49 protein-coding genes, 1 pseudogene and 1 riboswitch (1 of these 51 only partly in view) are annotated in these 57,399 nt (G+C 74.8%); of the genes and pseudogenes, 18 read left to right on the forward strand and 32 right to left on the reverse strand.

Features of this window, described 5'->3' with window-relative positions; all coding sequences use genetic code 11:
• Positions 1-128: 128 nt before the first annotated feature.
• The 11 genes and pseudogenes from ACGFI9_RS24775 to ACGFI9_RS24825 form a co-directional block, all read right to left on the reverse strand.
• Positions 129-800 carry a hypothetical protein gene (locus tag ACGFI9_RS24775; RefSeq protein ID WP_393181389.1) on the reverse strand — a complete coding sequence of 224 codons (672 nt, stop codon included), beginning with the start codon at positions 798-800 and terminating at the stop codon, positions 129-131.
• Positions 801-946: 146 nt separating this feature from the next.
• Positions 947-1,804: an alpha/beta fold hydrolase gene (locus ACGFI9_RS24780; RefSeq protein ID WP_393181391.1), complete on the reverse strand. Its 858-nt coding sequence runs from the start codon at positions 1,802-1,804 to the stop codon at positions 947-949.
• 48 nt (positions 1,805-1,852) lie between these two features.
• A complete protein-coding gene (locus tag ACGFI9_RS24785; RefSeq protein WP_393181393.1) occupies positions 1,853-2,830 on the reverse strand; it encodes a glycosyltransferase family 9 protein in 978 nt (325 codons plus the stop codon).
• A complete protein-coding gene (locus ACGFI9_RS24790) occupies positions 2,827-3,522 on the reverse strand; it encodes an SDR family oxidoreductase (RefSeq protein WP_393181394.1) in 696 nt (231 codons plus the stop codon). Before ACGFI9_RS24790 ends, ACGFI9_RS24785 begins: the two co-directional genes overlap by 4 nt.
• A 40-nt stretch (positions 3,523-3,562) precedes the next feature.
• Complete coding sequence (locus ACGFI9_RS24795) at positions 3,563-4,975, reverse strand: PfkB family carbohydrate kinase (protein ID WP_393181396.1); 1,413 nt, start codon at positions 4,973-4,975, stop codon at positions 3,563-3,565.
• Positions 4,976-5,366: 391 nt separating this feature from the next.
• A pseudogene (locus ACGFI9_RS24800) lies at positions 5,367-5,937 on the reverse strand (SIS domain-containing protein); the annotation flags it as partial.
• Positions 5,937-7,154, reverse strand: a complete 1,218-nt coding sequence (locus tag ACGFI9_RS24805; RefSeq protein ID WP_393181398.1) for a glycosyltransferase — start codon at positions 7,152-7,154, stop codon at positions 5,937-5,939. The pseudogene ACGFI9_RS24800 and the gene ACGFI9_RS24805, both read right to left, overlap by 1 nt.
• Positions 7,139-8,122 (reverse strand): glycosyltransferase, encoded by a 984-nt coding sequence (locus ACGFI9_RS24810; protein WP_393181399.1) that lies wholly within the window; start codon positions 8,120-8,122, stop codon positions 7,139-7,141. Before ACGFI9_RS24810 ends, ACGFI9_RS24805 begins: the two co-directional genes overlap by 16 nt.
• Positions 8,123-8,166: 44 nt before the next feature.
• Positions 8,167-9,783, reverse strand: a complete 1,617-nt coding sequence (locus tag ACGFI9_RS24815; protein ID WP_393181401.1) for an HAD-IIIA family hydrolase — start codon at positions 9,781-9,783, stop codon at positions 8,167-8,169.
• 35 nt (positions 9,784-9,818) lie between these two features.
• Positions 9,819-10,859 carry a glycosyltransferase family 2 protein gene (locus ACGFI9_RS24820; RefSeq protein ID WP_393181403.1) on the reverse strand — a complete coding sequence of 347 codons (1,041 nt, stop codon included), beginning with the start codon at positions 10,857-10,859 and terminating at the stop codon, positions 9,819-9,821.
• A complete protein-coding gene (locus ACGFI9_RS24825; protein WP_393181405.1) occupies positions 10,856-12,508 on the reverse strand; it encodes a carbamoyltransferase in 1,653 nt (550 codons plus the stop codon). Before ACGFI9_RS24825 ends, ACGFI9_RS24820 begins: the two co-directional genes overlap by 4 nt.
• Positions 12,509-12,701: 193 nt before the next feature.
• Between ACGFI9_RS24825 and ACGFI9_RS24830 the strand changes: the two genes are divergently transcribed.
• Positions 12,702-13,031, forward strand: a complete 330-nt coding sequence (locus tag ACGFI9_RS24830) for a cupin domain-containing protein (RefSeq protein ID WP_393181407.1) — start codon at positions 12,702-12,704, stop codon at positions 13,029-13,031.
• The gene (locus ACGFI9_RS24835) at positions 13,028-13,837 is read left to right on the forward strand and encodes a YwiC-like family protein (RefSeq protein WP_393181408.1); all 810 of its coding nucleotides are present in this window, start codon (positions 13,028-13,030) and stop codon (positions 13,835-13,837) included. The genes ACGFI9_RS24830 and ACGFI9_RS24835 overlap by 4 nt, the downstream gene beginning before the upstream one ends.
• A 540-nt stretch (positions 13,838-14,377) precedes the next feature.
• Here ACGFI9_RS24835 and ACGFI9_RS24840 read toward each other — a convergent pair.
• Positions 14,378-15,586, reverse strand: coding sequence for a globin domain-containing protein (locus ACGFI9_RS24840; RefSeq protein ID WP_393181410.1), 1,209 nt, complete (start codon positions 15,584-15,586; stop codon positions 14,378-14,380).
• Positions 15,587-15,747: 161 nt separating this feature from the next.
• On the opposite strand from ACGFI9_RS24840, the gene ACGFI9_RS24845 reads away from it, so the two are divergent.
• Positions 15,748-16,188, forward strand: a complete 441-nt coding sequence (locus ACGFI9_RS24845; protein WP_393181412.1) for an RrF2 family transcriptional regulator — start codon at positions 15,748-15,750, stop codon at positions 16,186-16,188.
• Between the two features lie 30 nt (positions 16,189-16,218).
• Here ACGFI9_RS24845 and ACGFI9_RS24850 read toward each other — a convergent pair whose 3' ends face one another.
• Positions 16,219-16,875: a class I SAM-dependent methyltransferase gene (locus ACGFI9_RS24850; protein ID WP_393181414.1), complete on the reverse strand. Its 657-nt coding sequence runs from the start codon at positions 16,873-16,875 to the stop codon at positions 16,219-16,221.
• Positions 16,876-17,016: 141 nt separating this feature from the next.
• On the opposite strand from ACGFI9_RS24850, the gene ACGFI9_RS24855 reads away from it, so the two are divergent.
• Together ACGFI9_RS24855 and ACGFI9_RS24860 are read left to right on the forward strand one after the other, a co-directional pair.
• Positions 17,017-19,137, forward strand: coding sequence for a type IIA DNA topoisomerase subunit B (locus tag ACGFI9_RS24855; protein ID WP_393181745.1), 2,121 nt, complete (start codon positions 17,017-17,019; stop codon positions 19,135-19,137).
• Positions 19,138-19,169: 32 nt separating this feature from the next.
• Positions 19,170-21,659, forward strand: a complete 2,490-nt coding sequence (locus tag ACGFI9_RS24860; protein ID WP_393181416.1) for a DNA topoisomerase (ATP-hydrolyzing) subunit A — start codon at positions 19,170-19,172, stop codon at positions 21,657-21,659.
• An 82-nt stretch (positions 21,660-21,741) separates the two neighbouring features.
• Here ACGFI9_RS24860 and ACGFI9_RS24865 read toward each other — a convergent pair whose 3' ends face one another.
• The 4 genes from ACGFI9_RS24865 to ACGFI9_RS24880 form a co-directional block, all read right to left on the reverse strand.
• On the reverse strand, positions 21,742-23,088 hold the full coding sequence (locus ACGFI9_RS24865) for a uracil-xanthine permease family protein (protein ID WP_393181418.1): 1,347 nt from the start codon (positions 23,086-23,088) through the stop codon (positions 21,742-21,744).
• A gap of 156 nt (positions 23,089-23,244) precedes the next feature.
• A complete protein-coding gene (locus tag ACGFI9_RS24870) occupies positions 23,245-24,480 on the reverse strand; it encodes a glycosyltransferase family 2 protein (RefSeq protein ID WP_393181420.1) in 1,236 nt (411 codons plus the stop codon).
• Positions 24,477-25,970 (reverse strand): hypothetical protein, encoded by a 1,494-nt coding sequence (locus ACGFI9_RS24875; protein WP_393181422.1) that lies wholly within the window; start codon positions 25,968-25,970, stop codon positions 24,477-24,479. Before ACGFI9_RS24875 ends, ACGFI9_RS24870 begins: the two co-directional genes overlap by 4 nt.
• Positions 25,971-26,118: 148 nt before the next feature.
• On the reverse strand, positions 26,119-26,751 hold the full coding sequence (locus tag ACGFI9_RS24880; RefSeq protein WP_393181424.1) for an alpha-ketoglutarate-dependent dioxygenase AlkB: 633 nt from the start codon (positions 26,749-26,751) through the stop codon (positions 26,119-26,121).
• A 170-nt stretch (positions 26,752-26,921) separates the two neighbouring features.
• Here ACGFI9_RS24880 and ACGFI9_RS24885 point away from each other — a divergent pair, with 170 nt between their 5' ends.
• Complete coding sequence (locus ACGFI9_RS24885) at positions 26,922-28,895, forward strand: hypothetical protein (RefSeq protein ID WP_393181426.1); 1,974 nt, start codon at positions 26,922-26,924, stop codon at positions 28,893-28,895.
• Positions 28,896-29,034: 139 nt separating this feature from the next.
• On the opposite strand, the gene ACGFI9_RS24890 is transcribed toward ACGFI9_RS24885, so the two are convergent.
• From ACGFI9_RS24890 to pseB, 6 genes are read right to left on the reverse strand one after another with little or no spacing between them, the layout of a single operon-like run.
• The gene (locus ACGFI9_RS24890; protein ID WP_393181428.1) at positions 29,035-30,084 is read right to left on the reverse strand and encodes a PseG/SpsG family protein; all 1,050 of its coding nucleotides are present in this window, start codon (positions 30,082-30,084) and stop codon (positions 29,035-29,037) included.
• Positions 30,081-30,812 carry a cytidylyltransferase domain-containing protein gene (locus ACGFI9_RS24895; protein WP_393181430.1) on the reverse strand — a complete coding sequence of 244 codons (732 nt, stop codon included), beginning with the start codon at positions 30,810-30,812 and terminating at the stop codon, positions 30,081-30,083. The genes ACGFI9_RS24890 and ACGFI9_RS24895 overlap by 4 nt, the downstream gene beginning before the upstream one ends.
• A complete protein-coding gene (locus tag ACGFI9_RS24900; RefSeq protein WP_393181432.1) occupies positions 30,809-32,635 on the reverse strand; it encodes a class I SAM-dependent methyltransferase in 1,827 nt (608 codons plus the stop codon). Before ACGFI9_RS24900 ends, ACGFI9_RS24895 begins: the two co-directional genes overlap by 4 nt.
• Positions 32,625-33,485 (reverse strand): hypothetical protein, encoded by an 861-nt coding sequence (locus tag ACGFI9_RS24905; protein WP_393181433.1) that lies wholly within the window; start codon positions 33,483-33,485, stop codon positions 32,625-32,627. The genes ACGFI9_RS24900 and ACGFI9_RS24905 overlap by 11 nt, the downstream gene beginning before the upstream one ends.
• An 11-nt stretch (positions 33,486-33,496) precedes the next feature.
• The gene (locus tag ACGFI9_RS24910; RefSeq protein ID WP_393181747.1) at positions 33,497-34,645 is read right to left on the reverse strand and encodes a DegT/DnrJ/EryC1/StrS family aminotransferase; all 1,149 of its coding nucleotides are present in this window, start codon (positions 34,643-34,645) and stop codon (positions 33,497-33,499) included.
• Positions 34,646-34,650: 5 nt separating this feature from the next.
• Positions 34,651-35,634, reverse strand: coding sequence for a UDP-N-acetylglucosamine 4,6-dehydratase (inverting) (pseB, locus tag ACGFI9_RS24915; protein ID WP_393181435.1), 984 nt, complete (start codon positions 35,632-35,634; stop codon positions 34,651-34,653).
• A gap of 247 nt (positions 35,635-35,881) precedes the next feature.
• Here pseB and ACGFI9_RS24920 point away from each other — a divergent pair, with 247 nt between their 5' ends.
• From ACGFI9_RS24920 to ACGFI9_RS24940, 5 genes are read left to right on the forward strand one after another with little or no spacing between them, the layout of a single operon-like run.
• Positions 35,882-36,124, forward strand: coding sequence for an acyl carrier protein (locus ACGFI9_RS24920; RefSeq protein WP_393181437.1), 243 nt, complete (start codon positions 35,882-35,884; stop codon positions 36,122-36,124).
• On the forward strand, positions 36,105-36,845 hold the full coding sequence (locus ACGFI9_RS24925) for an SDR family NAD(P)-dependent oxidoreductase (protein ID WP_393181438.1): 741 nt from the start codon (positions 36,105-36,107) through the stop codon (positions 36,843-36,845). The genes ACGFI9_RS24920 and ACGFI9_RS24925 overlap by 20 nt, the downstream gene beginning before the upstream one ends.
• Complete coding sequence (locus ACGFI9_RS24930; protein WP_393181440.1) at positions 36,842-38,239, forward strand: AMP-binding protein; 1,398 nt, start codon at positions 36,842-36,844, stop codon at positions 38,237-38,239. Before ACGFI9_RS24925 ends, ACGFI9_RS24930 begins: the two co-directional genes overlap by 4 nt.
• Complete coding sequence (locus tag ACGFI9_RS24935; protein ID WP_393181442.1) at positions 38,233-39,282, forward strand: acyl-protein synthetase; 1,050 nt, start codon at positions 38,233-38,235, stop codon at positions 39,280-39,282. Before ACGFI9_RS24930 ends, ACGFI9_RS24935 begins: the two co-directional genes overlap by 7 nt.
• Positions 39,279-40,502 carry an acyl-CoA reductase gene (locus tag ACGFI9_RS24940; RefSeq protein ID WP_393181444.1) on the forward strand — a complete coding sequence of 408 codons (1,224 nt, stop codon included), beginning with the start codon at positions 39,279-39,281 and terminating at the stop codon, positions 40,500-40,502. The genes ACGFI9_RS24935 and ACGFI9_RS24940 overlap by 4 nt, the downstream gene beginning before the upstream one ends.
• 111 nt (positions 40,503-40,613) lie before the next feature.
• On the opposite strand, the gene pseI is transcribed toward ACGFI9_RS24940, so the two are convergent.
• From pseI to ACGFI9_RS24960, 4 genes are all read right to left on the reverse strand, one after another.
• Positions 40,614-41,666, reverse strand: coding sequence for a pseudaminic acid synthase (pseI, locus tag ACGFI9_RS24945; protein ID WP_393181446.1), 1,053 nt, complete (start codon positions 41,664-41,666; stop codon positions 40,614-40,616).
• Positions 41,663-42,166, reverse strand: a complete 504-nt coding sequence (locus ACGFI9_RS24950) for a GNAT family N-acetyltransferase (protein WP_393181448.1) — start codon at positions 42,164-42,166, stop codon at positions 41,663-41,665. Before ACGFI9_RS24950 ends, pseI begins: the two co-directional genes overlap by 4 nt.
• A complete protein-coding gene (locus tag ACGFI9_RS24955) occupies positions 42,163-43,269 on the reverse strand; it encodes a glycosyltransferase family 2 protein (RefSeq protein ID WP_393181450.1) in 1,107 nt (368 codons plus the stop codon). Before ACGFI9_RS24955 ends, ACGFI9_RS24950 begins: the two co-directional genes overlap by 4 nt.
• A gap of 144 nt (positions 43,270-43,413) precedes the next feature.
• Positions 43,414-44,739 (reverse strand): polysaccharide pyruvyl transferase family protein, encoded by a 1,326-nt coding sequence (locus tag ACGFI9_RS24960; RefSeq protein WP_393181452.1) that lies wholly within the window; start codon positions 44,737-44,739, stop codon positions 43,414-43,416.
• A gap of 190 nt (positions 44,740-44,929) precedes the next feature.
• On the opposite strand from ACGFI9_RS24960, the gene ACGFI9_RS24965 reads away from it, so the two are divergent.
• From ACGFI9_RS24965 to ACGFI9_RS24985, 5 genes are all read left to right on the forward strand, one after another.
• Positions 44,930-46,111, forward strand: a complete 1,182-nt coding sequence (locus ACGFI9_RS24965; protein ID WP_393181454.1) for an acyltransferase family protein — start codon at positions 44,930-44,932, stop codon at positions 46,109-46,111.
• Between the two features lie 150 nt (positions 46,112-46,261).
• A complete protein-coding gene (locus ACGFI9_RS24970) occupies positions 46,262-46,774 on the forward strand; it encodes a hypothetical protein (protein ID WP_393181456.1) in 513 nt (170 codons plus the stop codon).
• Between the two features lie 149 nt (positions 46,775-46,923).
• Positions 46,924-47,706 carry a hypothetical protein gene (locus ACGFI9_RS24975; RefSeq protein ID WP_393181458.1) on the forward strand — a complete coding sequence of 261 codons (783 nt, stop codon included), beginning with the start codon at positions 46,924-46,926 and terminating at the stop codon, positions 47,704-47,706.
• 288 nt (positions 47,707-47,994) lie between these two features.
• Positions 47,995-48,136, forward strand: a riboswitch (cyclic di-AMP (ydaO/yuaA leader).
• 199 nt (positions 48,137-48,335) lie between these two features.
• Entirely contained in the window at positions 48,336-49,175 is an 840-nt protein-coding gene (locus ACGFI9_RS24980; protein WP_393181460.1) for a C39 family peptidase, read from the forward strand.
• A 114-nt stretch (positions 49,176-49,289) separates the two neighbouring features.
• A complete protein-coding gene (locus ACGFI9_RS24985; protein ID WP_393181462.1) occupies positions 49,290-50,042 on the forward strand; it encodes an alpha/beta fold hydrolase in 753 nt (250 codons plus the stop codon).
• Here the strand turns inward: ACGFI9_RS24985 and ACGFI9_RS24990 are convergent.
• From ACGFI9_RS24990 to ACGFI9_RS25005, 4 genes are all read right to left on the reverse strand, one after another.
• The gene (locus tag ACGFI9_RS24990) at positions 50,033-51,766 is read right to left on the reverse strand and encodes a CDP-glycerol glycerophosphotransferase family protein (RefSeq protein ID WP_393181464.1); all 1,734 of its coding nucleotides are present in this window, start codon (positions 51,764-51,766) and stop codon (positions 50,033-50,035) included. The genes ACGFI9_RS24985 and ACGFI9_RS24990 overlap by 10 nt on opposite strands.
• Positions 51,767-51,791: 25 nt before the next feature.
• Complete coding sequence (locus ACGFI9_RS24995) at positions 51,792-53,306, reverse strand: D-ribitol-5-phosphate cytidylyltransferase (RefSeq protein ID WP_393181466.1); 1,515 nt, start codon at positions 53,304-53,306, stop codon at positions 51,792-51,794.
• Between the two features lie 143 nt (positions 53,307-53,449).
• Positions 53,450-54,268, reverse strand: coding sequence for an ABC transporter ATP-binding protein (locus tag ACGFI9_RS25000; protein ID WP_393181468.1), 819 nt, complete (start codon positions 54,266-54,268; stop codon positions 53,450-53,452).
• Positions 54,261-55,154 (reverse strand): ABC transporter permease, encoded by an 894-nt coding sequence (locus tag ACGFI9_RS25005; RefSeq protein ID WP_393181470.1) that lies wholly within the window; start codon positions 55,152-55,154, stop codon positions 54,261-54,263. The genes ACGFI9_RS25000 and ACGFI9_RS25005 overlap by 8 nt, the downstream gene beginning before the upstream one ends.
• Before the next feature lie 220 nt (positions 55,155-55,374).
• Here ACGFI9_RS25005 and ACGFI9_RS25010 point away from each other — a divergent pair, with 220 nt between their 5' ends.
• A complete protein-coding gene (locus tag ACGFI9_RS25010) occupies positions 55,375-55,983 on the forward strand; it encodes a TetR/AcrR family transcriptional regulator (protein WP_393181472.1) in 609 nt (202 codons plus the stop codon).
• 37 nt (positions 55,984-56,020) lie between these two features.
• Here the strand turns inward: ACGFI9_RS25010 and lhgO are convergent, their stop codons facing one another.
• Complete coding sequence (gene lhgO, locus ACGFI9_RS25015) at positions 56,021-57,217, reverse strand: L-2-hydroxyglutarate oxidase (protein WP_393181474.1); 1,197 nt, start codon at positions 57,215-57,217, stop codon at positions 56,021-56,023.
• Between the two features lie 118 nt (positions 57,218-57,335).
• Here lhgO and ACGFI9_RS25020 point away from each other — a divergent pair, with 118 nt between their 5' ends.
• A protein-coding gene (locus ACGFI9_RS25020; RefSeq protein WP_393181476.1) for a DegT/DnrJ/EryC1/StrS family aminotransferase crosses the window boundary here: on the forward strand, positions 57,336-57,399 show its beginning. 1,073 nt of this gene lie beyond the right edge of the window; only the first 64 of its 1,137 coding nucleotides appear in the window; it begins with the start codon at positions 57,336-57,338; its stop codon lies beyond the right edge, outside the window.

Genomic DNA, 57,399 nt, shown 5'->3' on the forward strand with positions numbered 1-57,399 from the left:
CCCCCCGCCCGGCGGGCGGGGGGGGCCCGCCCCCCCCCCGGGGGGGGGGGGCGGGGGGGGGGCGGCCCCCCCCCCCCCCCCCCGGGCGCCCCCCCCCCGGGGGGGCCCCCCCCCCCCCCGCGCGGTGGTCATCGGCCCGCCATCATCAGGCGCCGCCTGGTCGCGCCCATCGCGGCCACCGTGCCGACGGTCTTCGGTCCGGGCGCGGCCGCGGCGGCGACCTTGCCGAGCGCCCTCGGCGCGGACATCAGCCCGCCCGCCCGGTTGAGCAGGCCCCGGAACACCTGGCCCGGCTTCTGCTGCTCGCTCATGTACGCGGTCACCACCACCAGCGCGCCGGTCAGCGCCGGGACCGCCCACTGGAGCACCCTCATCTGCCGCTGACAGGAGGCGACGTTCGCCGGCGTCTGGTAACTCGGCTCGGTGGTCCCCTCCACGGGCGGGCCGCCCGCCTTCTCCAGCCGCATGCCGAGCAGCCGGCTGTAGCCGGTCACCGCCAGCGCGCCCACCGTCAGCGCGGTCTTCACCGCACTCACCTTCGCGACCCCCGACTGCGCGGCCACCCGTGGGCTCTCGGTGACCAGCTCGCCGACCGCGCCGGCCAGGTGGGCGCCGATCGCGGCCGCGTTGACCGGGGTCCAGCGCGCCCAGCCGGCCGAGGCCACCGGCAGGCGTTGCGTCGAGTCGTCGATCCGTGCCGCCGCGCCGTTGACGCCGAGCGCGCCCATCAGTGAGCCGCCGAACCAGGCCGCCAGGCCCAGATCGTGCATCGAGCGCAACGCGGTGTGCCGTTCGGACATCTGATCCCCCTCCGCCGTGTTCGGGCGGTGCCGCATACCCGGCTTCCGGCCGGCTACGCGCCCGAATTCCGGCCCGCCCCGCGGCGCGCGCCCGCTTCCGTCCTCGGCGTCCCGAACGGGCGGCCGGGCGGCGGGGGCGCGGGGGCTCAGCGTGGCGGCAGGGCGGCGGCGAACGCGGCCACCCGGGCGGCCAGCGGCGCGGCGGCGCGTACCCAGGTGAAGTGGTCCAGCGGGGCGCCGGCCTCGGCGACGGTGTAGCGGTGCCGGGTCACCGGGGCGGCGGCGAGCTTCCCGCAGAGGTGGTCCAGGGTCTCGTGCGGGGTGTACTGGTCGTCGTCCACGCTCACCGCCAGGACCGGGGTGCTTAACCGGCCCACCGCCGCCTCGGCGTCGACCCCGTCGAGCACCGGGAAGCGGCCGGTCCGCGCGGTGTACGCCCAGTCGCGGATCACCCCGCGCGCCTGCCGGCCGCCGAACCCCCAGCCCGGCCAGACGCCGAGCAGCCGGGCGACCGCCGCGATCCCCTGGGTGTACGGCAGCACGCCCCAGCCGCGTAGCCCCGGGTACCCGCGCCACCAGGGGATGCCGACCGCCACCAGGGCCAGCCCGTCCACCCGGTCGGCGTCGTGCAGGGCCTGGTGCAGCACCGCGACCTGCCCGCCGAGCGAGTGCCCGAGCAGCACCCGGGTCCGCCCGTCCAGCCGGGGCTTGAGCGCGTCGAGCACCGCGCCGACGTCGCCGGCCAGCTCGGCGTAGCCGTACCGGCAGGTGCGGGCGGGGGTGGGGGTGCTCTCGCCGGTGCCGCGCAGGTCGGCCACGATCACCGCGAGCCCGGCGTCACGCAGCGCGGCGGCGAACGGCCGGTAGTAGCGGGCCCGGACGCCCATCGCCGGCCAGATCAGCACCACCGGCGCGCCGGGCGCCCCGTCCGGCTCCGGGTAGACCTGGACGCCGATCCGCGCCCCGTCGACGTCCACGAACTCCTGGGTGTACTCCGCGCTCACCGGCTCAGCGTACGGCGGGAGGCTACCGGCGGGTAGCAAAGGGGTGGCTCAACGGGCGGCGGGAACCACCGGCACCGCCTGGCGGGGCACGGCCGGCCGGCGGAGCGCCGCCCGCTCCACCCGGTCCACCGCGGCCAGTACCGCCGGCACGGCCAGCTCGGCCAGGGCCGGGTGCGCCGCCGTACCCTCGCCGGCCGGGCGGGGGCCCACCCAGAGCGCCTCGTGCCACGGCCGGTCCGGCGGCGGCCCCCAGTGTGCGGGCGGCACCGGGCCGAACAGCAGCACCGACGGCGTGGCGTAGGCGGTGGCCAGGTGGCCGATGCCGGTGTCCCCGCAGAGCACCAGCCGCGCGTGGGCCACCAGGGCGGCCAGCTCACCGAGGTCGGTCGCCCCGGCCAGCACCGCGTCGGCCGGCAGCCCGGCCCGGCGGGCCACCTCCGCGGCGACGCCCCGCTCACCCGGGCTCCCGGTCACCACCACCCGGTGACCCCGGCCGGCCAGCTCGCGGGCCACCGCCGCGAACCGCTGCGGCGGCCAGCGCCGCTGGGTGGCCTTCGCCCCGGGGTGCACGATGCTCACCCCGGTCGGCAGCCCGCCCGGCGCGGGGCGGCGCAGCGCCAGGTCGGTCCGGTCGGCCGGGATGCCGTACCAGGCCAGCAGCCGGCACCACCGGTCCACCTCGTGCTCGTCGGCCCGCCAGGGCGGCCCGTCGAGGTGCCCGGCCTCGAGGTTGCGGTAGGCGAGCAGCCGGCGCGGCCGGACGCTGGCCAGCATCCGGTGCGACTGCGGGCCCCGGCCGTGCAGGTTGACCGCCAGCGCCGGCGGCGGGCCGGACCATCCGAGGTGGCCCAGCCCGTCCGCCTCGACCAGCCGGTCCACCCCGCCGACGAGGTCGACCAGCGGCGCCAGCCAGCGCGGCGCGACCAGCGCCAGCTCCTCACCGGGGTACGCGGCGTGCAGCCCGCGCAGCGCCGGCACCCCGGTCGCGAGGTCGCCGACGCCGAGCGCCCGGAGCACGAGGATCACGGGTACGAGGACTCCTGCTCGGCGCAGACCACCAGCTCGCGTACGGCGCAGCCGGCCGGCTGGGACAGGGCGAACAGGACCGCCTCGGCGGTGTCCGCCGGGTCGTTGAGGATCGCGTCCGGACCGGGCTTGTACTGCTCGTCCCGGTCGTCGAAGAACGCGGTGCGCATGCCGCCCGGGATGAGCAGGGTGACCCCGACCGCGCCGGCCAGCTCGGCGGCGAGCGCCCGGGTGAAGCCGACCACCCCGAACTTCGCCGCGCAGTACGCGGTGGCGTCGCTGACCGCCTTGACGCCCAGGGTGGACGCCACGGTGACCACCGTGCCGTGCGCACGCCGCAGCTCGGGTAGGGCCGCCCGGATCACCGCGGCGGTGCCGAGCAGGTTGATCGTCACGATCCGGTCCCAGGTCGCCCCGTCGAGGTCGGCCAGCTTGCCGGGCACGTCCATGCCGGCGGCGGTGACCACGCCGGCCAGGCCGCCGGCCTGCTCGGCGATCCGCCGGGTGGCCGCCTCGGCGGCCCGGGTGTCGGCCAGATCGCACTCCACCCAGGGCACCCCGTCGGCCGGCGCCTGCCGGTCCAGCACGTACGGCCGCCCGCCGGCCTTGGTCACCGCGGTCACCACGGCCGCGCCGAGGCCGCTGGATCCGCCCGTGACGAGGATGGCCCGTCCGTTCATGTCCCTGCTCATGCCGCCACTCCCCGGTGCTGGTTCGCTCGCTGCCGCTCGGTCATACCGCTCCCTTCACGAGGTGGAGGCCACGCGTGCGCGCGGCGGAGATGGTGCCGGTGGTGGACCGCCCGGCCAGGTAGGGGACGGTGACGACCTGCCCGCCCCAGCGGCGGACCAGGTCGGCCTCGGGCAGCTCCGGCGCGCCGTCCCCGGCGTAGTCGCCGCCCTTCGCCCAGACCTCGGGGCGCAGCCGGGACAGCACCCGGTGCGGGGTGGGCTCGTCGAAGACCACCACCGCGTCGACGCAGTCCAGCGCGGCCAGCAGCCGGGCCCGGTCCTCCTCCGGGTTGACCGGCCGCTCGGGGCCCTTGAGCCCCCGCACGCTCCGGTCGGAGTTGAGGCAGACGATCAGGCAGTCGCCCAGGCGGCGGGCCGCCTGGAGGGTGGCCAGGTGCCCGGCGTGCAGGATGTCGAAGCAGCCGCCGGTGGCGACCACGGTGCCGCCGTCGGCGCGTACCTTCGCCGCCAGCTCCTCGGCGGTGCGGGTCGCGGCCAGCGTGGCCTGCTGCTCCGGGGCCCGGTGCAGGCCGGCCGCCCCGCCCGCCCCCACGTACGCGGACGCGGCGGCGACCGCCGCCTGCACCGCCTCGGCGGCCGACGCCCCGTCGCCGAGCGCGAGCGCGGCGGTGGCGGCGAACCGGTCCCCGGCGCCGCAGGTGTCCTCGACGTGGTCCAGGGTGGAGGGCGGCGGGACGACCAGCGGGGCACTGCCGGCGTGGCAGAGCACCGCGCCGTCCGCGCCCAGGGTCGCCGCCACCGCGCCGACCCGCCAGCGGCGGCGCAGCTCGTGCCCGGCCCGGGTGGCGGTGGAGAGCGGCGGGCCGGCCCCCGCGTCGCCGGTGAGCTGCCGCAGCTCGGCCAGGTTGGGCGTGGCCAGCCGGGCGCCGGGCACCGCGGCCGGGCCGCGCGGGTGCGGGTCCCACACCACCGGGGCGGACGCCTCGGCAAGCGCCGCCCGCAGCGCCGGCTGCCGGAGCAGGCCCCGGCCGTAGTCGCTGGCCAGGATGGCCCGGGCCCGGGACAGCACCTCCCGGACCGCCTCCGGCGGTTCGCCCGGCGGCTGGGGATCGCCGCCCCGGTCCAGCCGGAGCAGCGTCTGCCCGCCGGCCCGCAGCCGGATCTTCTCGGCGGTGGCACCGGGCAGGCGGATCGGGTAGACCGCCACCCCGGCCTCGGCCAGCAGCTCGGCCAGCCGGGCCCCGCCGGCGTCGTCGGCCAGCCCGGTGACCAGCGCGACCTCGGTCTGCTGCGCGGCGGCGAGCAGCGCCGCCAGCCCGGCCCCGCCCGGCCGGTCGGCGGCCGAACGCTCGTCCAGCACCGGTACGGGCGCGTCCGGGGCGACCCGGCCGACCGTGCCGGTCACGTCCCGGTCCAGCAGCGCGTCGCCGACCACGACCAGCGGCCCGCTCACGGCTGCACCCACCCGGTGCCGGTGGACCCGTACCCGCGCCCGTTCGGGGTGTGCCCGTTGGGGGCGTGCCCGTTCGCGCGGTGCCCGGGGGAGCCGTGCCCGTTGAGCGGGTGATCGTCGATCCCGAGGCCGTCGAGGCCGCGGCCGTCCACGCGGCGACCGTTCGGCCCGTGGCCGTTCGACCCGGCGTTCTCCGGGCCGGGGTGCCGCTGCCCGTTCCGGCCGTGCTGTCCGGGCAGGCGGGCCAGGACGAGGTCGTCCCGCCCGTCCCGGTCGGCACCGTCCTGCCGGCGCCCGTCGCCGGGGACCGCCTCCGGGGCGGCCGGCGGGGCCCATCGGCGCGCCCCACCCGATCCGGGGATCGGCGCCGACGCGGTCGGGAGCTGCCGGATCAGCGGCAGCGCCTGGTCCACGTACTCGCAGAGCAGGTGCGTCGAGACCAGATGCAGTTCCTGCACCACCTGGCTGTCCGGCGACGGCACGGCGAGCACGTCGAGGCACAGTTCGGCGAGTGGGTTCGGGGTGGGGCCGGTGAAGGCCCAGCAGCGCAGGCCGGTGTCGCGGCCGGCGCGGGCGGCGGTGAGCAGGTTGGTGCTGGTGCCGCTGGTGGAGATGAGCAGGAGGATGTCGTCGGGTCGGCCGTGGGCGCGGACCTGTCGGGCGAAGACCTCGTCGTAGCCGTAGTCGTTGCCGATGGCGGTCAGGGCGGAGGTTTCGGCGTGCAGGGCGATGGCGGAGAGGGGTTCGCGGTCGTCGCGGAGCTTGCCGACGAGTTCGGCGGTGAGGTGCTGGGCCTCGGCGGCGCTGCCGCCGTTGCCGGCCACCAGCAGCCGGCCGCCCCGCGCGAGGGTCCAGGCCAGCTCGGTACCCCAGTTCGCCAGCCGCTCCGCCTCCCGCCGGTACGGCAGCAGCGCCGCGGCCAGCCCGGACAGGTGCGTGTCGAGGGCGTCGTGGTAGGTCATCAGGCCACCGCCGGGGCGGGCCGGTTGACCGTGGTCAGCGTGGCGTAGACCGCGCTGAGCTGCTCGGCGCAGCGCTTCCAGGAGTACCGGCTGCGGATCCGGTCCAGTGCCGCCGTGGCGTACGCGAAGCGGCGGACCTTGTCGGCGAGGAGCCGGCGGATGGCGGTGCCCAGCGCGCGGGGGTCGCGCGGCGGCACCAGGTCGCCGGTGAGCCCGTCGACGACGGTGTCGGCGATGCCGCCGACGTTGGTGCCGACCACCGGCACCCCGCAGGCCATCCCCTCGAGGGGGGTGAGCCCGAACGGCTCGTACCAGGGGGCGGCGACCAGCACGTCCGCCGAGCGGTACCAGCGGCCCATCTCCTCGCGCGGCACCCCGCCGACCAGCTTCACCCGGTCGGCGACACCGCACGACTCGGCGAGGGCGCGCAGGCGTCGGGCGAAGGCGTCCGCGGGCAGCAGGTCGGCGGCGGGGCCGCCGACCACCACGCACTCGGCGTCCGGCACCGCGGGCAGGGCCCGGACCACATCCAGGAAGCCCTTGCGCTCCACCATCCGGCCGACGGTGAGCAGCCGCGGCCGGGCCGGGTCGCGCGGCGCGACCGGGCCGTCCGGGCGGAACACCGCCTGGTTGACGCCGGAGGGGACCAGCGCCATCCGGGACCGGGGCACGCCCATCCGGACCAGCTCGCGGACCTCGTCCTCGCACTGCACGACCACCCGGTCGACGGCCCGGCCGAGCGCCCGCTCGTAGCCGATCCGCCCTGGTGGACTGGTGTCCCGGGCCCCCTGGTGGCGCCGCTTCACCGTGCCCAGCGCGTGGTACGTCAGCACGGTCGGCACCCCGGTCCGCCGGCCGGCGTGCACAGCGGCCAGCCCGCTCATCCAGAAGTGCGCGTGCGCCACGTCCGGGGTCCAGTCGCCGCGCCGCCAGACGTCGGCCAGCCAGCTGCCGAACTCGCCCATGTACGGCAGCAGCTCGTCCTTGGGTATCCGCCGGGCCGGCCCCGCCGGCACGTGGCACACCTGGTAACCGTCGGGGGTGGACACCGCCTCGGGCAGCGCGCCGGAGTCGCGGCGGGTGTAGACGCGGACGTCGTGCCCCGCACCGACCAGTGCGGCCGCCAGTTCCGCCACGTGGGTGTTCTGACCGCCGGCGTCCTCCTCACCGAGGACGGCGAGCGGGCTGGCGTGCTCCGAGATCATCGCGATGCGCATGTTTCCCCCTCCATCAGTCGGTCCCAGTCGGCGAGGAACCGGTCGAGCCCGAAACGTTCCTTCGTCACCTCGCGGGCCCGCGCCCCCAGCCGGTACGCCGCGTCGCGGTCCTCGGCGAGCCAGCGGGCCGCCTCGACCAGCGTCTCCACCCGGGTGGAGAGCACCCCCGCGTCGGGCGGCACGGCGTCCACGGCCTCGGTGGTGGCCAGGGCGATCACCGGCGTGCCGATGGTCATCGCCTCGATCAGGCTCAGCCCGAGGGAGGTCCACCGGCACAGGTGCAGGTACGCCCGCCGCCGGGCCAGCTCGGTGTGCATCCGGTCCTGTGGCAGGTCCTCGTGCCCGGTCACCGGGATCCCGGGGGCGCCGGCCGCGGCGAGCGCCTCGGGCAGCCCGGCCACCCCCATGCCGTAGACGTCCAGCGGGGCGACCGTGGCGAAGCGGGGCATCAGGTCGGTGCCGGTGACCCGCCAGCGGCGTACCGGCTCGTTGGTGACCACGGCGAGCCGGTCCAGCTCGCCGGTCCACTCCACCCGGGGCGGCACGATGCCGTGCTCGACCACGGCCGTGCGGGTGCCGCCGTTGTCCCAGAACAGTTCGTTGAAGTGGGTGACGTGGGTGAGCAGCAGGTCGTCCCGGTCGGCCATCGGGTGGCGGGTGTTCGGCACGTCGCCCTTGGGGGTGTTGTGCTCGACGTAGATCGCCGGCAGGTCCCGGCCGGGGCGGCGGCCCAGCCACCGCTCGGCCAGCTCCAGCTCCTCCGGCCGTTGCAGGATCACCAGGTCGACGTCCGTCCGCCCCAGCTCCTGCGGGGTCACCTCGACGGCGTTCGCCGGCCAGTCGTACGTCCGCGCCCGACCCAGCCCGTACGGGCCCCGGTCGGGGGTCACCGGCACGAGGTAGCGGTGCCGTCCGTGCACGAACGACGTCGTCCAGGAGCCGTGCACGTGCCACAGCAGAACGTTCATCTCTCTCCTCGTTCGGGGGGCGGGTTCGGGGGACGGGCGGACGGTCAGCGGGGCGGGGGAGGGGCGAGGACGCGGACGGCCGCGGCCACGTCGGCCGGGTCGACGTCGGTCAGGCAGGGGTGGCCGGCGACGGGGCAGCGCGCTGCCCGGGTGTCCCGGCACGCCGCCCCGGCGTCGCCGAGCCGCACGGCCGGCACCCGGTACGGCCCCCACTGTCCGAACGGGACGGTCGGGGCGAAGAGGCTGACCACCGGGGTGCCGACGGCGGCGGCGAGGTGCGCCGGCCCGGTGTTGCCGACCACCACGCAGCGGGCGCCGGCGAGGATCCGGGCCAGCCCGGCCAGGTCGGTGGTCCCGCCGAGGTCGGTGCCGCCGGCCGCGGCCACCCGGGCGGTCAGCTCCCGTTCGTCCGGACCGCCGGTCACCACCACCCGGTGCCCGTCGGCGGCCAGGGCGGCGACGATCTCCGCGCACCGCCGCGGCGGGCAGGCCCGGGCCGGCACCGAGGAGCCGGGATGCACCACCACGTAGTCGCCGGTGGGCAGGTCGGGGGTCGAGCCACCCGCGACCTCCGCGAGGCGGCCCGGGTGGTCCAGGTCGGCGCGCAGCCGCAGCCGCGGCTCGTCATCGGTGGGGAGCGTGAAGCCGGCCGCGGCGGCCAGCGAGAGTGCCCGTTCCGGTTCGGGCACCCCGGCGGGTACCCGGTGCCGCACGTCGAGCAGGGAGCCCGGGTAGTCGTCGCTGATCGCGCTGATCCTCGGTACGCCGGCCATCCGCAGCAGCAGCGCCAGGGGCAGTGGGGACTGGTGGAACGAGGTGAAGACGACCGCCTCGTCCGCGCCGACGGCGGCGAGACGGTCGGTGAGCGCCCGGATGTTCGCCGGGTCGACCGGCTCGGGGGTGCCGTCGATCCAGGGCAGCCGCCACTCGATCAGCTCGTCCACGCCGGGCAGCAGCTCCGCCGCCGCCCGGCCGCGTGGCCCGCAGAGCAGGACCACCCGGTCCGCCCCGGCCGCCACCGCCCGGATGCCCGGTCCGGTGACCAGCACGTCCCCGGCGGAGTCGCTGCGCACGACGAGGACCGTGCCGGCCCGCCCGGTACGCGGCACGACCGGCTGGACCGCCCGCATCCGGCGCAGGATCTCGTCGACCGCTCCGGTCAGGTCCCGGGCCACGGCCGGCGCCTCGGCGACCTCCTCGGGGCGGGTGACCGGGGTGGGCACGAGGATGCCGGCGGCCCCGGCGGCGAGCGCGGCGGTCATGTCCCGGCCGATGTCGCCGACCATCAGGCAGCGGCGCGGCAGCGTGCCCAGCGCCCGGGCGGCGGCGTGCACCAGGCCCGGGGCGGGCTTGCGGCAGGCGCAGCCGTCGGTGTCGTCGTGCGGGCAGACCGCCCAGTGGTCGAACGGGCCGAGCAGCTCCTCGACCCGGGCGTGCACCGCCCGCATCTGTGCCTCGGTGAACCAGCCCCGGGCCAGCCCGGACTGGTTGGTGACCACGGCGAGGCGCAGCCCGGCGGCGCGCAGCCGGTCCAGCGCCTCCCGGGCGCCGGGCACCGGGCGGACCTTCTCCGGGTCGCCGTTGTACGGGACGTCCTCGATCAGCGTGCCGTCCCGGTCCAGCAGGACCGCGTCGTACAGGGCGGGACCGGGGGGAGTCATGTCGGACCAGTTGCCCGGGGCAGGGGAGGTAAACATCAACTTCCCGCCCCCGGGGTGACGACCGCGCCGGCCGGCACCGAGCGGGCACGCCACCAGCCGCGTACCCAGTGGGTGGCGGCCAGTGGCGGGATGAGCGCGCTGGTCACCAGCATGGTGACGACCTCGTCGGCGGTCCGCGGGCCGGGCGCGATGCGGGCCCGGGCGAACTCGGCGGTGCCGGCCGCCCAGGCCAGCCCGGCCAGGCCGGCCGCCACGCCGAGGCCCCGCCGCCGGCCGCCGGGCCGGTCCAGGCCCCGCAGGGCCAGGGCGGCCAGCGAGACCGCGCCGGCCGTGGCGACCGCGAGATGCCGGGGCCGCCGACCCGGCGGCAGGTCGAGGTCGCTGCGCCAGGTCCGGCCGTACAGCCGGCGCAGCAGGGCGTCGTCGGCGTTGCCGCGCTGGGTGCGCAGGCTCACCCAGCGGCTCTCGGGGCGTACCGGATGGGTCACCCGCCGCCGGCCGCGGACCAGGTCCCAGCCGGCGCGCCGGACCCGGTGGGCCAGCTCGGCGTCCTCCCGGTAGGCGCGGGGGAACCGCTCGTCGAACCCGCCGACGGCCGCGAGGGCCGCGCGGCGGTAGGCCATGTCGGCGGTGATCCACCTGCCGTCGGCCAGGCCGGCCGTGCCGCGTTCCCAGTCGGTGGGGCGGCGGTCCGTCGGCAGCGGCACCTCGACCACCCCCTGCACGCCGCCGACCCGGTCGGTCACCGAGAGGTCGTCACGCAGCCGCCGGGCCCAGTCCGGCGCCGGCACCACGTCGTCGTCGAGAAAGACCAGCCACTCGCCGCGGGCCGCCCGCCAGCCCAGGTTGCGGGCCGCCGCCGGGCCCGCGCCCCGCCCGGTCAGCACCTTCGTGTACGCCGCGAGAGCTCCCGGCACCGCCAGTTCCCCGGTGTCGTCGTGCCCGGTGTCGTCGTCGCGCCGGTCGTCGACCAGCAGCAGTTCGGCGCTGGGCAGCTCGCCGAGTTGGACAGCGAGGGCGTCCAGCAGCGTGCCGAGGCTGGGCCGGCCGAGCGTCGGCACCACGAGGCTGATCACCGGCCACCGCCCAGCGCCCGCCTGTGCACCGCGAACGGGCCGAGGGCGAGCAGGTCGACCGGGGCGGAGCCGAACAGTTCCATCGCCTCGCGCGGGGTGTCCACCATGGGCCGCCCGGCCGTGTTCAGCGAGGTGTTCACCACCACCGGCAGCCCGGTGAGCCGCTCGAACCCGGCCAGCAGCTCGGCCACCACCGGCTCGGTCTCCGGGTGCACGGTCTGCACCCGGGCGGTGCCGTCGACGTGCGTGACGGCCGGGATCCGGTCCCGCCACTCCGGCTTCACCCGGTGCACGAAGAGCATGTACGGGCTGGGGTAGACGCCCTCGAAGATCTCCGCGAAGCGCTCGGCGCGGACCATCGGGGCGATCGGCCGGAACTGCTCCCGGCCCTTGACGTCGTTCATCCGGCGGGTGGTGTCCGGGTCGCCGGGGTGGGCGAGCAGCGACCGGTGGCCCAGCGCCCGCGGGCCGTACTCGCTGCGTCCCTGATACCAGGCGACGATGCCGTTGTCGGCGAGCACCCGGGCCGCCTCGGCGGCGATCGACGCCGGCCGGGTGTACGGCAGCGCCGCCCGGCGCAGCTCGGCCTCCAGTTCCTCGTCCGACCAGCCGCGGCCCAGGTCCGCCCCGGTCATCGGGGTGGACCGGTCGCCCAGTTCCCCGGCCACGTGCAGGGCCGCGCCCAGCGCGGTGCCCGCGTCGCCGGCTGCCGGCTGCACCCAGACGTCCCGGTACGGCCCCTCGGCCGCGACCCGGGCGTTGGCCACGCAGTTGAGCGCCACTCCTCCCGCCATGGCGAGGGTGGTCGCGCCGCCGGAGGCGTCGTACAGCCAGCGGGAGAGGTCGAGGATGACCTCCTCCAGCCGGGTCTGCACGCTGGCGGCGAGGTCGGCGTGCTCGTCGGTCATCTCCCCGTCGGCCGTGCGCGCCTTGGCCATGCTGGCCCAGTCGATCCGCTCGACCTGGAAGCCGCCCTCGTCGGTGACCCGCACCAGGTCGCGGAGCATGCCCAGGTGCTTCGGCGTGCCGTACGAGGCCAGCGCCATCACCTTGTACTCGTCGCTGGAGTGCAGGAAGCCGAGGTGCCGGGTCAGGTCCTCGTAGAGCAGGCCGAGCGAGTGCGGCAGCAGCTGCGCGTGCAGGGGCGACAGCCGCCCGTCGCGGTAGACGCCGGCCAGGTGGCTGGCCACCTCGCCGCGCCCGTCGAGGACCAGCACCGCGGTGTCGTCGCCGGCCGGCGGGGCGGCCAGCCCGGCGGAGGCGGCGTGCGCCACGTGGTGCGGCACGAACCGGACCTTCTCCGGGTCGAGGCCGGGCAGGGCGGCGGCGAGGAACTGCGGGGCGCGTCGGGCGTAGTCGACCCGCAGCCAGTCCCAGGGGTCGCTGAGCCCCAGTTCGGTGGCGTCCCGGCACAGGCCCGGGTCGAAGGAGTACGCGACCGCGTCGAGGCTGTCGACGTCGATCCCCGCGCTGGCCAGGCACCATGCGGCGGACAACTCGGGCAGCTCCCAGGCGGCGAAGGGAACCGGGCGTTTGCCGTGCTTGCGGCGGCTGAACCGCTCCTCTTCGGCGGCCGCCACCACCCGGCCGTCGATCACCAGGGCGGCCGCCGGGTCGTGGAAGATCGCGTTGATTCCAAGGACGCGCATGAGCAGACCCCTACCCTGGCGAACCCCGCCTAACCTGTAGATCATCGACTTCTTCTCTGGCGGCCGATGTCGGCTGTGGAGATTCGAAACCGGGACCAAAGCCCCTGGTCGGGCGGAGGGGAAGCGACGAAGCTGGGCAAAGAGGCATAGGCGGTTCCCCTTTGTGACCGCCTCGTCACTCCGGAGGTGGCCCGTGTTCCCGTCCTCACTCTCGACGCTCGCCGAGGAGCAGCTCGCCCTGGCCCGGGCCACCGGCAGCGGGCGGAGCGCGCGGACGGTCCACGGCGGCCCCACCACCCCGTTGCGGCAGACCCTGGTCGCCCTGGCCGCTGGGCACGCGCTGGCGGAGCACGCCAGCCCCGGCGACGCGACGCTCCAGATCCTGCGCGGACGGGTCCGGCTGGTCGCCGGGGACCGGTCCTGGCCGGGGTCGGCGGGGGACCTGCTGGTGATCCCGGACACCCGGCACGCGCTGCACGCCGACGAGGACTCGGTGGTGCTGCTCACGGTGGCGCGCGGATGAGCGGCATCACGTCGTCGCGATCCGTCGCCGGGGCGCCGGCCGTCCGGTCCGCCGCCGCGCCGCAGGCCGCCCGGCCGGCCCGGGGACGCCGGCACCGCTGGCTGCCGCCGCAGCACGGCGCCTGGGCGATGCTGCTGCTCCCGTACGTCACGGCGGTCTGCGTGGCCGGCCCGCGCTGGCCGCACCTGCCGCTGCTCGGCGCGTGGCTGGCCGGCTACCTCTTCTCCTACTACGCCCTGCTGGCGGTGAAGACCGGCCGCCCCGCCCGGGTACGCGCGCAGCTCCTGGCCTACGGCGCGGCGACCGCGCTGCTGGGTCTTCCGGTGCTGCTCGCCCGCCCCGCCGTCCTCGGCTACGCCCCGATCTACGCCGTGCTGGTCGCGGTCAACACCGCGTACGCGCGACGCCGCCGGGAGCGGGCCCTGCTCAACGACCTCGCCTCGGTGGCGCAGAGCGTGCTCATGGTGTTCGTGGTGGCCACCGTCGCCGGGGTCCCGCCGGCCGACCTGGCCGGGGTGGCGGCAGCGGTCGGCGCGTACCTGGTCGGCACGGTGCTGTACGTCAAGACGATGATCCGGGAGCGGGGAAGCGCCGGGTACCGGTGGGCGTCCCTGGCGTACCACCTCGCCGCGCTGGTCGTCGCCATGCTGGCCGGGTGGGGTCCGGCCGTGGCGGCGGTCTTCGCGCTGCTGGTGGTCCGCGCGGCGCTGCTTCCCGGCCGCCGGCTGGCCGCGGTCCGCGTCGGGCTGATCGAGCTGGTCGGCACGCTGCTGGTGTTTGCCGCAGTCATCGTCCATTGGGCCTGACCGCACCCAGGCCCCCAACCGGGCCCCCACCCGGGCCCCTGGCCGGCGTGCCGCCTACGCCGGCCCCGGCCGCTCATTCCCGCCGTGACGGTGGGTGACTCCCGTCCTGAATCACGGCCGTTACTCACCGTGATGCTGCTGGACAGGCGCCACCCTCGCGTCTTCGACCAGCCCATATCTCTGACCAGCGAAAACGCGTGAACCAAATCTCCGCCCACCCCACCCTCCCGCCGCCTTTGCTCTGCAGCCATATACGCAGCGGTAACCGTTGGTGCACCAGTGCGTATATGGCTGCAGAGCAAAGCGAGTCAGCCAGGGGGTGCCGGGGGTTGCTCATTGTGACGTGGAGTGACGGTGGCCCCGGGCGTCCGGGGCCACCTGCCGGGCGAACCGGGCCGCGTGGCGCGGCCCGGCGCGCGCTCACCGGCTCGTGACGGCGGGACGGTGCGTGGGCCGCCAACGGTGCGCGGGCCGCCAACGGTGAGGGGGCGGTGCCCGGCGTAGCCCGGCACCGCCCCCCGGCCCCGGGGCCGGCGACCCTCAGCGCAGCATGCCCGGGCCGAACACCTCGTACGCGATCCGCTCCGCCGGCACGCCGCGGCGCAGCAGGCCGCCCCGGACCAGGCCCATGAACGGCACCGGCCCGCACAGGTGCACGTACGCCCCGGGGGCCACCGGGATGAGCGCCGGGTCGACCAGCCCGCCGGCGACGTCGGCCTTCAGTCCGGCCAGCTCGCCGCCGGCGGTGTCCTCGTACCAGAGGCGGACCGACAGGTTCGGCAGCCGCTCCTGCAACGCGGACAGCTCGTGGCGCAGGGCGTGTGCCGCGCCGGTCCGGTCGGCGTGCACCAGCGCCACCGGTCGCTCCGGCTCGGTGTCGGCCAGGTGCGCCAGCGCCGCCATCGCCGGGGTGAGGCCGATGCCGGCGCTGACCAGCAGCAGCGGGCCGGCGTCGCCGATGGCGCTGACCTCGCCGAACGGCGGGCTGAGCCGGAGCGTATCGCCGGCGGCCACCCGCTCGTGCAGGAAGCTGGAGACCATGCCGTCGGGTGCGCCGTCGACGCCGCGTACCCGCTTGACGGTGATCCGCCAGTGGGCGGCGCCGGGACGACCGGAGAGGCTGTACTGCCGGATCTGCTGCCCCCGGCCGCCGGCCAGGTCGACCGCGACCGAGACGTACTGCCCCGGGGTGAAGCCGGGTACCGGACCGCCGTCGGCCGGGACCAGGGTGAACGACACCACGTCCCGGGTCTCCGGGGTCTTCTCCACCACCCGCCACTCCCGCCACACCCTGCCGTCCTCGGGCACCCCGGCGACGGTGTAGAGGCGGGCCTCCCGGGCGATCAGCTCGCAGGCCAGCAGCCAGTAGACCTCGTCCCAGGCGGCCGCGACGGCCGGGGTGACGGCCTCGCCGAGCACCTCGCCGACCGCGGCGAGCAGGTGGCGGCCCACGATCGGGTACTGGGTGGCGGTGATGCCGAGCGAGGCGTGCTTGTGCGCGATCCGGTCCAGGATCGGCCCCCACGGCACGCTGCTGCCGCCGGTCAGGTGCTCGGCGTACGCCACCACGGCGGCGGCGAGCGCCGCCTTCTGCTGCCCGGTGGCCTGGTTGCCCCGGTTGAAGATGTTTAGCAGCTCCGGGTGGGCGTCGAACATCCGCTGGTAGAACCGGCCGGTGATCGCCTCACCGTGCGCCTGCACGGCGGGCAGGGTGGCGGTCACCACGGCGGCTGAGGTTTCCGAGAGCACGACTACTCCTTCGGCGTCGAACGGGTCGACCGCCACTGAACAGGAATCTGAAATGCCTCTTCAGGGCCGAAGGTCCCGGGACCGGCGTCGCCCGGATCACACCGCGCCACCCGGCCGCGCGTGTGTTCCGCGCGGTGACACCGCTGGTTAGGGTCGATGGTGTGAAGCTCAACCGCTCGACGGACATGGCACTTCGGATCGCCATGCTCACCGCGGCGTGCGAGACCCGGACGACCGTGGACGAGCTCGCCACCCAACTCTCGCTGCCCCGCAGCCACGTGGCCAAGGTGGTGCAGCGGTTGCAGCGGATCGGCGTGCTGGTGACCATCCGGGGCCGGTCCGGCGGGGTGGCCTTCGCCGAGCACGCCGGTGAGTTGACCGTGGGGCACGTGGTCCGGGCCTTCGAGGGGAACGCCGAGGTGGTCACCTGCGAGCAGCCGACGTGCCCGCTGCTCGGCGCCTGCCGGCTCCGCGGCGAGCTGCGCCGGGCCCAGGCCGCCTTCCTGGCCGTGCTCGACGGCGTACGCCTCGGCGACCTGGTCGACGGTGCGGCCCGTCCGCTGCTGCTCAGCCTCGTGGGGTCGTCAGCAGGCAGCGCCTGACACGTCTCGTTGGGTGCCGCCGGCGGGCACTCAGGCTCCCCGGCGGAACTCGGCGCGCCAGCGGAGCCCGCCGTCCGCGGCGACGATCTCCTCCACCCGGGCGGGCGTGAGCGGCCCGGCGGCGAAGGCGTCGACCTCGGCCCGGGTCAGCGGCCAGGGCGGGCCGTCCACCTCCTCGCCGTCGCGCCGGCCGGCCGCGATGACCAGCAGCGTCCCGCCGGGCGCGACCAGCCGGCCGACCGCGGGAGCCGCCCGCTCGCGCAGCTCCACCGGCAGCGCCTGCACGTTCATGCTCTCCAGGACCAGGTCGAAGGCGCCGAGCCACTCGGCCGGCGGGTCGAGCAGGTCGGCGGTCTCGTACCGGACCGGGGAGCCGGCGTGGCGGCGGCGGGCGGCCCGGACGGCGGTGGGGGAGATGTCGAAGGCCACCGTGGCGAAGCCGAGCCCGGCCAGGTGCTCGGCGTCCCGGCCGAAGCCGCACCCGACGACCACGGCGCGGCGGCCGGACCCGTCCGGCCGGGTCCGGTCGGTCCATTCGGTGAGCAGCGAATGCGCCCGGTCGAGGTCCCACGGCACCTCCGCCTCGCCCCGCTCGGCCTCGGCGTAGAGCTGCTCGAACCAGCCGGTCGGGTCACCCTCGGCGAGGGCCCGGGAAGACAACCGGCGGGTCGGATCGTTGTGGTGCACGGACGCCTCCTCGCTCCGGCGCCCGTTGACGGGCGACGACACGGAACACGGCCGGAGCGTAACCGGACAACGCACCGCACCGGGTGCCACGGCTCTGTCGGAGCGCCGGGCTAGGCTCGCTGCGGCGCGCCGCGCGTGGCGATCGAGTTCGGGTATCGACACGGTGAGCGGCACCACACCGCCGAGACCTGGGAGTACGACCAGTTGACCGCACAGCCTGAGACCCTGTACGGGGCCGACGACCTGACGCACCTGGAGGGCCTTGATGCCGTCCGCAAGCGCCCCGGCATGTACATCGGCTCGACCGACAGCCGTGGCGTGGGTCACCTCGTCAACGAGATCCTCGACAACTCCACCGACGAGGGTGTCGCGGGTCACGCCACCAAAGTCGAGGTGATCCTGCACGCCGACGGCTCCGTGCAGGTCGACGACGACGGCCGGGGCATCCCCACCGACGTGCACGCCAAGTCCGGCATCTCCGGCGTCGAGCTGGTGCTCACCCGGCTGCACGCCGGCGGCAAGTTCGGCGGCTCGGGCTACAAGACCTCCGGCGGCCTGCACGGCGTGGGCGCCTCCGCGGTCAACGCGCTCTCCCGGCGGTTCGACGTCACGGTCCGCCGTGGCGGCAAGATCCACGCGATGTCCTTCCGGCACGGGGTGCCGGGGGTGTTCGACGGCGACGGCCCGGACGCGCCGTTCACCCCGGGCCCGGGCCTGCAGATCGTCGGCGCGACGAAGCGCGGCCAGCGCGCCGGCACCTCGATCCGCTGGTGGCACGACCCGCGCTACTTCGAGACCGGGGCGAAGCTCGACACCGAAGCGGTCCGGCTCAAGCTGCGCAACACCGCGTTCCTCGTCCCGGGCGTGGCGTACCTGCTGCGCGACGAGACCGGCGACACGGTCGTCAAGGAGAACTTCCACTTCCCCAACGGCCTCACCGACATGGTGGAATACCTGGCCCCGGCCGGCGACCGGCCGGTCTCCGGCACCCTGCTGGTCACCGGCGAGGGCACCTATCGGGAGAACGCCGCCGACGCCAACGGCGTGATGCAGTCCAACGTGCAGCGCCGGGCCGAGGTCGAGATCGCCTTCCGCTGGGGCACCGGGTACGAGCGCACCGTCGAGTGCTTCACCAACACCATCCGCAACGCCCACGGCGGCACCCACCGCAAGGGCTTCGAGCGCGCCCTCGTGCGTACCCTGGCCGAGGCCGCCCGCAACACCCGTGGCCTGCTCAAGCCCAAGGAGGACGCGCCCACCCTGGACGACGTCCTGGAGGGCATGACCGCAGTGGTGCACGTCCGGATCCCGGAGCCGCAGTTCACCTCGCAGACCAAGGACGAGCTCTCCACCGCCGGCATCACCAAGGTGCTCCAGGGGCTGGTCGAGCAGCACCTCAAGGCGTGGCTGGAGGACCGGAGGACCAAGGCCGAGGCCCGTACGGTGCTGCAGAAGATCGTCGACGCGGCCCGGGTCCGGCTCACCCAGAAGCAGCAGAAGGACGCCGCCCGGCGCAAGACCGCCCTGGAGGGCGCGTCGATGCCGGCGAAGCTGGTCGACTGCCGGGCCACCGGGGTGGACCGCAGCGAGCTGTTCATCGTGGAGGGTGACAGCGCCCTCGGCACCAGCCGGATGGCCCGCTCCTCGGAGTACCAGGCCCTGCTGCCGATCCGCGGCAAGATCCTCAACGTGCAGAAGGCGAACCTCCAGCAGGTGCTGGACAACGCCGAGTGCGCGGCGATCGTGCAGGTGCTCGGGGCGGGCTCGGGGCGTACCTTCGACCTCTCCGCGATGCGGTACGGCCGGGTGCTCATCATGGCCGACGCGGACGTCGACGGCGCGCACATCCGTACCCTGCTGATCACGCTCTTCGCCCGCTACATGCGGCCGCTGATCGAGGCCGGCCGGCTCTACGCGGCGATGCCGCCCCTGCACAAGATCACCACCAAGGGGCGTAACCCGCAGACGATCTACACCTACACCCAGGCCGAGATGGAGGCGACGGTCCGCAAGCTGGAGAAGGCCGGCAAGCAGATCGTCACCCCGATCCCGCGCTTCAAGGGTCTCGGTGAGATGGACGCCGACGAGCTCTGGGAGACCACCATGAACCCGGCCACCCGGGCGGTCCGCCGGATCACGCTCGACGACGTCGAGGCCGCCGAACGGATCCTCGAACTGCTCATGGGGGAGAAGGTCGAGCCCCGCCGCAACTGGCTCATCGAGTCGGCCGACCGGGTCGACCGCGAAGCCATCGACGCCTGACCACCGGGTTCTTTCGAAGGGAAAGCTGAACCATGGCACGCCGCAAGGAAGACCGCGCGAAGGCGGACCTGTCCGCGTTCGACCGGGCCGGCGCCCGGGTCTTCGACAACCCGCTGGTCACCGAGGTCTCCGACTCCTACCTGGAGTACGCCTTCTCGGTCATCCACTCCCGGGCCCTGCCCGACGCGCGGGACGGCCTCAAGCCCGTGCACCGGCGCATCCTCTGGTCGATGTACGAGCAGGGCCACCGCCCCGACCGGGGCCACGTGAAGTCGGCCCGGATCGTCGGCGACGTGATGGGTAAGTACCACCCGCACGGCGACGCCGCGATCTACGACGCGATGGTCCGCCTCGCCCAGGACTTCTCGCTGAACGTCCCGCTGATCGACGGCCACGGCAACTTCGGCTCGCCCGACGACGGCCCGGCCGCCGCCCGGTACACCGAGGCCCGGATGTCCCGCGAGGCGATGCTGCTCGTCGGCGAGCTGGGCGAGGACACCGTCGACGTCGAGCCCAACTACGACGGCTCGCTCACCCAGCCCACCGTGCTGCCGGCGGCCTTCCCCAACCTGCTGGTCAACGGCGCGTCCGGGATCGCGGTGGGCATGGCCACCAACATGATCCCGCACAACTTGGGCGAGATCGTCCAGGCTGCCCGCTGGCTGATCAACCATCCGGACGCCACCCTGGACAAGCTCATGGAGTTCGTCCCCGGCCCCGACCTGCCCACCGGTGGGCTGCTGCTCGGCCTCGACGAGGTGCGCCGGGCGTACGAGACCGGGCGGGGCGTGGTGCGGATGCGTGCCCGGGTGGAGACCGGCCCGCTGGAGGGCAGTCGGGGGCGGCAGGCCATCACGGTCACCGAGCTGCCGTACGGCGTGGGCGCGGAGAAGGTCATCGCGGCCATCACCAACGAGGTCAACAAGACCAAGCGGCTCACCGGGATCGCCGACGTCAAGGACCTCACCGACCGGGAGAACGGCACCCGGCTGGTCATCGAGTGCAAGGTCGGGGTCAACCCGCAGGCGCTGCTGGCCGACCTCTACCGGCTCACCCCGCTGGAGCAGTCCTTCGGCGTGAACAACCTGGTCCTGTTCGGCGGCCAGCCGCAGACCCTGGGGCTCAAGGCGCTGCTGGAGGTCTTCATCAACCACCGGTACGAGGTGGTGACCCGGCGCAGCGCGTACCGCAAGCGCAAGCGCGAGGAGCGGCTGCACCTGGTCGACGGCCTGCTGATCGCCCTGCTCGACATCGACAGGGTGGTCAAGCTGATCCGGGCGAGCGAGGACGCCCAGGCCGCCAAGGACGGCCTGATGCAGAAGTTCAAGCTCTCCGAGATCCAGGCGACGTACATCCTGGACACCCCGCTGCGCCGGCTGACCAAGTACGACCGGCTGGAGTTGGAGGCGGAGCAGGAGAAGCTGCGCGGCGAGATCGCCGAGCTGGCGAAGATCCTCGACGACGCGAAGGTGCTGCAGAAGGTGGTCTCCGACGAGCTGGCCGCGGTGGTCAAGCAGTTCGGCGCGCCGCGCCGCACCACCCTGGTCGACGGCGACCTCAAGGAGGTCCTCGCGGCCTCCGTGCCGGCCGGCCCGCTGGAGGTCGCCGACGACCCGTGCCAGGTCATCCTCTCCGCCACCGGGCTGGTCGCCCGGACCGCGGCCGAGTCGGAGGAGGCCGCCGAGGCGCGCCGGCGCAGCGGCCGGGTCAAGCACGACGCGGTACGCGCGGTGGTCCACTCCACCGCCCGGGGTCGGGTGCTGCTGGTCACCAGCGCCGGGCGCGCCTTCAAGATCGACGTACTGCCGCTGCCGGTGCTGCCCGAGCAGTCCGGCACGGTGTCGCTGCGCGGTGGCATGTCCGCCGCCGAGTTGGTGCCGCTGGCGGCCGGGGAGACGGTGGTCGGGCTGGCGCCGCTCGGCCCGTCCGCCGAGGGCTCGCCCGGCCTGGCGCTGGGCACCCGGCAGGGCGTGGTGAAGGTCTGCGCGCCCGAGTGGCCGGTCCGCTCGGACGAGTTCGAGGTGATCTCGCTGCGCGACGGCGACGAGGTGGTCGGGGCGACCTGGCTCACCGACGGCGCCGAGACGCTCGCGTTCGTCTCCTCCGAGGCGTCGCTGCTGCGCTTCCCGGCGTCCCTGGTCCGGCCGCAGGGTATCAAGGGCGGCGGCATGGCCGGCATCAACCTGCCGGCCGCCGCGACCGTGGTCTTCTTCGGCGCGGTACGGACCGACGACCCGGGCCACGGGGAGCCGATGGTGGTCACCTCGACCGGTGCCACGGTCAAGGTCACGCCGTTCAAGGCGTACCCGGCGAAGGGGCGGGCGACCGGCGGGGTGCGCGCGCAGCGGTTCCTCAAGGGTGAGGTGGACCTGGCGGTGGCCTGGGTCGGCCCGCGCCCGGTGGGTGCGACGGCCAACGGCGATCCGGTGGAGCTGCCCCCGGCGGACCCCCGCCGCGACGGCTCCGGCTTCGCTGTCATGCTCGGCCCCACGGTCGTCGGCCACCTGATCGAACGCGACTGAGCAGGGTCTCCGATTGCGGCATGTCGCGCCTTCCCGGCAGCGGGAAGGCGCGACATGTCGCATCTGGTTGCCGGTCAGCGGGTCAGAGTTCGGGCTCCGGGCCGCGCCGGGCTTCCGCCGTGGTGCCGCGGAGGCGGGCGATCAGGCGCATGCCGTGGTAGACGACCAGGGCGGCGGCGGTGCCCAGGGCGATGCCGTTGAAGGAGAGGTCGCCGGCGGTGAGGGTGTAGTTCGCCGCGCCGACGATCACCGCGACCGCGGCGGTCATCAGGTTCACCGGGTCGTGGAAGTCGACCCGGCCCTCGATCCAGATCCGGGCACCCAGGATGGCGATCAGGCCGTACAACGCGGTGGTCGCGCCGCCCAGCACGCCGGCCGGCACGGTGAGGATCAGCGCGCCGAACTTCGGGCAGAGCCCGAGCAGCACGGCCGCCCCGCCGGCCACCCAGTACGCGGCGGTCGAGTAGACCCGGGTCGCCGCCATCACGCCGATGTTCTCCGCGTACGTGGTGGTGCCGGAGCCGCCGCCGGAGCCGGCGAGCACGGTGGCCAGACCGTCACCGAGGAACGCCCGCCCCATGTCCTTGTCGAGGTTGCGGCCGGTCATCGCGGCCACCGCCTTGACGTGCCCGGCGTTCTCCGCGATCAGCACCAGGATGACCGGGATGACCAGCACCACCGCGCGCAGGCTGAAGCCGGGGGCGTGGAACTGCGGCAGCCCCACCCAGGCGGCCTCCCTCAGCCCGGTGACCGCCTTCGGGTCGAGCTGGCCGAGGAGCGCGGCCAGCACCCAGCCGACCACCACCCCGAGCAGGATGGACAGCCGGGCCAGGAAGCCCCGGAAGACCACCGTGGCGACCAGGATCGCGACCAGGGTGACCACGGCGATCAGCGGCTGTGCCTTGACCCCGGTGCCGCTGCCGCCGCCGTCCCACGCGACCGGGGCGAGGTTGAGCCCGATCAGCGCGACGATCGCGCCGGTCACCACGGGTGGCATCAGCGCGTCGATCCAGCGGGACCCGGCCACGTGCACCACCACGCCGACCAGGGCCAGCGCCGCGCCGGCCACCACGATGCCGCCCAGCGCCGCGCCGATGCCGCCGCCGGTCTTCGCGGCCAGCACGGGGGCGATGAACGCGAACGACGACCCCAGGTACGAGGGCAGCCGGTTGCCGGTGATGAGCAGGAAGAGCAGCGTGCCCAGCCCGGAGAAGAAGAGCGTGGTGGCCGGCGGGAAGCCGGTGATCAGCGGCACGGTGAAGGTGGCGCCGAACATCGCCACCACGTGCTGCACGCCGACGCCCACGGTACGCGGCCAGGAGAGCCGCTCGTCCGGGTGCACCACGTCGCCGGGGCGGACCGCCCGGCCGTCGCCGTGCAGCCGCCAGGGGGACCAGCGGGATCGTGGTTCGGTGGGGGACTGGGTCATGCTGCGCCCTTCGCGTCGTCCGGTGACGGGGGCGTGATCACCCTGAGAGTCGTTTGTAGCACGGCGCCAGCCTGACCTGCGGGGAGCCCCGGTCGCGTACCACCGGCCGGGTCGAGGCGAGGCGCCGGGGCGCCTGCCGCCGCCCGGCCGGGATGCTCACCGCCGGGCGAGCAGGGGCTCCCGGTCCGGCGCCCGCTCCGCGACCGGCTGCCGCACGAGGGTGGGGACCGGACGGGCCGGGCGGAGCGTGAGCAGGCTGCACACCAGGCCGGAGAAGAGCACCACCACGCCGAGCGCCACCGCCGTCGCCGACGGGAGCACCACCCGCAGGGTGGTGTGCGGGTCGAGGTCGGCGAAGCCGTCCAGCCCCCAGTGCCAGACCGCCCCGACGGTGCCCGCCGTGCCGGCGGCGAGCAGCAGCAGCCCGATGGTCACGCTGGTCTCCAGCCGCAGGAACCGGATCCACCGGTCGGTGCTGCGCCGGGGCACCAGCCGCTCCTGCCGGCCGTAGATCTCGGCGAGGCCGCCGAAGATCGCCAGCTGCGCTCCGACCAGCACCATCAGGCAGGCGTACACCAGGCTGCTCACGTCCAGCTCGACCGCGCCGACGTCGAGCGGTCCGGGAATCAGCCCGCCCGCCCCGGCCAGCCCGAGCAGCGCGATCACGAAGCCCGGCCAGACCAGCGTCTTGCGCGGCGCGAACACCAGCAGGAAGCGCAGGTGCCGCCAGCCGTCCCGCCAGGTACGCAGGTGCGGCGGCCGGGACCGGCCGTCCGGCGCGAGCGTGGTCGGCACCTCGACGATGTCGTATCCGGCCAGCGCGGCCCGCACCACCAGCTCGGAGGCGAACTCCATGCCGGGCATGCAGAGGCCCAGCGCGCGGATCCGGTCGGCGTTGAAGCCGCGCATCCCGCAGTGGAAGTCCCCGACCCGGTTCAGCCCGAACAGCCGGCGGCCCAGCCAGCTCAGCACCGGGTTGCCCAGGTACCGGTGCAGCGGCGGCATCGCGCCCGTGGCGATCCCCCCGCGGAAGCGGTTGCCCATCACCACGTCGTGCCCGGCCCGCAGCGCCTCGACGAACGGCCCCAGGTCCGACAGCGCGTACGAGTCGTCGGCGTCGGCCATGATGACGTACCGGCCGCGGGCCTGCTCGATGCCGTTGAGCAGCGCGCCGCCGTAGCCGCGGGTCGGGGCGTGCACCACCCGGGCGCCGGCCCGCGCGGCGATCTCCGGCGACCCGTCGGTGGACCCGTTGTCGGAGACGAGCACCTCCCCGACCACCCCGCACTCCGCCAGCGAGCGCAGCGCCTTGCGGACGCAGACCTCGAGCGTCTCCGCCTCGTTGAGGCACGGCAGCAGCACCGTGACCTCGATCTCCGGTTCGTTCGTCATCGTTCCCCGTTGCTTCCGGCAAGGATGGCTGGGACTCGCTCCGGCTCGTCGTCGAGGTCCAGAACGGGTGGAGCGGCGGGGGTGGTCGGTGCGGGCGCCGAGCGGAGCCGGTGCCACCCGGCCGCGGCGGCGGTCGACAGGAACGCCAGCGCCGGCAGGCCGTAGCGGTAGTCGAACATCGAGGTGGCGACGGAGAAGACCATGATCCCGACGCCGATGGCGGTGTAGCCGAGGGCGACCACGCCCAGCCGGCGCCGGCCCCGGCGCGGCCAGAGCGCGCCGACCAGCGCGATCAGGGTCATCGCCGCCACCACCGGGGGCGGGGTGGTGCCGTACCGGCCGTAGCCGTGCAGGAATCGGCTGGCCGCGTTCGCCGGCGCCGCCTGGCTCGGCACCGGCCGCCAGCCGTAGTCGGGGTCCGCGAGCCGGGGCACGCAGTCGCGGTTCGCGGCCCAGTTGGTCGGGGCGAGCTGCGGCACCCACCAGTTGGCCAGGCAGGACTCCATCGGGCCGAGCCGGTGGGGCCAGAAGTAGCGGGCGGTGTCGGCAGCCACCTCGGCCACGTAGTCGCCGGGCTGCTGCCGGATCACCGCCTTGGCGAACTCGCCGAGGTCCTCGGGGCGCTGCGCGCCGCGGATCGGGCTGTCCCGGTTCCAGATGAACCAGTCCGGCCGCTCCGGCCGCTGGTTCAGCGGCTGGGTGGGGCAGAGCCGGCGCAGCTCGGGCGGCAGGTCCAGCCGGTCACAGTCGGCGAAGTGCGCGGTCCGTCCGTACAGGAACTTGCCGCCGTCGGTACCGAGCGCGCCCTTCACCGTGCCGACATTGAGGAACACCACGCCGAAGAAGGCGACGATCCCGAGCAGGTACGCCACCGGCGCCCGCCAGCCGCGCCACGGGATCAGCAGGAAGAGCAGCAGCACGCCGAGCGCGACCACCCCCGTCGGCCGGGTCGACATGCCCACCGCGATGGCCACGCCGGCGCCGAAGCCGGCGACCGGCCCGGGCCGCTCCTTCCAGGCCAGGACCAGCGCCGCGACGGCCAGCGCGGTGGTGAAGAGCGTCTCGGTGAGCAGGTACTGCTCGAGGGTGAGCTGCCGGGCGTCCAGCAGGATCGGGGCGGCGGCCAGCGTCGCCACCCACCCGGAGACGCCGAGCCGGCGGCGCAGCAGCAGGTAGGTGGCGACCCCGAGGGCGAGCCCGGCGAGGTGCTGCACGGCCACCAGGGTGGCGAAGCTGCCGGTCCACTCGAACGCCTTGATCAGCCAGGGGTACGTCCAGCGCACCGTCAGCTCCGGCCACAACCGGGAGTGGCGGATGTAGCCGCCCGAGTCGCCCGCGAACCAGAGCGCGGGCGAGTAGGCGACCATCATCGCCACCCGCAACCCGACTGCCACCAGGAGCAGCACGATCAGGCCGAGGTGGCGGCGGGCGCGGGCGGCGAGGACGGCCCGGATGCCGGCCGTGGAGGCGGCCGACCGGCCAGCAGGCACAGTGATCCCCCGATTACGCACAGACAGATTTGGCGCGGCCAAGCTAACACGGCAGGGGGTCCGATTGGTGTCAAAAAACACCATTCGCATTAACGCTCTGTTACTGGCCGAGGGGGTCGATCGGCCGTCCGATGTGCCCGGTCGGCGGTCAGGCCACGCCGGCCGGGCGGAACTGCACGCTGACCCGGGGCCCCACCGGGCGGGCGGTCTTGGGCACGGCGTGCTCCCAGGTGCGCTGGCACGAGCCGCCCATCACGACCAGGTCGCCGTGCCCGAGCGGGAACCGCAGGCTCTCGCCGCCGCCACGCGGACGCAGCAGCAGGGCGCGCGGGGATCCGAAGGAGACGATGGCGACCATCGTGTCCGCGTGCGCCGAGCGGCCCAGGGTGTCGCCGTGCCAGGCGACGCTGTCCCGCCCCGAGCGGTACAGGCACATCCCGGCGGTGACGAAGGGCTCGCCGAGTTCCGGCGCGTAGTGCCGGGTCAGCGCCGTCCGGGCCGCGGTGAGGATCGGGTGCGGCAGCGGGCGCCCGGCGCCGTACCAGCAGAGCAGCCGGGGCACGTCGACCTCGGCCTCGTACATCGTGCGGCGCTCGGCCCGCCAGGGCACCTCCCGCAGGAGCGTCTCGAAGACCTCGTCGGAGCCGGCGACCCAGCTGGGCAGGTGGTCGACCCAGGCGCCCCGGGTCAGCCGGTGGCGACGCAGCCGGCCGGCCAGCGGGCCCAGCGACGGGGACACGCCGAGGTCGAGCATCGACGGCTGGTAGGCGGCCCCGGTCATGCCCCTCACCCTACCCGCCCGTTTGGCACAGGTGTACGAGCGGAGGGTACTTGTCGCCCGGTGGCCACCTGCCGCACACGTCGCCGTCGCCCTCCGTCGCCACGGCCCGCCTAGCGTGGGGCCGCTTCGCCCGGGCCCCCGGGCAGGTGGCGCCCGAGGAGAGACGACCCGTGCAGAGCAGCTCGACCCGCGCGCCGGCGGCGCCCCCGCCGGTGGCGGACCCGGACCGGTCCGCGCCGCCCCCGGTGTCGCCGCGCCCGTCGGCCCGCCGGATCACCGTCGCCGCGGTCTGGCTCGCCGCCGCCTGGCTGCTGCCGCTGCTCGCGTACGCGCTGGGCGTGGCCGCCGTGCTGCCGCCGCTGGTGCTGGCGCTGACCGCGGGGCTGCTGCGCGCCGGCCGCACCCTGCTCGACCGGCTGGTGCTGGCCACGGCGCTGCTGCTCGGCGCGGTCAGCGCCGCCGGGCTGCTCTTCTCCGCCTGGCCCTGGGGGCTGCACCCGGTGCCGGTGGCCGGCACCGCGGGCACCGTCCTGCTCGGCGTCGCCCTGGCCACCGGCCGGCGTCCCCGCTGGCCCCGGCCCGCCGCGACCGACCTGCCCCCGGTGCTGGCGGCGGTGGCCGGGGCGGTCGCGCTGGGCTGGCCGTACCTGCGCGCGGGTGACCTGGCCGGGCGGCTGGCGTACGCCATGATCGGCGAGGACAACAGCCGGCACCTGGCCGCCGTGGAGGGGATCCGGACCGTCGGCGGCTACCTGTTCACCGACCCGCAGGCGGCGGCACGGGTCGCGCCGGAGGCGATGACCTGGTATCCGCAGGGCTTCCACCTCACCACGGCGCTGCTGGACACGTTCCTGCGCTCGTCCACCGGTCCGGCCGACCCGGTCGACGCGCTCGACCACTACCTCGGCTGGGCGCTCTCCGCGTACGCGCTGCTGGTGCTCGCCCTGGTCTGGGCCGCGACCCGGATCGCCGGGCGGCAGCTCGACCCGGCGCGGACCTGGGCCGTCGCCGGCGTGGTGACCGCGCTCTGCCTCGGCTCCGAACTGGCCCGGTTCGTGGTGTACGGCTACCCGGGAGAGACCCTCGGCCTGGCGCTGTCCGCGCTGCTGGTGGCACTGCTCTGCCGGCCGGTCGCCCGCACCGGCACACAGCTCTGCCTGGTCGGCGCGCTCTGCGTCGGCGTCGGCTTCGCGTACCTGATGTTCCTGCCGGTGGTGGGGCCGCTGGTGCTGGCCTGGCTGGTCCGGCAGCGCCGGGCGGTGCGCCGCCGCCCGCTGGTGCTCGCCGGGGTGGCGCTGGTCGCGGTGCCGCTGACCCCGCTGACCAGCATCGGCGGCCTGCTCCACACCGACCAGATCGACAACGTGGCCACCGGTGGCGCGGTGGAGCCGCGCTACGACGCGCTCCTGGCGCTCACCGCGCTGGTCGCGGCCGGCGTGCTCGCCGGCGGCCTGCGGCTGCCCGTGTGGCGGCGGTACGCCGGCGCGCTCGGCACCGGCCTGGTCTTCGTGCTCGGCGTCCGGATCTGGTTCCACGTGCTCGGCACCGCACCGCGCTACTACTACGGCAAGACCCTGCACCTGCTGCTGATGATGCTGCTGGTCGGGATCGGCGCGCTGGCCCTGCTGCTGCCCCCGCCGTGGACCGCGGCCGGCCGGCGGCCGGGGCCGGTCGCCCGCACCCTGGTGGCGGCGTCCGTGGTGGCCGCCGCGGTCGGGCTGGCCGGCCTGCCCCGGGGCACCGGCATCTTCGCCCAGCCGTTCGGCAACCGCAGCACCACCTGGGCGGCGGCCTGGTGGTCGGGGACGCTGGCCCGGCCCCGCCCGGCGGACCTGACCGTCCGGGCGCTGGCCCAGGCGCCGGTCGAGCCCGGCACGGTCACCGTGGTGACCAGCGGGAAGCGGCGGGAGGGCTACCTGTGCAGCCTCTTCGTCGCCACCCTCCAGGGCACCGCCGGGGCGTCCGGGCCGGCGTACTACAACCTGCCGCTGGCCGAGCCGGCCCGCTCGGCGGCGGTGGTGGCGGCGGTGCCGGGCCGGATCCGCTTCCTCGCCGTCGACGACGACGCGGAGGCCGCCGTGCGGCAACTGCTCACCGACCGCCCCGAGTTGGCCGCCCGGGTCCGCCTGAACCGCCTGCACTGACCCATGCTGACCCCTCGCTCGGCCCGGGTTGGCCGTGCTTGGTCCGGCTTGGCCATGCTCGGTCCGGGTTGGCCATGCTCGGCCGGGCGGCCCGGGGGCGCGGCAGCCCGGCAGCCGCGGCGGCCCGGCGGCGCGGGGGTCAGCGGGGGGTGGGGAGCAGGGCGAGGACGGCGTCGACCACGCGGGCCCGGCCCTGGCCGTCCACGGTGGACCAGGCCCGGGCGGAGAGCGCGGCCCGGCGGTCGGCGGAGGTGAGCAGCTCGCGCAGCGTCCGCACGGCGGCGGCCCGGGCGGCGTGACCGTCCGGCCCGGCGGCGACCAGCGTGGGCAGCTCGCCGAGCCCGGCCGCGACGCCCGCGCGGATCACCCGGTGGTACGACTCGCGCTGGTTGTCCACCACGCAGACCAGCGCCGACGGGGCACCGAGACAGCAGAGTTCCCAGGTGGACGTCCCGGCGGCGGAGACCACCAGGTCCGCCGCGGCGATCAGTTCGGGCAGCGTGTCGGTGGGCGGCACCAGCCGCAGGGCCTGCCCCCGGGCGGGGCGCAGCGCCGCCAGCTCCGCCGCCAGCGACTCCCGGGCGACCACCACGGTCAGCTCCATCGGCCGCCCGGTGGCCAGCAGCAGGCGGGTCAAGGGCGGGGCGGCGCCGAACGCGTCGGTGCCGCCGAAGAAGGCGAGCACCCGGGGCCGGGCGACCGGGGTCGGCGGTCGTGGCGCCGCCGGCCGCCGCATCAGCACCTCCCGGCGGAGCAGGGCGTACCCGGTGCCGGCGAGCAGCCGGTCGGCCGGCGCGACGGTGTCGGCGCCGAGATTCTGGTCCAGGTACAGGTCCGCGTCCTGGCCACGGGTGTCGCCGTCGACCACGGCGAGGGTGCGGATCCCGGCTGCCCGCAGCGCCCCCGCGCAGGCCGGGTCCAGCTCGTACGAGTCGAGGACCAGTACGTCGAGGTCGTGCTCGCGGGCCACCGCGACCAGCCCGGCCGGGGTGTCCGGGCCGGGGTGGTGGGGGATGCCGCGGGCGGCGAGCTGCCCGGCCGCCCAGCCCACGCCGGCCACCTCGCCGAGCAGTTCCACGTGGGCGCCCCGGGCGAGGAACTCCTCGCCGAGGGCGAGGCAGCGGACGAGGTGGCCGACCCCGCGGCGCGGTCCGGCGTCGCACCGCAGCCCGACGCGGACCCCGGTCACGCCTCCTCCAGCCGCTTCTGCCGGACCCCGGCGTTCAACGCGCGCAGCGCCGGCTGGCCGTCCAGCCAGTCGGCGAGCTTGGCGAGGGGCACGCTGACGTCGCCGAAGTGGTCGGTGACCGCCCGTACCAGCGCCCAGTCCTGCTCGGTGTCCAGGGTGAGCCGCAGGTCGGAGCGGTCCGGGGTGAGGGTCACCCCGAGCACCCGGAACAGCTCGGGATGGGTGTACGCGTACGAGGTGACGTGCACCCGGTGGTGGTCGGTGGCGATCCGGTGCAGGGTGCGCAGCGCGCCCCCGTCGATGATCTCCACGTCCACCCCGCGGGGCAGGGTACGGGCGATCGACGTGCTCACGTAGTCGAGCCCGGGCACCGCCCGGTAGACGTCGGCGACCAGCCGGATGATCTCCGGGTCGAGCAGCGGGCAGTCGGCGGTGAACCGGGCCACCGCGTCTCCCGGGTGGGCGTCGAGCGCGCCGACGAAGCGGTCGAGCACGTCGTCGACCGGCCCGCGGTGGCAGGGCACGTCGAGCCGGGCGCACTCGGCGGCGACCGCGTCGTCGGCCGGCTCGATGCTGGTGGCCACCACGAGGTCGGCGAGGACGCCGCTGTCCCGGGCGGCGCGGACCACCCGGCCGAGCACGGTCCGGCCGGCGAGGGGCCGCAGCACCTTGCCGGGCAGCCGGGACGAGCCCATCCGGGCCTGGACGATACCGACGATCCGCGTCACTGCTGCTCCTCCCGGACGACCCGCCGGCGCAGGGCCTGGCGCAGCCGTCGTTTCGCCGCCCGGGCGGCCCGCTTGGCCCACCGGGCCGGGGTGATGACCAGTCGTCCCACCCGGTAGCTGACCGACCCGCTCAGCAGGTTGATCATGGCGTCGGCGCGGCGCAGCGCCCGCTCCCGGCTGGTGAGCAGGTCCTCGGTCCAGCGCAGCACGGCGCGTACCCGGCCCAGCTCCTCGCGCTGCCGCAGCCAGGCTTCCCGCAGTTGCTGGTAGCTCTCCGGTCCGGGCGGCGGCGAGGTCGGTTCGAGCGCGCCCAGCTCGTCGGCGAGCTTCAGCCGGCCCTTCGCGTCGAGGCCGCGCAGCGCGGCGACGACCGCCGCCTCGGTCTCCACCGCCACGGCGACCGTCACCCGGTCCAGCTCCCGGCCGGCCATCCCGCCGAGGACGACGGTGAGCCCGGCCAGGTCGAGGGTGGACGGCCAGGGGTGGGCGTAGCCGCCGGTCAGCAGGAGGGCGGCGAACCGCCACAGGCCGCGCGCCAGCGCCACGTCCACGGCCAGCGGCGCCGCCGCCTGCCAGCTCGGGTCGAGGACCGCGAACTCGTCGCCGGCCACCACCACGTTGTCCACCCCGGCCAGGGCCGGGGCGCCGGAGAGCCGGCCGTCCACGGCGGACGAGTCGAGCCACCGGGCGTACCCGGAGAGCAGCCGGCGCAGCGCGTCGAGGTCCCGCCGGAGGCAGGCGTCCAGCAGCAGGGTGCGCAGCAGCCGGCCGGGCGGCACCGGCCCGGTCAACGCGCCCGGGTCCCGGTATGCGGCGGTGCGGCTGGCGTACGGCCCGGCGGCCGGCTCGGCCGCCGTCGGCGGGTCGGTGACCCGCCAGTGCCAGCCCTGCGCCGCGGCCACGACCTCGACCACGCCGACGCCGGGCGGCCCGGTCTGGGCCAGCGCCAGCGGCAGGTCGGTCCGGTCGGTGCCGGGGACGGCGTCCCGCCGGGCGAGCACCACCCAGGCCGGGGCGAGCGCGTTGCCCAGCCCGGCGTGCAGGGCGTCGACCGCGAGCCGCGCCGGGTCCTGGAGCACCGACCGGTCGGCGTAGCCGCCGGTGCAGGCCCCGTGCAGCACGGCGTCGAGCAGCCCGGCGGAGGTCCCCCCGTCGAGTTCCCCGGTGGCCACCAGCGCGGTCAGCGCGGCCGGGTGCGGGTACGCGGCGAAGCAGGTGTCCGGGGCGAGGCCGGCGTCGGCCAGCCAACCGCGCAGCTGGTCGAGGTTGGCCGGGTGGCCGGCGTCCAGCACCCCGTCGATCGTCCACGCGGCGTCGTCCCGGTCCGCGTACCACGGGGAGACGTCGACGATCCGGTGCAGGCCGACCGGGTTGTCCTGGCGCAGCAGCAGGGTGCCGCCCGGGCGCAGCGCGCCGACGAGTGTCGCCAGCACCCCGTGCCAGCCGAGCCGGGCCCCCTCGACCGACTCCACCCGGTCCAGCCCCGACGCGACGATCACCACGTCGTACGTCTCGCCGGCCGGCAGCCCGGCGGGCCCGCCGACGATCACCCGGACCGCGCGGTTCCCGGCCAGGTCGGCCAGTGCCACCCCGTCCAGGTGGCTGCGGAGCAGGCAGGTGACGTCGGCGTGCGCCAGCCGGTCGAGAAACGCGGGTTCGTGCGGCCCGGCCAGCAGCACCCGGGCGCCCGCCGGCACCACGCGGGCGGCGAGCGCGGCGAGGGGCCCGCCGCCGGCCGGTCCGTCAGTACGCAGGTCGGACCAGGCCAGCATCTCGCCGCCCGGCAGGGTGATCCGGCGGCCCTGGGCAGTGTCAGTCGTCAACGTCGTTCTCCTGGAGGTGCGCCCAGCCGAGCAGCTCGCGCAGCTCGGCCGGGGCGCAGCGGTGGTCGGTGCCCAGCTCGGCGCGGGCGATCTCGACGGCGGTGGGCAGGTCCACCGATTCGCCGTGCAGCTCCGGCCACTGGCGACGGATCCGGGCGGTGCCGCCGAAGGTGGGGTCCTCGTCGGCGAGCACCATCGGATCGCCGTAGACGGCCGGTTCGCAACCGGCGGCGATGCCGTAGAAGATGGCGCTGGTCAGCCGGTTGGAGGCGACCCGCTTGTGCCGGCGCAGCTCGGTGAGCTGCTTGTCGAGGAAGAGCGGGTCGGTGTCCCGCCACCAGTGGCCGCGGTAGCCGTGGCAGATGACCCGGAAGCCGGCGCGCTCGTAGAGCCGCCGGACCCGGCGCATGCCGTACTCGTGCCAGTAGAGGCAGACCGTCACCGGGCCGGGTTCGGTGTCCCGGATCCGGGCGATCAGCTCCCGGTGGTCGCCCCGGACGTGCTGCCCCTCCCAGCCGTGGAACGGGTACCAGATGGTCCCCTCCCGCTCCGTCGGCGCGGGCTCGTCCGGCTGCGGCGGGTCCTCGGGGCGCAACGCGAGCAGGTAGGTGAAGGGCGCCCCGATGACCACCACGTTGCGCCGCCCCACCGCCCAGGCCCGGCGCCGGGTCTGTTCGGACCAGAGCAGGCTCGGGGTCCGCTCGGCGTACGGGTGGCCGGGCGCCAGGCCGTCGCCGATGTTCCAGCCGTGCTGGACGTAGCCGTTGATCCGGGGCGGGTGCCGGTCGCCGAGCCCGCACCAGCGGGCCAGCACGTGGGCGTGGCCGTAGAAGTGGTTGGCGTGATGCATGGTCTTCCGTCTCAGGCCGCACGTGCTGCCGGCGCGCCCCGCAGCGCGGCGGCGAGGGCGTCGACGACCCGCTCCTGGTCGGCGTCGGTGAGCCCCGGGTACAGCGGCAGGGAGAGCTGCTGTTCGTAGAACGACTCGGCGACCGGGCACGACCCGCGCCGGTAGCCGAGGTCGGCGAAGGCGGGGTGCCAGTGCACCGGGATGTAGTTGACCTGTACGCCGATGCCGGCGGCCCGCATCCGGTCGTACACCTCGCGCCGCCGCCCGTCGAGCACCCGGATCGGGTAGAGGTGCCAGGCCGGCCGGGCCCAGGACCGGCGGGCCGGCAGCAGCACCCCGGGCAGGTCGGCGAGGGCCTCGTCGTACCGGCGGACCAGGCGTTCCCGGGCGGCCAGGAAGTCGCCGAGCCGGCGCAGCTGGCTGCGGCCGAGCGCGCAGAGCACGTCCGGCAGTCGGTAGTTGAGCCCGAACCCGTGCACCTCCTGGTGCCAGCCGCCCTCGTCCGGCCAGCGCTGCTCGGCCCGGTCGCGGACCAGGCCGTGGTTGCGGAACCGGCGGGCCCGCTCCAGCACCGCCGGGTCGGTGGCCGCGACCGCGCCGCCCTCGGCGGTGGTGAGGTTCTTCGTCGGGAAGAACGAGAACGTGGTCAGGTCGGCCAGCGAGCCGACCGGCCGGCCGTGGTAGCGGGCGCCGATCGAGTGGGCGGCGTCGGCGAGCAGCAGCGCGTCGCTGCCCGCGAGGGCCGCCCGCAGGGCGTCGTAGTCGGCCGGGTGGCCGGCGTAGTCGACCGCCGACACCACCTTCGTCCGCGAGGTGACCGCGGCGGCGGCCGCCGCCGGGTCGAGGGTGAAAGTCTCCTCCTCGACGTCGGCGAAGACCACCTTGGCGCCGAGGGCCACGGCGGTGCTCGCGGTGGCGGCGAAGGTCATCGGCGGCACCACCACCTCGTCGCCGGGGCCGACCCCGGCCGCCGCGTACGCGGTGTGCAGCGCGGCGGTGCCGTTGGACACGACCGCGCAGCCGACGCCGCCGGTCCAGCGGGCGAGGTCGTCCTCGAACGCCCGCACCTGCGGGCCGGTGGTGAGCCAGTCACCGCGCAGCACCTCGGCGACCGCGGTGATGTCGTCCTCGACGATGGACTGACGGCCGTACGGGAGCATCGCCGTCACGCGGTGATCCCCAGCATCTGCCGCAGCTGCTGCGGGCTGAGCCACTGGTCGTTGCTGTCCGACTGGTACGCGAACCCGTCGGGCACCGGCTCGCAGCCCTCCGGCGGCTCGTAGCCCCAGGTGGCGATGGTCGGCTGCACGATGAACCGGTCGGCCGCGCGCAGCGTCCGGCGGCTGTCGTCGGGCGCGATCATCTCCTCGTGCAGCTTCTCGCCCGGTCGGATGCCCACCTCGTGGGTGGTGGCGTCCGGGGCGACCGCCTCGACCAGGTCGAGGATCCGCATGCTGGGGATACGCGGGACGAACAGCTCGCCGCCCTGCATCTGGTCGAACGAGTCCAGGACGAACCGGACGGCCTGGTCCAGCGTGATCCAGAACCGGGTCATCCGCTTGTCGGTGACCGGCAGGCTCTTCCCCTCGGCGGCGAGCCGGCGGAACAGCGGCACCACCGAGCCGCGGCTGCCCATCACGTTGCCGTAGCGGACCACCGCGAAGCGGGTCGGGTGGTGCGCGGCGTAGTGGTTGGCGGAGACGAAAAGCTTGTCGCCGACCAGCTTGGTCGCGCCGTACAGGTTGATCGGGCTGGACGCCTTGTCGGTGGAGAGGGCGATGACCTTCTGCACCCCGGCCTCGATGGCCGCGTCGACGACGTGCTGCGACCCGGTGATGTTGGTGGCGATGAACTCCGAGGGGTTGTACTCGGCGGTGTCGACCTGCTTCAGGGCGGCGGCGTGCACCACGTGGTCGACGCCGTGCATCGCCCGGGTCAGCCGGTGCCGGTCCCGGATGTCGCCGATGAACCAGCGCAGCCGCGGGTCGTCGCCCAGCTCCTGACGCAGCTCGTACTGCTTGAGCTCGTCCCGGGAGAACACCACCACCCGGGCCGGCGCGGCCTCGGCGAGGACGTGTCGGAGGAAGGTCTTCCCGAAGGAGCCGGTCCCCCCGGTGATCAGAATGGACGAGCCATTCAACGCACTCAATTGGTGCTCCGTTCCTGGTTGTGCGGCTACCACGCTGCACGGGTCTCGTGGATGCGATGGCACGCTAGGTGCGTCCGGTAAACATCTCGACGCCCGATGATGAACTCCGGTAGCTGGTCGGATGAATGCCAACCGCCCGGCGGGCAAACACTTTTTCGCAGGTCATCGTCCTGATAGGCGCGACTTTTCCTCGGCTACACTCGGCCGTCGACCCGGCCGTACGAGCCGGGGATCGAGGAGAACAGCAATGGAACTTGAACAGCTCAGGCGCGTCTTCCGTAACTCCCTGGAATTGCCAGGTGAATTCCAGGTGGACGATCTGGAATATCGCGGCAACGAGAAGTGGGACTCGCTCGCGCACATGTCGTTGGTCGCCGCGATCGAGGACGAGTTCGGGGTCATGCTGGACACCGACGAGGTGATCGACCTCAGCTCCTTCGACCGCGCTCGGCAGATCCTGGAGAAGCACGGTGTCGTCCTCACCGACTGAGCGGTACGCGCTGGTCACCGGCTCGACCCGGGGGATCGGCCGGGCCGTCGCGGCCCGCCTCGCCGCCGACGGGTACGCGGTCGCCGTGCACGGCCGTACCCCCGGCCCCGCCGAGGAGGTCGCCGCGGCGCTGCCCGGCGGGCCGCACCTCGCGGTGCACGGCGACGTCGCCGACCCGGAGCAGGTGCGCGCCCTGATTCGGACCGTCTTCACCCGCTGGCGGCGGCTGGACGCGCTGGTGGTCAACGCCGGCGTGCACGAGGCCGGGCTGCTCGGCTCGGTCGCCGACGCGACGATCGACCGGCTCTTCGCGGTCAACGCGGCCGGCGCCGCGCACACCCTCCAGCAGGGCGCGCGGCTGCTGCGGCGCGGGCAGCGGCCGGCGGCGGTCCTCACCGCCTCGCTGGTCGGCACGGCCGGTGCCGCCGGCCAGGCCGTCTACGCGGCCAGCAAGGCCGCCGTGGAGGGGCTGACCCGGGCCGCCGCCAAGGAACTCGGCCCGGTCGGGATCCGGGTCAACGCCGTGGCGCCCGGGTTCATCCGTACCGACCTGCTGGTCGACCTCGACGAGAACGGCCGCAAGGCCCGGGCCGCCGCCACCCCGCTGGGCCGGCTCGGGGAACCGGAGGAGGTCGCCGAGGTGATCGCGTTCCTGCTCTCCCCGGCGGCGAGCTTCGTGACCGGACAGGTGGTCGGGGTGGACGGCGGGCTCACCCCGTGACCAGCCTGCTGCACCCCGACGCCCGCCTGGTCGACGCGGCCGGCGGCGGCACGCTCGGCGGCGCCGCGCTGCACGACCGGGTCGCCGACCTGGCCGCCGCGCTGGACCGGGAGCCGCCCGGTGTGGTGCTGGCCGCCATGCCGACCACGGTCGACGCGATCCTGCGCTTCCTCGCCGCGCTGCACGCCGGCCGGCCGGTCGCGCTGGTCGACCCGCGTACCGGCGTGGACCGGCTGGCCGAGCTGGCCGACCGGTTCCGGCCGGCGGTGCTGCTCACCGGCGGCGAGCCGGTGCCGGGGCACCGCCCCGGGCCGGACCCGCGGCTCGGCGACTACCAGCGCCGTGCCGGCCCGGCCGGGCCGGCACCGCACCCCGACCTCGCCCTGCTGCTGACCACCTCCGGCTCCACCGGCAACCCCAAGCTGGTCCGGCTCTCCCGGACGGCCGTGCTGGCCAACGCCGCCGCGATCGCCACCGCGCTCGGCCTGGACGGCGACGAGGTGGCCCCGACCAGCCTCCCGCTGCACTACACCTTCGGGTTGTCGGTGCTCACCAGCCACCTGCACGCCGGGGCCACGGTGCTGGTCGAGGAGAACCCGCTCACGGCGCGGGACTTCTGGGCCGCGGTGGACCGGCACGGGGCCACCTCGCTGGCCGCGGTGCCCTACCAGTACGAGATGCTGCGCCGGCTCCGCTTCGACCCGGCCCGCCACCCCCGGCTGCGTACGCTCACCCAGGCCGGGGGGCGGCTGCATCCCGACCTGGTCGAGGACTTCCACCGCCGGATGGCCGCGGTGGGCGGCCGGCTCTTCGTCATGTACGGGCAGACCGAGGCGACCGCCCGGATGACCGTGCTGCCCGCCGACCGGCTGCCCGACAAGCTCGGCTCGGTCGGCCGGCCCGTGCCCGGCGGCGCGGTCGCCGTCGACCCGGGCGACGGGCGCGAGACCACAGAACCGGGGCGTACCGGCGAGATCGTCTACCGCGGGCCCAACGTGATGATGGGGTACGCGGAGACCGCCGCCGACCTGGCCCGGGGCGACGACCTCGGCGGGGTGCTGCGCACCGGCGACCTGGGCCGGCTGGACGACGAGGGGTTCCTGCACGTCACCGGCCGGACCAAGCGGATCGCCAAGGTGTTCGGGGTCCGGGTCAATCTCGACGACGTCGAGCGGTCGCTGGGGCACCACGGGCCGGTCGCGGCCGTGGCCGGCCCGGACCGCCTGATGGTGGTCGCCGAGGGCGCCGACGACGACCGGCTGGCCCGGATCCGCGCCGAGGTCGCCGAGGGCCTGGGCACGCACTCCTCGGGCGTGCTGGTGCGCAGCGTCGACGCGCTGCCGCTGACCGCCACCGGCAAGCCCGACTACCGAGCCCTGGAGGACCAGTGCTGACCGACGTGTTCACGCTGACCCAGCCCGAGAAGGAGAAGCGGCTGCGCGACGAGCTGACCGCGCTGGTGGCCCACCACCGGCGGGCCTGCCCGCCGTACGCCCGGATCCTGGACGCCCTCGGCGCGGCCGACGACGCCGCGACCGTGGCCGACCTGCCCTGGCTGCCGGTCCGGCTGTTCAAGACCCGCACGCTGGTGAGCGTCCCCGAGGACCAGGTGATCCGGGTGCTCACCTCCAGCGGCACCACCGGTGCGGTGAGCCGGATCCACCTTGACCGGGAGGCCGCCGCCACCCAGTCGCGGATGCTCGCCCGGACCCTCGCCACCGTGCTCGGCCCGCGCCGGCTGCCGATGCTGGTGGTGGACCGCGCCGGCGTGGTGGGGGACCGCCGCTCCTACTCGGCCCGCGGCGCGGGCGCGCTGGGCATGGTGAACTTCGGCCGGGACCACCTCTGGCTGCTCGACGCCGACGACCGGCCGGACGTCGACGCGCTGCGGGCGTTCCTGGACCGGCACGGTCGGGAGCCCTTCCTGATCTTCGGGTTCACCTTCATGGTCTGGACCTACCTCTACGAGGTGGCCCGGGAACACGGGCTCGACCTGTCCCAGGGCATCCTGGTGCACTCCGGCGGCTGGAAGAAGCTGGTGGATCGGGCCGTCGACAACGCCGAGTTCCGCCGCCGGCTCGGCGCGGACACCGGCCTGACCCGGATCCACAACTTCTACGGGATGGTCGAGCAGATCGGCACGGTCTTCCTGGAGGGCCCGGAGGGCGGCTCGCTCTACTGCCCGGACTTCGCGGACGTGATCATCCGGGACCCGGTGACCTGGCGCGAGGCACCGGTCGGCACACCGGGCGTGATCGAGGTGGTGAGCACGCTGCCCACCTCGTACCCGGGACACGTGCTGCTCACCGAGGACCTCGGCGTGGTGCACGGCGTCGACGACGGGCACTGGCCCGGCAAGCGGTTCAGCGTGCTCGGCCGGCTGCCCCGGGCCGAGGCGCGCGGATGCAGCGACACCTATCAGGGAGGTGCGGCGTGACCGTCCGGATGCGTTTCCCCGCCGGCGGGACGGTGCCGGTGGCGGACCTGCTGGCCCCGGGCGACCCGGAGCCGCTGACCGTGGGCGACCCGCGGATGGTGGACTTCCTGGCCGGCGTCTCCGGGCGGCTGCTCGCCCCGGCGCTGGCCCGGCGGCACCCGGAACTGGGCTCGCTCGGCTTCTTCCTGCGCCGCCGGGAGCTGCTGCGGGCGGTCGAACGGCTGCGCGGCACGCTCGGGGCGGACACCCTGGCCTTCCCGCGCGGCCGGGTGTTCCACGTGCCACCGGCCAACGTGGACACCATCTTCGTCTACTCGTGGGCGCTCTCCGCGCTGGCCGGCAACACCAACGTGGTCCGGGTGTCGCCGCGTTCCGCGGCGGCCGCCGACGCGGTGCTGGAGGTGCTCAACGCCGGCCTCGCCGAGGCCGACCCGGTGGTCGCCCGGACCCAGCTGATGGTCACCTACGGTCACGACGACGCGGTGACCGCCCGGCTGAGCGCCGACTGCGACCTGCGCGTCATCTGGGGTGGCGACCGGGCGGTGGAGACCCTCCGGCGGCACCCGCTCGCGCCGGCCGCCCGGGACCTCACCTTCCCGGACCGGTCCTCCTTCGCGGTGCTGTCGGTGCCCGGCTGGGCGGCGGCCTCGCCACAGCGGCGCCGGGACGCGGCCGCCGCGTTCGCCAACGACGCCTACTGGTTCGACCAGGCGGCCTGCGCGTCCCCGCGCACCGTGTTCCTGGTCGGCGCGGCCGAACCGGCCGAGGAGGTCCGGGCCGAGTTCGTCGCGCTGCTGGACGAGGCGGTCCGGGACCGCGGCTGGGACGTGGACGCGGCGATGGCGGTGGAGAAGCGGGTCGGCGCGTACGGGCTGGCCGCCGACGGGGGAGTGCGGCGGATGGTGTTCCACCGCAACGCGCTGGCCACGCTGGAGCTGACCGAGGTCTCGGCCAGCCCCCGGCACTGGCTGGGCGCCGGCACCTTCCCCTTCGTCACCGTGCCCGACCTGGCGGAGCTGGTGCCGTTCGTCCGGCGGCGGGACCAGACCCTCACCCACTTCGGGTTCGCCCGGGACGAGCTGGTCGAGCTGGCCCGCCGGCTCGGCGGCCGGGGGGTCGACCGGATCGTGCCGTTCGGCGCCGCGCTGACCTTCGCCCCGGTCTGGGACGGCCACGACCTGCTACGGGAGTTCGTCCGCCTGGTCACCGTGCACGACTGACGGGCCGATGGTCCCGGCCGCGGCGGTGCGCCGGGCGGGACCACCCGTCGCGGCGCGGACGACGAGGGCCCGGGACGGCGTGTGCCGTTCCGGGCCCTCGTTTCGCGTCGGTCAGATCTGGTCCCAGGCGAGTGGGGTGCCGCGGGGCACGTCGCGGGTGAAGGTCCGCCCGAGCACCCGGTCCAGCTCGTCCGGGTGCAGGCCGCCGGCCGGCCGGATGGACCGGACGTTCGCGCTGGTCACCGGCTCACCGGCGCGTACGTCGGCGACCACGTGCAGGGAGCGGCGGAAGCGCAGCCCCTCCCGCTCGGTGGGGGTGGGGCCGACCACCGCGCTGCCCAGCGCCGCCCAGGCCCGCTCGGTCTCCACCCGCAGCGCGGCCAGTTCCGCCGGCTCCAGGGAGAAGTCGGAGTCCACACCCCCGTCGGCGCGGGCGAGGGTGACGTGCTTCTCGATCAGGCAGGCGCCGAGCGCCACCGAGGCCACCGGCACGCCGATGCCCGGCGTGTGGTCGGAGAGCCCGACCGGCACGCCGAAGGCGTCGGCCAGCACCGGCACCCGGCGCAGGTTGCTGTCCTGCGGCGGCGCCGGGTAGGAGGCGGTGCAGGCGAGCAGCACCACGCCGTCGGCGCCGCCCTCGCGAGCCGCCCGGACGGCGGCGTCGATCTCGGCGAGCGTCGCCATCCCGGTGGAGATGACCATCGGCTTGCCGGTGCTGGCCACCAGCCGGATCAGCGGCAGGTCGACCAGCTCCGACGAGGCGATCTTGTACGCCGGCGCGCCCAGCTCCTCCAGCAGCTCCACCGCGGTGTGGTCGAACGGCGAGGAGAAGACGGTCAGCCCGTGCCGGCGGGCCCGCTCGAAGATCGGCCCGTGCCACTCGTACGGCGTGTGCGCGCGCCGGAAGAGCTGGTAGAGGTTCTCCCCGCCCCACAGGTCGTGCCCGTCGGAGATGCGGAAGGCCGGGCCGTCGTGGTCGATGGTGATCGTGTCCGGGGTGTACGTCTGCAGCTTGAGCGCCTGCGCGCCGCTCTCCGCCACCGCGTCCACGATCCGCAGCGCCCGGTCCAGGCTGCCGTTGTGGTTGCCGGACATCTCCGCGACCACGAGCGGCGGCTCGCCGGGGCCCACCAGGTGCGGCCCGATCTTCACTGTGCTGGTCATGTTCCCCTGCTCACTTCCGTCCACACCACCTGGTGCGGCGTACCGTCGATCTCCCGCTCGTAACGGCGGACGATCCGGAAACCGAAGCGCCGGTGCAGCGCCAGCACCGGCGTGTTGTCGGCGAGGGTCTCCCCGCCGAGGGTCCGGGCTCCGAGCGTGTCGAAGGCGTGCGCGATCGCCGCCCGCTGCAACCCCAGCCAGGCCGGCAGCAGCTCGCCGCGCTCCTCGAGGCCGTCGATGTCGAGGTAGAAGCCCCAGGTCAGGGCTTTCTCCGTCGACGCCACGCCGGTGAAGGTCACCACGCCGGCCGGGCGCCCGTGGTGCAGGTGGATGAGCACCCGCCGGTCCGGGTCCGCGCGGACCGCCTCCCACCAGGCGAGGTGCTCCTCCGGGCCGATCTCGTGCTGGGTCAGACTCACCCCGCGGACCTGCGGGTGGTTGCGCCAGCGGCGCATCCGGTCGAGGTCGGCGGCTCCAGCCGGGCGCAGCGTGGCGGTCACTGCCGGACCGCCAGCGCGCCGGGCTGCTCGGCGGGCACCGCCGGCCCGGTGGACGCGGTCGCCGGGCTTGGGGCGGGCGCGGGGCGGAGCCGGCCGGCGATCCGGTGCGCCGCCCGCAGCGCCGAGTACGCCAGGTAGCTGTTCGCCGCGACGAGGCGGTGCTTGAGCCCGCCCACCCCGCCGGGGCGCGGGTAGCCGCCGGCCGGCCGGTAGCGGCGGTAGTGCCCGGCCACCCGCCGGAAGAAGCGCCGGCGCAGCTCCGCCGGCATCCGGTGGTCGTTGCCGACCACCACCAGCAGGTGGCTGACCATCAACGCGAACAGCTCGGCCCGGAGCCCGGCGTCGCCCGGCCGCGCCGCGGAGAGCCAGCCGAAGAGGCGGTCGTACTGGTCGAACGCGTCGAAGTGCCGGTCGCTGCGGGTGGAGGTGATCGCGCCGGGGCGGCCCTGGCGGTAGCGGTAGCAGATCCGGTCGAGCACCGCGATCCGCTCCGCCGCGATGAGCAGCGGGTGGCTGAACGGGATGTCCTCGTACCAGCCGGGGTGGAAGCGCAGGCCCAGCTCGGCCAGGAAGGCCCGGCGGACCACCTTGTTCCAGGCGGTGTGCTGGACCCGCAGCAGCTGGGGCTGCTCGGCCAGCCGGACGCAGCCGTCGACCCCGCGCAGCAGCGGGCTGCTGGCGTCCTCCTCCAGCCGGCCGTCGTGGTGCACCCGCAGGTGGTCAACGAGCAGCACGTCGGGGTGGTCCGCGCGGAGCCGGGCCAGCACCGCCGCCACCGATCCCGGCGGCAGCCAGTCGTCGCTGTCCACGAACCAGACGTACCGGCCGGTCGCCTCGTCCAGCCCGGCGTTGCGGGCCAGGCCGAGGCCGACGTTGTTCGGCAGCGTCACGATGCGCACCGCCGGCCGGTGGGCCGCGTACGCCCGCAGCAGCTCCCCGCACCGGTCGGGCGAGGCGTCGTCGACGGCGACCAGTTCGACGTCGGCGGCGTCGGCGGCCTCGAGGCCGCCGAGGATCGAGTCGAGGCACTGGTGCAGGTGAGCCTCCACGCCGTGCACGGGCACGACGACGCTCAGCAGTGGGTGTCGAGTCTCGGTGACCACCCGGACACGATCGAGGGTCCGGGTGGCCGGGGCCGAAACCTGACGTGGCCCGCCGAGGTGCGCTCGCTGAACAGCCTCCGAGCGGCGGGTTAAGAGACGGTCGGGAACGCCCGCGGTGGCTGCGGCGGGGTGTCCCGGCCGGCGCTAACGGCCGAGCAGCCGGCGCACCCGGCCGTTCACCGCCTCCTTGACCCGGGTGTGCAGGCGCGTCCCGCGCAGCACGGTCAGCTCCCGCTGGACCTCGCTGTGCTGGTCGCGCAGCCACTGCAGGCGGGTCTGCAGGTCGTCCCAGCCGAGGGTGTGCAGCGGCCGGACCGCCGGCGGGAAGGAGGTCGCCCGGACCTGCTGGTCGAAGCGGGCCGCGCTGTCCCCGTCGGCGAACGCGTTGCCCAGGTCGTGCCGGTCCAGGAAACGCATCATCGCCGCGAAGCGGGCCTTGTGCCCCTCGTTGAGCGCGGTGTAGTCGGCCTCCTCGTACAGCTCGGCCGCGTCGACGTCGGCGGGCACGTCACCCATGATCCGGTGCGGGATGCCGAAGTAGCGGGCCAGCTCCAGGGTGCGGGAGTCGTGCGCGAAGAGGTAGCCGGGGGTGCCGGCGAGCAGCGCCGTGATGGTGCCGTGGATCCGGGTGCCGAACGCGAATTCGAAGCCGGACAGGTACTCCATCCAGGTCCACGGGTCGACGAACATCCGCACCTTGTCCTCGACGAAGAGCGGATGGTTGCTGTGCACCGGCATGGCGCTGCTCTTGCCCCGGTGCTCGGCGGCGTCCCCGTACAGCAGGGTGCCCAGGGTCCGCAGGTCCTGCGGGAGGTAGCGCAGGTTGGGGTAGCGCTCGTGATGACTGGTGACGATCTTGGCCATCGACTTGACGTACGGCGAGATGGTCAGCGCGACCCGGTCTTCCCGGCCCAGCGCCGCCTTGCCCTTCTCGATGCGCAGGCTGTCGCCGTGCAGGAACATCGACGGGCAGCCGATCTGCTCGACCGCCGAGAAACCGAGCGTTCGCAGGTAGTCCTCGGTGACCTCGCCGCGGACGCCGATGCTGTGCGAACGGTCCAGCACCGCCCGGCAGAAGGCCTTCACCGCGTCGTCGATGGGGCGCAGGTATTCCCGGTCGCCGTGCACGTTGGTCTGCGCGCCGACGCCCAGCACCACCACGGGGATCTTCAGCCGCTCGATCATCCGGGTCATCGACTGGAGTCGGTCGACGTAGCTGCGGCGGAACGCGTTGGCCAGCGGCACCACGAAGACGTCGTACTTCTCGTTGATCTCGCGGGGGTCGTACGAGTCGGCCCGGAAATCGGTCGGGGTGATCTCCGCGGTCGAGGTGGCGAGCAACTTGTAGGCCGCGTGGCCGAAGACCAGGTTGCCGTTGTTGTCGCCGATCCAGTTCCGTTCGAAGGTCTCCTCGGGGCTGACCGCGTCGAACGGGCCCTTCCGGGAACGCAGCAGGATCCGCTGGTGCATGCGGTGTCCACCTCTCATCCTGGGCACCGTGCGAGCGGCCGGCGGCCGGCCCCCCGTGTCGTGCTGGAACGCAAGAAAAACGCAAGGAACAGGGATCGTAGTGCATCGACGGCCCGGCCCGGGTCCTCCGCGCCGGTCCCGCCCGGGGACCGGACGGCCGATCGTCACCGTGCCCGGTAGGGTGCCCGGGATGACCGCCGCCCCGATCCCGGCACGACCCGTCCGGCTGCCCTCCCTGACCGGGTTGCGGTGGATCGCCGCCCTGCTGGTCTTCGGCTTCCACGTCGGCACCATGCGGATTGTCGCCGAGCCCGACTACCAGGTCGTGATCGGCAAGCTGTTCGCTCTCGGCCTCTCCGGCGTGGAGTTCTTCTTCATCCTCAGCGGGTTCGTGCTGGTCTGGTCGTACCGGGACGGCGAGCCGGGCCGTACCTTCCTGCGCCGCCGGCTGGCCAAGATCTACCCGAACCACCTGGTGACGTTCGTGCTGGCGCTGGCCATCGCGTCCTGGTTCGCCGACCCGGTCGCCCCCTGGGCGGCGCTCGGCAACCTCGTCCTGGTGCAGGCCTGGATCCCGCTGGACGGCTACTTCTACAGCGTCAACAACGTGAGCTGGTCGCTCTCCTGCGAACTGGCCTTCTACCTCTGCCTGCCGCTGGTGCTGCCGCACCTGCGCCGGGCCCGGACCGGCCTGCTGTGGGCGGTGGTGGTCGCCGCGCCCCTGCTCATCCTGGCCCTCTGGCCCGGCCAGCTGCTGATGCCGGAGGAGAACCGGTGGTGGTTCACCCAGATCTTCCCGGTGGCCCGGTCGCTGGAGTTCTGGATGGGCGTCGCGGCGGCCGAGTTGCTGCGGCGGGGCCGCTGGCGCGGGCCGAACCTGACCCTGGCCACCCTGCTCTTCGTGGCCACCTGGGTGGTCGCCGCGCAGTGGATCCGCGCCGAGTTCTGGGCGGCTCTGCTCGCGGTGGCGTACCTCCTGGTCATCACCGCGGCGGCGGACGCGGACCTGCACGGCCGGCGGACGCCGTGGCGGACCCGGCCGATGGTCTGGCTCGGTGAGGTCTCGTTCGCCTTCTACCTGGTGCACGTCCTGGTGATGACGACCGTGCTGCGGCTCACCGGGAACTGGGGGTCGGGGCTGCCCGGCTGGCGGGGTCCGCTCTTCGCGCTCGCCTTCCTGCTGGTCAACCTGCTGCTCGCCGCCGCACTGCACCGCTGGGTGGAACTGCCGATGATGCGCCGGCTCGGACCGCCGCGTCGGGCCCGCGTGCCGGCCGCCGTCGCGCCGCCCGTCCCGGCGCCCGCCGGGCCGGTCGCGCTTCCCACCCCGCGGCGACCCGTCGAGTACGCCAGGCGGCGCGACCCGGGCTGAGGCGGCCGATCACCGGCGCGGGTGGGACGGTGGCGGGCGGGTGCGTGCGCCCGGGTCGCGGGTGTCCACGCTGGTCAGTGCCGTGGCCGGGGTTGCCGCGACACGCCAGTGGGCGGTGCGGTGCGGTGGCGGCGGCGGTAGGTTTGATCCGTGCTGCCGATCGCGCTCACCTGTCCCTTGTGGTGGGTGGCGCGCTGGACCGCCCGCATGCTGGCCAGCCTGGCCGTGGTGGTCGCCTGTTCGTTCGGCGCCGCCACGCTGCCCCTCGGCACTGCCGCGACCGCCCAGGCCGCATCCCATCCGGTGGATGGGCGCCGTCTCCCGATCGTCCAGGTGGCCCAGTCCGTTGCCGCCCTCCCCGGGCACGCCCTCCGGCCGGTGATCCACTGGTCCGGCCCGGCCCTCGCCGCCGCGACCGCCCCGAGCGCACGGCTCACCCGGGCTGCGAGTGCCCCGGCAGTCGGTGTGGTCGGTTCCCGCGCCACGGATGTCTCCATCCTGGGACCTGGGGGGTCGGACCGGGAGTTGGCCGGGTTCCTGGCGGTCGGCGGGCCGGCCTCGGCAGCGCAGCGGTCGGCCGAGGTGATCCCGGCCCAGGAGCGGCCTGTTCCGGTCGGGCTGACCCCGGCGACCGTCGGCTCCCGGGCCCCGCCCGCCCGCTGACCGCCGGGCGGGCCCGGCCCGTCTCGCCGTACCACCGAACCTCACCCCCGCATCCGCCCGACGGCGGCCCGGCGGCGCCCACTCCGGTCGCGCCCCGCGTCCACGGGCCGTGCGGACCTCCACCACGACGTTCCCGTGAGGTGCCGACCATGGAAAAGACCCTTCTCTACCACTTCCTCACCGCCGTCCCCGAGGCCGCCGCCATCTGGTCCGCCCTGCTGCTGCTCGCCCTCGGCGTCCTCGCCGCGCTGGTCGCCCGGCCGGAGCGGGACACTCCGGCCGAGGTGGCCCCGGACCCGGCCGCCGAGGAGGCCGCCCGCCTCGCCGACCTGCGCCGGTACGCCGACGAGGTGGCGGTGGCCGCCGCCGGGGCCGCGCAGAACGCCCGCCGCCGGCGCGAGCAGTGGCTGGCCGCCCAGGGCGAGGCCGACCGGGCCTGGCGGGGGTACGACGAGGCCGAGGCGGCCGCCCGCCGCCTCGCCGGCGCCGCCGTGCTGCCCGCGCCGCGTACGCCCCGCACCCCGGCCGAGTACGCGCTCCGGGAGCGGTGGCTGCACCACGCGGCGATGACGGCGCACTGGCGGGGCGACCTGACCGCGCGGCAGCTCGCCGACGTGCTGGCCCACCGCAACGGCTGGGATCCCCGCCGGCACCCGGCCGAGCAGGAGATCGTCCTCGCCCGGGCGGTACGCGACCACCGCCGGGCGGGCTGGCGGGCGGCCGCCGAGCGGGAGCAGCGGGCGTGGCGGGACGCCGAACTGGCCGCCGAGGCGGCCCGGACCCTGGCCGCCGAGGCGTACGCGGCCGCGATGGCGGTGCGTCCGGGCGCCGGGGCGCCGCGTCCCGCCGTGCCGGTCACGGCGCGCCCGGCCCCGGTGCCGGCCGGTGCCACCGTGCCGGCCGCCCGGTGGCGCCCGGCCCGGGTCGGCTGAAATTGTTACCCGAATGCGGTGAGCCCGGTCACGGTTCGCCCGAAACGGTCATCGGGAACAGCCCGGGCGATCGACTCCCGCAATTCCGGGTCGGTCGCCGCCGGATGTCCGATTGTTGCCCGACAGTTCCGACAGAACTGCTCGTCCCATTGAGTGACATCAGTGACGACCTGTTCCGGTCAGAGTAATGATGTTCGAGGTTTACGCAGGTGGGAGTGCTTGGCAGGAGGAGTACCCACCGGTAGTGTCGGCGCGTCCGGTGCGGTTTTCGATCGCAAGTGGCGACGCCGTGCCGACCCGCTCAATCGTGATCTCACGAACCGGGGACCCAGTGCAACACCGGGGTGAATCCGCGAGCCACGGCCCGCGGTAGGGCGTACTTCCCGCCCGAATCCGTCAGCTAACCCGGTAGGCGGTGAAGGAAGGAGTTCCCATCCTCGTGCCGACCACCCCCCGATCCTCCCCACGCCTCCACGGCGCCCCGGTGCCGGCGCTCGCCTGACGGCGAGCGAGTCCCGCACCCCCCCCGCCCGGCCCCGCCGGGCGCTCCCTTCCCCGCGGCCACCCCGCCCTGCAGCGCGCGTGAGTCTCTCCGCGCGTCGGGCCGGCGTGTGCCGCTCCGGCCCCCCGTGGAGGAACACGTGAAGCACCGAATGAAGCGTCAGCTGCGGCGCGTCGTGACCGAGCACCCGTACCGGATCGTCGCCGGCTCCGCCGCGGCGCTCGTGCTGGCCGGTGGCGTCGGCACGGCGATCGCCGCCAGCGACAACTCGCCGGTCCGTCAGGAGAAGACCGCCGCCGTCGCCGAGCTGGGCCCCCGCCTCGGTGAGGCCGCCAGCCGCGCGGAGGCCCGGATCGCCACCCCGACCTCCCCGTCCGCCTCGCCGAGCGCGTCGCCGACGGCGAAGGCCAGCACCGCCACGGCGGACCCGGACCTGACCAAGAAGGCGAAGCCGAAGCCGCCGTCGACCAAGGTCCTCGACTACACCTACGAGGCGCAGACCGCCTACTGGAACTGCGGCCCGGCCGCCGTGCGCAACGCGCTCAGCGCGAGCGGCGTCGAGACCACCCAGGACGCCATGGTCGCGCCGCTGAACGCCGGCGAGAACGGCACCAACTCGGCCGAGGACACCACCCGCGGCCTCAACCAGATGGTCAAGGGCAGCCCGTACCGGACCCACATGATCCCCGGCCCCCCCACCCCCGCACAGATGGACCAGCTCCAGGCCGACGTGGTCAAGGCCATCACCGACGGCCGTGGGGTGGTCGCCAACATCGTCGGCTCCGCGACCGACACCGACGGCGGCTGGCACTCCTTCCCCGGCGGCCACTACATCGCGGTGGTCGGCTACAAGAACGACGGCCGGACCGTCCGGATCGCCGACTCGGCGGACCCGTCGCTCCCCGCCTACTGGATGACCACCATCGACCTGGCGAACTGGATGGCCACCCGCGGCTACTCCGCCTGATCGCCCCTTCCCCGACGGGCCCGGCTCTCCCGAGCCGGGCCCGTCGTCGTCTGTCCGACTCCCACCGCAGTCCGCTCTCGCGCGTCGTGTCCGTCCGGTGGCACACTGCGCCCTATGGGTGAGGCGACGGGTACCCGCCATCTGCTGCTGTTGCACGGCATGGGGGCCACCGGTGAGGTGTGGCTGCCCTGGGCGCCGCTGCTGGAGCGCCGCTGGGCGGGGCGCTGGCTCGCCCCCGACCTGGCCGGCCACGGCTGGTCGCCGCCGCTGCCGGATTACTCCTTCGAGGCCCTCGCGCGCCGGGTGGTGGAGGGGCTGGGCCCGGTGGCCGAGCGGCTCGGCCCCCGGGACCGGCTCGTGCTGCTCGGGCACTCGCTCGGCGGGGTGGTGGCGCTGGCCCTGGCCGCGCGGACCCGGCGCCTGCCGGTGGACGCCGTGGTGGGCCTCGGCATCAAGGTCGCCTGGTCCCCTGCCGAGCTGGAGAAGGCCCGCGAGCTGGCCGCCCGGCCGGTGACCTGGTTCGCCAGCCGGGACGAGGCGGCCCGCCGCTACCTGCGGGTCTCCGGGCTGGCCGGGTTGTTCGCCCCGGACCACCCGGTGGTGGACGCCGGGCTGCGCCGGGAGGACGGCCGCTGGCGGCTGGCCATGGATCCGGCCGCGTTCGCGGTGGGGGAGCCCCGGCTGCCCGCCCTGCTGGCCGCGACCGACGTGCCGGTGCTGCTGGCCCGGGGCGAGCATGACCCGATGGTGTCCGACGCGCAGCTCAAGGAGTTGGGCGTGCCGGTCGCCACGCTGCCGGGGCTCGGCCACAACGCGCACGTCGAGGATCCCGAGGCGGTGCTCGCCCTCCTCGACGCCTACCACTGACCTCCGGTCAGGCGGTGGGGGAGAGCGGCGAGCCGTCCTGGGCGGACCGTGTCGGCGGCGCGCGGCGCGGGCGGGTTCCACCCCGGCTGGAGTTCCCGCCGGGCGGCGTCGAGGAACGCCTCGGCGTACGAGTCCTCGGGGAAGTCGCCGAGGTAGCGGGCCCGGGTGACCCAGCGATCCGCCGCCTTCGGGTCGGTGTCGAGCAGCGCGGTCAGCACGTCGTCCACGTTGGACATGTCCCGGCGCAGCACGTAGCCCGAGCCGGCGAGCGGGAACCGCGCGACGAAGTCCGGGCCGTCGACGCCCATGTCGGTCACCGCGTACGGCTTGCCGGAGTAGAGGTAGTCGGAGATGACCCCGGAGACGTCCGAGATCAGCGCGTCGGACCGGTTCACGCACTCGGTCAGGGTCAGCTCGCGGCCGGCGGCCGCGCCCCACAGGTGCGCCCGGCCGGTCCGGGCCCGGTCCGCGGCGAGCAGCTCGGTGAGGCGGGCGAGCTGCCGCGCCGAGGCGGGGTTCTGCGCGGTGTACGGGTGGGCCCGCAGGATCACCGTGGCGCCCCGGTCCAGCAGCCGGCGCAGCATCGGCTCGGCCACCGGCAGGGAGCAGTAGTTCGCGTCCGCGTGGTGCCCCGTCCAGGTCGGGGTGTAGAGCACCGTCGGCGCGGCCAGCCCGCGCGCCGGGTCCCGGCGTACCTCGATCGCCTCGACCTGGGGCCGGCCGACCACGACGAACTTCTCGGCGGGGATCTCCACGCCGGCCCGGGCGTACCGCTCGATCGCGGCCGGGCCGGCGACGAAGATCTTGTCGAAGATGCCGGAGACCGGGTTGGCGCTGGGCGCCTTGTCGCTGTCACCGTGGTGCAGCTGCACATGGGTGAGCTGGGAGAACCGGATGCAGTGGCTGTTCTTCGCGCCGTGGTTGACGTAGAAGGCCACCCGCAGGCTCGGCACCAGCGCCTCGTCCATGGCCTTGAGCGTCGGGCAGAAGACCACCGGCGCGCGGGTCGCCGCGGCGATGGTGGTCAGGAACTCCGGCTCCCGCACCAGGACCATGAACGGCCGGCCGATCCGTTCCAGGTACGGCAGCCACATGGTGACCTGGTACTCGGAGCCGGGCGGGGCGGAGAAGTAGAGCAGGAACTCGGGCTGGTGCCGGCGCAGCGCCCGGCCCACCGGGCCGCCCCCGGCCGGCGGCCGGAACCGGCGCCGGGCCAGGTCCAGCCCGACCGCGCCGCAGCCGGCCGCCACCAGTAGGACGGCGACCAGCGCCAGCCACGCCGGCAGATCCAGGCCGGCGGCCACCGCCACCACGGCGAGCAGCCCGAGCAGCGCGTCGTCGAGCCGGGCGGAGAGCTGTGCGGCCCAGGTGCGCACCGGGAGGTTGGCCGCCCGGATCTCCAGCGCGCCGGCGGCCCGCAGCGGCCCCACCAGCAGCACCAGGCCGAGCAGGATCGGCGCGGCCAGCGCCAGCGCCGGGTCGAAGGTGTGGTCGACCCGGCGGGCGTACCCGACCAGGATGCCGGCGGCGACCAGGACCGACTCGGCGACGGCGTCGGCGCCGGGCCGGACCCGGCGCTCGACCGCGGCGGCGGCCAGGGCGGCGACCCCGATCGCCAGGCCCCAGCCGGTCGCCCCGGTCAGCGCCACGACGAGGAAGGCCAGCACCGCCAGCCCGGTGGTCAGCCCCCGGGCGAGCAGCTTCCGGACCAGGTCACCACGCATGTCGCCGGTCGCCTCCGTCGTGCCCTCAGCCGGCGTCGACGCCGCTGGACAGCTCGTCGTCGGCGGGGGCGGTCGGCTGGGCCGGCACCGCCACCACCGGCTCGCCCGGCGCCCGCCGTACGTCGATCACCTGGCCGGTCAGCTCGGAGATCAGCACGTCCAGCGACGCCTGGGCGACCGCCTCGGCCGAGAGCAGGGTGTGCTCCGGCTCCTCGCCGAACGCCTTGGTGCGCATCGGGGTGGCGGTGCGCTCCGGGTTGATGCAGTTGACCCGGACGCCGAACTCGGCCCACTCGTCGGCGAGCGCCTGGGTCAGGTTGACCAGCGCGGCCTTGGTGGCGGAGTAGAGCGCGTACTGGGCCCGGCCCCGGGTGTACGAGCTGGAGGTGTAGAGCAGCAGCTGGCCCTTGGTCTGCTGGAGGTACGGCAGGGACTGCCGGGCAGCGATGACCGGGCCGACGAAGTTGACCTGGAGGACCCGGTCCATGGTGTCCTGGTCCATCTCGGCCAGCGCGCCCTTCTCCAGGATGCCGGCGGTGACCACCACGTAGTCGATCCGGCCGGTCGCCTCGAAGGCGGTCTTCAGCGCGGCCTCGACGTCCTGGGCGCGCTCGACGTGGGTGCCGGTGCTGGAGCGGCTGAACGGGAAGACCTGCGCGCCGTAGCGGCGGGCCAGCTCGGCCAGGTCGTGGCCGATGCCGTAGCTGCCGCCGAAGATGACCACGGTGCGGCCGGCCAGCTCCTCGGTGTAGCTGCGGTGGTCGCTCAGCCGGGGCGCCTGGGCGGCGGCGAGCTGGAAGAGCTTGTCCGCCAGGTGCACGTCGACCGGGTGGGTGACCTTGATGTTCTCGTCCGAACCGTCGATCACCTTGATCGGGGTGCCGGGCAGGTAGCGCAGCACCACGCCGCAGTCGTCGGTGGCGGCGAAGTTCGGGTCGCCCTCGGCCCGGCGGTACGCCTCCCGGATGGTGCCGGAGCGGAACGCCTGCGGGGTCTGGCCGCGCCGCAGGGTCGACCGGACCGGGATGTCGACGATGCAGTCCTCCTCGTCGACCTGGATGATCGTGTCGGCCGAGGGGATCGCCACGTCGACGGCCGAGTACGTCCAGAGCGCGTTGACGCACTCGCGGACGATCCGGGCGCTGACCAGCGGGCGGACCGCGTCGTGGAAGAGGATGTTGACATCGCCCTCGCCGACCGCGTCCAGCGCGATGCGGGTGGTGGCGTTGCGGGTGTCGCCACCCTCGATGACCTTGCTGACCTTGCGGAAGCCGGCCTTGTCGACGATCTGCTGGGCCTCGGCCACGTGGCCGGCGGCCATCAGCACGATGATCTCGTCGATCTCGGGGGCGGCCTCGAAGACGGCCAGGGTGTGTTCGATGATCGGCTTACCGGCGATCTTCAGCAGCTGCTTGGGGATGCCCAGGCCCAGCCGGGTCCCGGTGCCGCCGGCCAGCACCACCGCCACCGTGCGCGAGGGCCGCCACGGTGTCGCCGCCGTCGCTGCGGCGTCCGGGCTGGTGGTGTGGTCCTGCGTCATTGCCGATCCTCACTCTCAACGATGCCCAACGATGGGGGATGGCCGCCGGGCGACCGGATGAACCCTAACGTGTCGATTCGGGTGACCCACACCGGCGACGGGGCATGTCGACGGCCGCTCGTCACCGGGTGGGTACTCCGACGTTACCTGCCGTTGGAGAAGTCCTCGTAGGCCCGGATGACCTCGTCGGTGGGGCCGTCCATGCGCAGCTCGCCCGATTCCAGCCAGATCGTCCGTTCGCAGGTGTCCCGGATCGAGGAGAGCTGGTGGCTGACCAGGAACACCGTGCCCGCGCTCTCCCGCAGCTCCCGGACGCGCTGCTCGCTGCGCTTGCGGAAGCCCTTGTCGCCGGTGGCGAGCGCCTCGTCGATGAGCAGCACGTCGTGCTTCTTCGCGGCGGCGATGGAGAAGCGCAGCCGGGCGGCCATGCCGGAGGAGTAGGTGCGCATCGGCAGCGAGGCGAAGTCGCCGCGCTGGTTGATACCGGAGAACTCGATGATCTCCGGGGTGAGCCGGGCGACCTCCTCGGGCGGCATGCCCATGGCCAGGCAGCCCAGGGTGACGTTCCGCTCACCTGAGAGGTCGTTGAGCAGCGCGGCGTTGACCCCGAGCAGGGACGGCTGGCCCTGGGTGTAGATCGCGCCGCGGTCGACCGGGAGCAGCCCGGCGATCGCCCGCAGCAGGGTGGACTTGCCCGAGCCGTTGCTGCCGATCAGGCCGATCGCCTCGCCCCGGTACGCGGTGAAGCTGACCCCCTTGACCGCGTGCACCTCCCGCACGTTGGGGGCGGAGGTGCGCTTGACCAGTCGGCGCAGCGCGGCGACCGGGGTGGTGCCCCCGCCGGCGCCCTTGTGCACCCGGTAGACGATGTGCGCCTCGTCCACCACCACGGTGGGGATCCGCGCCTCGACGGTGGGCAGCGCCAGGGTGGCCTCGTCGGATCCGGTGAAGTGCTCAACCACGGCCGTACTCCTGTTCGCCGCGCCAGAAGTAGATGAACCCGCCGATGCCGGCCAGCACGGCCCAGCCGGCCGCGACCAGCCAGAGCTGGGTCAGCGACTCGTTGAGCATCGGCGCCTGCTCGAGCAGGGCGTACCGGGCCAGCTCGATGTAGACCAGCATGGGGTTGTACTGGATCAGCGTGGCGGCCCACTCCGGCAGCCGGTTGAACAGCGACACGCTGTAGAGCACGCCGGAGCCGTACATCCAGGTGCGCAGGATGAACGGCATGACCTGCTTCAGGTCGCTGGCCTTGGCGCCCATCCGGGCGACCATCAGCACCACGCCGGCGTTGAACACCGCCTGGAGCACCAGGGCCGGTGGCAGCAGCAGCCACTCCAGGGTGAGCGGCTCGCCGGTGACCAGCACGATGCCGATCAGCACGATCATCGAGGCCAGCAGCTGCTGGAACTGGGTGAGCGTGGCGGCCAGCGGCAGGCTGGCCCGGGGGAAGTGCAGGGCCCGGATCAGCCCGAGGTTGCCGCTGATCGACTGCGTGCCGGCCAGCACCGCGCTCTGCGTGAAGTTGAAGATGAACAGGCCGGTGGTCAGGTACGCGATGAAGTTCGGGATCTCGTTCTGCCGCAGCACCACGCCGAAGATCAGGTAGTAGACCGCGGCGTTGGTCAGCGGGGTCAGCACCTGCCAGACCTGACCCAGCTTGGCGTTGCTGTACGAGGCGACGAGCTTGGCGTTGGCGTACGCGGCAACGAAGTGCCGGTAGGCCCAGAGTCGACGGCTGTACTCGACCAGCGACGGGCGCTCACCGGCGACCCGCAGGCCGTGTCGAGCGGCCAGCTGCGCCTGGGTCAGGCCCGCGTCGGGGCCGGCCAGGGCGGTGTTGGCCATGAGCTGGGCGCTCCGATCTTTCGTACCAACGGGACAGGGGTGACGATGAGCTTGTCCGGTGCGCCCGCGCGTGCCGGAGCGGGCTCTACGCGGGGTGGACGGTAGTCCAAAACACGTCGGGACGCAACCGTACCGTCGTTGCGGTACATTGTCCCACGTGACAGCCCGAGAAGAGTCTCACGCGACAACCGGGAAGAGGCGCGCGCCCGCCGGTGCGGCGGTGCTGCGGGGAGAGATCACCACGGCCATCCGCCGGGCCCTGATGCAGGAACTCGCCGCGGTGGGGTACGGCCGGCTCTCCATCGAGGCGGTCGCCCGACGGGCCGGGGTGAGCAAGACCGCGGTCTACCGGCGGTGGAGCTCGAAGCTGGAGCTGGTGCTGGAGACGGTGGTCGCGGCCGCCGGCAGCAAGCTGCCCGCGCTGGACACCGGGAGCCTGCGCGGGGACCTCAACCTGCTCTTCCAGGTCGTCACGCACGCGCTGCGCCACCCGCTCGCCTCGCAGATCATCCCCGACCTGCTCGCCGAGGCGGCCCGGAACCCGACCCTGGACCAGGCGCTCCAGCAGGTGCTGCGCGGCAAGCAGCAGGAGATCGGCGGCCGGCTGGTCGAGCGCGCGGTACGCCGCGGCGAGCTGCCGGCCGGGGTGGACCTGGACGCCGCGATCGACCTGATCGTCGGGCCGCTCTACTGGCGGCTCGCCATCGCCCGGGCGGTCCCCACCGACGCGTACCTGGAGGCCCTGGTGGAGGCAGTGGCCACCGGCCTGGCCGCGGCCCCGGCGGTGCCCCGCCAGCGCGACGTCGCGCTGCCCGCCCCGCCGGTCTGACCCGCCGACCGCCCGCCGGGTCCGCGCCGTCGGGTGGTCAGCCGACCTGGCCGACCGGGAGCCGGGAGACGATGTGGCGGGCGATCTCCAGCGAGCTGGTCGCCGCGGGGGAGGGCGCGTTCAGCACGTGCACCTGCCGCTCGGCCTCGACGATCAGGAAGTCGTCCACCAGGCCGCCGTCGGGCAGGATCGCCTGCGCCCGGACGCCCGCGCCGGCCGGGACGATGTCCGCCGGCGTGAGCTCCGGCACGAGCCGGGCGAGGCTGGCCGCGAAGCGCTTCTTCGACAGCGAGCGGGCCACCTCGGTGAGGCCGTACCGGTAGTGCTTACGGCCGAGCGCCCAGAGGCCGCGGTAGGTCAGTTCGTCCCAGACGTCCCGCAGGTTGATCCGGCCCCACGAGTACCCCTCGCGGGCGGTGGCGAGCACCGCGTTCGGGCCGGCGTGCACGCTGCCGTCGATCATGCGGGTCAGGTGCACGCCGAGGAACGGGAACTGCGGGTCCGGCACCGGGTAGATCAGCCCACGGACCAGGTCCCGCCGCTGCGGGGCGAGTTCGTAGTATTCGCCCCGGAACGGGATGATGCGGACCGGAGTGGACACTCCAGACAGTCGGGCGATCCGGTCCGCGTGCAGGCCGGCGCAGTTGATCAGCACGTCGCCGGTCACCTCGCCCCGGGTGGTGCTCACCACCACCTCGCCGCCACGGTTGGTGACCGCGGTCACCTCGGTGCCCGTGCGCAGGTCCGCACCGGCCGCGGCGAGCAGCTCGGCCAGCTTGCGGCAGACCGCGCCGAAGTCGACGATGCCGGTCGAGGCGACGTGCAGCGCCGCGACGGCCGCCACGTGCGGCTCGTACTCGCGGGCCTCGTCGGCACCGATCAGCTTCACCGGCAGCCCGTTGGCGAGCGACCGCTGGTGCAGGTCGTGCAGGCGGGGCAGCTCGGCCTCGTCGGTGGCCACGATGAGCTTGCCGCAGACGTCGTAGCTCAGGCCGTGCTCGGCGCAGAACTCCTTCATCGACGCGCTGCCGGCCTTGCAGAGCGTGGCCTTCAGGCTGCCCGGCTTGTAGTAGACGCCGGCGTGGATGACCCCGGAGTTGTGCCCGGTCTGGTGCGCGGCCCAGCCGGACTCCTTCTCCAGCACGGTGACCGAGTCTCCGGGGCGGTCGGTCACCAGCCGGTGCGCCACGGCGAGCCCGACGATGCCGCCACCCACGACCACGAACCTTGTCATCATCATCTCCCCAGGCCGACGCCGCGACCGATGGTAACGAAGGGGGCCGGTCGCCCGACTCGCGCCCGACCCCCCGGGGTGGCCTACACTTCACCGGGTCCATCACTCGGGGAGTCTTATGTCTGAGGTCATCGCGCTCGGTCAGCCCACGGTCGGCGAGGCCGAACTCGCCGCCATCGCCG

It is taken from the genome of Micromonospora sp. NPDC048930, from assembly GCF_043197935.1.
Classification (GTDB): domain Bacteria; phylum Actinomycetota; class Actinomycetes; order Mycobacteriales; family Micromonosporaceae; genus Micromonospora.

Bases quoted from the DNA above. Each gene is read 5' to 3' on its own strand.
- ACGFI9_RS24775 (WP_393181389.1), bottom strand. From the start codon at position 800: ATGTCCGAACGGCACACCGCGTTGCGCTCGATGCACGATCTGGGCCTG.
- ACGFI9_RS24790 (WP_393181394.1), bottom strand. From the start codon at position 3,522: ATGAGCAGGGACATGAACGGACGGGCCATCCTCGTCACGGGCGGATCC.
- ACGFI9_RS24805 (WP_393181398.1), bottom strand. From the start codon at position 7,154: ATGCGCATCGCGATGATCTCGGAGCACGCCAGCCCGCTCGCCGTCCTC.
- ACGFI9_RS24810 (WP_393181399.1), bottom strand. From the start codon at position 8,122: ATGAACGTTCTGCTGTGGCACGTGCACGGCTCCTGGACGACGTCGTTC.
- ACGFI9_RS24815 (WP_393181401.1), bottom strand. From the start codon at position 9,783: ATGACTCCCCCCGGTCCCGCCCTGTACGACGCGGTCCTGCTGGACCGG.
- ACGFI9_RS24825 (WP_393181405.1), bottom strand. From the start codon at position 12,508: ATGCGCGTCCTTGGAATCAACGCGATCTTCCACGACCCGGCGGCCGCC.
- ACGFI9_RS24835 (WP_393181408.1), top strand. From the start codon at position 13,028: ATGAGCGGCATCACGTCGTCGCGATCCGTCGCCGGGGCGCCGGCCGTC.
- ACGFI9_RS24860 (WP_393181416.1), top strand. From the start codon at position 19,170: ATGGCACGCCGCAAGGAAGACCGCGCGAAGGCGGACCTGTCCGCGTTC.
- ACGFI9_RS24865 (WP_393181418.1), bottom strand. From the start codon at position 23,088: ATGACCCAGTCCCCCACCGAACCACGATCCCGCTGGTCCCCCTGGCGG.
- ACGFI9_RS24870 (WP_393181420.1), bottom strand. From the start codon at position 24,480: ATGACGAACGAACCGGAGATCGAGGTCACGGTGCTGCTGCCGTGCCTC.
- ACGFI9_RS24880 (WP_393181424.1), bottom strand. From the start codon at position 26,751: ATGACCGGGGCCGCCTACCAGCCGTCGATGCTCGACCTCGGCGTGTCC.
- ACGFI9_RS24905 (WP_393181433.1), bottom strand. From the start codon at position 33,485: ATGCATCACGCCAACCACTTCTACGGCCACGCCCACGTGCTGGCCCGC.
- ACGFI9_RS24910 (WP_393181747.1), bottom strand. From the start codon at position 34,645: ATGCTCCCGTACGGCCGTCAGTCCATCGTCGAGGACGACATCACCGCG.
- ACGFI9_RS24920 (WP_393181437.1), top strand. From the start codon at position 35,882: ATGGAACTTGAACAGCTCAGGCGCGTCTTCCGTAACTCCCTGGAATTG.
- pseI (WP_393181446.1), bottom strand. From the start codon at position 41,666: ATGACCAGCACAGTGAAGATCGGGCCGCACCTGGTGGGCCCCGGCGAG.
- ACGFI9_RS24960 (WP_393181452.1), bottom strand. From the start codon at position 44,739: ATGCACCAGCGGATCCTGCTGCGTTCCCGGAAGGGCCCGTTCGACGCG.
- ACGFI9_RS24965 (WP_393181454.1), top strand. From the start codon at position 44,930: ATGACCGCCGCCCCGATCCCGGCACGACCCGTCCGGCTGCCCTCCCTG.
- ACGFI9_RS24975 (WP_393181458.1), top strand. From the start codon at position 46,924: ATGGAAAAGACCCTTCTCTACCACTTCCTCACCGCCGTCCCCGAGGCC.
- ACGFI9_RS24985 (WP_393181462.1), top strand. From the start codon at position 49,290: ATGGGTGAGGCGACGGGTACCCGCCATCTGCTGCTGTTGCACGGCATG.
- ACGFI9_RS24990 (WP_393181464.1), bottom strand. From the start codon at position 51,766: ATGCGTGGTGACCTGGTCCGGAAGCTGCTCGCCCGGGGGCTGACCACC.
- ACGFI9_RS24995 (WP_393181466.1), bottom strand. From the start codon at position 53,306: ATGACGCAGGACCACACCACCAGCCCGGACGCCGCAGCGACGGCGGCG.
- ACGFI9_RS25005 (WP_393181470.1), bottom strand. From the start codon at position 55,154: ATGGCCAACACCGCCCTGGCCGGCCCCGACGCGGGCCTGACCCAGGCG.
- lhgO (WP_393181474.1), bottom strand. From the start codon at position 57,217: ATGACAAGGTTCGTGGTCGTGGGTGGCGGCATCGTCGGGCTCGCCGTG.